Source organism: Streptomyces sp. NPDC043854 (assembly GCF_056436005.1).
The window spans coordinates 233,372-280,502 of sequence record NZ_JBWKDK010000005.1; the positions used below are offsets into that span (position 1 = coordinate 233,372).

General features: G+C 70.2%; 41 protein-coding genes and 10 pseudogenes (1 of these 51 only partly in view). 30 read left to right on the top strand and 21 right to left on the bottom strand.

The features are described from left to right. The 3 genes in view from AC068A_RS07510 to AC068A_RS07520 are tightly spaced (at most 4 nt apart) and all read right to left on the bottom strand, a layout consistent with a single transcriptional unit that may run on beyond the window. A protein-coding gene (locus AC068A_RS07510) for an ABC transporter ATP-binding protein (RefSeq protein ID WP_478582027.1) crosses the window boundary here: on the bottom strand, positions 1 to 755 show its 5' portion. It extends 295 nt beyond the left edge of the window; the window shows 755 of its 1,050 coding nt (coding positions 1-755); it begins with the start codon at positions 753 to 755; its stop codon lies beyond the left edge, outside the window. Continuing rightward, complete coding sequence (locus AC068A_RS07515) at positions 752 to 2,401, bottom strand: ABC transporter permease (RefSeq protein ID WP_478582029.1); 1,650 nt, start codon at positions 2,399 to 2,401, stop codon at positions 752 to 754. Before AC068A_RS07515 ends, AC068A_RS07510 begins: the two co-directional genes overlap by 4 nt. 4 nt (positions 2,402 to 2,405) lie before the next feature. After that, positions 2,406 to 3,440: an iron ABC transporter substrate-binding protein gene (locus AC068A_RS07520; protein ID WP_478582032.1), complete on the bottom strand. Its 1,035-nt coding sequence runs from the start codon at positions 3,438 to 3,440 to the stop codon at positions 2,406 to 2,408. A gap of 262 nt (positions 3,441 to 3,702) precedes the next feature. On the opposite strand from AC068A_RS07520, the gene AC068A_RS07525 reads away from it, so the two are divergent. After that, on the top strand, positions 3,703 to 6,321 hold the full coding sequence (locus tag AC068A_RS07525; RefSeq protein WP_478582034.1) for an AMP-binding protein: 2,619 nt from the start codon (positions 3,703 to 3,705) through the stop codon (positions 6,319 to 6,321). A 214-nt stretch (positions 6,322 to 6,535) separates the two neighbouring features. Continuing rightward, complete coding sequence (locus tag AC068A_RS07530; protein WP_478582138.1) at positions 6,536 to 6,919, top strand: DUF3224 domain-containing protein; 384 nt, start codon at positions 6,536 to 6,538, stop codon at positions 6,917 to 6,919. Here AC068A_RS07530 and AC068A_RS07535 read toward each other — a convergent pair. The 4 genes and pseudogenes from AC068A_RS07535 to AC068A_RS07550 all read right to left on the bottom strand — a co-directional run. Next, positions 6,897 to 7,138 (bottom strand): annotated as a pseudogene (locus AC068A_RS07535) (helix-turn-helix domain-containing protein); the annotation flags it as partial. The gene AC068A_RS07530 and the pseudogene AC068A_RS07535 overlap by 23 nt on opposite strands. A gap of 366 nt (positions 7,139 to 7,504) precedes the next feature. Continuing rightward, positions 7,505 to 7,987, bottom strand: a complete 483-nt coding sequence (locus AC068A_RS07540) for a hypothetical protein (RefSeq protein WP_478582037.1) — start codon at positions 7,985 to 7,987, stop codon at positions 7,505 to 7,507. Beyond that, positions 7,984 to 9,843 (bottom strand): glycoside hydrolase family 15 protein, encoded by a 1,860-nt coding sequence (locus AC068A_RS07545; RefSeq protein WP_478582040.1) that lies wholly within the window; start codon positions 9,841 to 9,843, stop codon positions 7,984 to 7,986. Before AC068A_RS07545 ends, AC068A_RS07540 begins: the two co-directional genes overlap by 4 nt. Positions 9,844 to 10,001: 158 nt before the next feature. Beyond that, positions 10,002 to 10,439 (bottom strand): hypothetical protein, encoded by a 438-nt coding sequence (locus tag AC068A_RS07550; RefSeq protein ID WP_478582043.1) that lies wholly within the window; start codon positions 10,437 to 10,439, stop codon positions 10,002 to 10,004. 85 nt (positions 10,440 to 10,524) lie between these two features. Between AC068A_RS07550 and AC068A_RS07555 the strand changes: the two genes are divergently transcribed. The 3 genes and pseudogenes from AC068A_RS07555 to AC068A_RS07565 all read left to right on the top strand — a co-directional run bounded on the left by AC068A_RS07555 (position 10,525) and on the right by AC068A_RS07565 (position 12,428). After that, complete coding sequence (locus AC068A_RS07555) at positions 10,525 to 11,229, top strand: helix-turn-helix transcriptional regulator (protein ID WP_478582141.1); 705 nt, start codon at positions 10,525 to 10,527, stop codon at positions 11,227 to 11,229. 202 nt (positions 11,230 to 11,431) lie between these two features. After that, a pseudogene (locus tag AC068A_RS07560) lies at positions 11,432 to 11,557 on the top strand (DUF4287 domain-containing protein); the annotation flags it as partial. A gap of 400 nt (positions 11,558 to 11,957) precedes the next feature. Next, positions 11,958 to 12,428 (top strand): cupin domain-containing protein, encoded by a 471-nt coding sequence (locus AC068A_RS07565; protein ID WP_478582046.1) that lies wholly within the window; start codon positions 11,958 to 11,960, stop codon positions 12,426 to 12,428. On the opposite strand, the gene AC068A_RS07570 is transcribed toward AC068A_RS07565, so the two are convergent. Together AC068A_RS07570 and AC068A_RS07575 are read right to left on the bottom strand one after the other, a co-directional pair. After that, positions 12,425 to 12,724, bottom strand: coding sequence for a hypothetical protein (locus AC068A_RS07570; protein ID WP_478582048.1), 300 nt, complete (start codon positions 12,722 to 12,724; stop codon positions 12,425 to 12,427). The genes AC068A_RS07565 and AC068A_RS07570 overlap by 4 nt on opposite strands. 276 nt (positions 12,725 to 13,000) lie before the next feature. Next, positions 13,001 to 13,237 (bottom strand): hypothetical protein, encoded by a 237-nt coding sequence (locus AC068A_RS07575; RefSeq protein WP_478582159.1) that lies wholly within the window; start codon positions 13,235 to 13,237, stop codon positions 13,001 to 13,003. Here AC068A_RS07575 and AC068A_RS07580 point away from each other — a divergent pair. The 4 genes and pseudogenes from AC068A_RS07580 to AC068A_RS07595 all read left to right on the top strand — a co-directional run bounded on the left by AC068A_RS07580 (position 13,130) and on the right by AC068A_RS07595 (position 17,823). Further along, positions 13,130 to 14,592, top strand: a pseudogene (locus AC068A_RS07580) (hypothetical protein). The gene AC068A_RS07575 and the pseudogene AC068A_RS07580 sit on opposite strands and share 108 nt — an antisense overlap. A gap of 189 nt (positions 14,593 to 14,781) precedes the next feature. Then, complete coding sequence (locus AC068A_RS07585) at positions 14,782 to 16,074, top strand: AAA family ATPase (protein WP_478582050.1); 1,293 nt, start codon at positions 14,782 to 14,784, stop codon at positions 16,072 to 16,074. Further along, a complete protein-coding gene (locus AC068A_RS07590) occupies positions 16,071 to 17,396 on the top strand; it encodes a vWA domain-containing protein (RefSeq protein ID WP_478582052.1) in 1,326 nt (441 codons plus the stop codon). The genes AC068A_RS07585 and AC068A_RS07590 overlap by 4 nt, the downstream gene beginning before the upstream one ends. 208 nt (positions 17,397 to 17,604) lie before the next feature. Then, positions 17,605 to 17,823, top strand: a complete 219-nt coding sequence (locus AC068A_RS07595; RefSeq protein ID WP_478582055.1) for a hypothetical protein — start codon at positions 17,605 to 17,607, stop codon at positions 17,821 to 17,823. 44 nt (positions 17,824 to 17,867) lie between these two features. Here the strand turns inward: AC068A_RS07595 and AC068A_RS07600 are convergent, their stop codons facing one another. Continuing rightward, the gene (locus tag AC068A_RS07600) at positions 17,868 to 20,153 is read right to left on the bottom strand and encodes a leucine-rich repeat domain-containing protein (protein WP_478582057.1); all 2,286 of its coding nucleotides are present in this window, start codon (positions 20,151 to 20,153) and stop codon (positions 17,868 to 17,870) included. Positions 20,154 to 20,331: 178 nt separating this feature from the next. Further along, positions 20,332 to 21,843, bottom strand: coding sequence for an ankyrin repeat domain-containing protein (locus AC068A_RS07605; RefSeq protein WP_478582060.1), 1,512 nt, complete (start codon positions 21,841 to 21,843; stop codon positions 20,332 to 20,334). Between the two features lie 126 nt (positions 21,844 to 21,969). Here AC068A_RS07605 and AC068A_RS07610 point away from each other — a divergent pair, with 126 nt between their 5' ends. Then, entirely contained in the window at positions 21,970 to 22,476 is a 507-nt protein-coding gene (locus AC068A_RS07610) for a DUF1877 family protein (protein WP_478582063.1), read from the top strand. Between the two features lie 57 nt (positions 22,477 to 22,533). Here the strand turns inward: AC068A_RS07610 and AC068A_RS07615 are convergent, their stop codons facing one another. After that, the gene (locus AC068A_RS07615) at positions 22,534 to 23,448 is read right to left on the bottom strand and encodes a WG repeat-containing protein (RefSeq protein ID WP_478582144.1); all 915 of its coding nucleotides are present in this window, start codon (positions 23,446 to 23,448) and stop codon (positions 22,534 to 22,536) included. A gap of 695 nt (positions 23,449 to 24,143) precedes the next feature. Here AC068A_RS07615 and AC068A_RS07620 point away from each other — a divergent pair. Continuing rightward, complete coding sequence (locus AC068A_RS07620) at positions 24,144 to 24,452, top strand: hypothetical protein (protein ID WP_478582066.1); 309 nt, start codon at positions 24,144 to 24,146, stop codon at positions 24,450 to 24,452. 135 nt (positions 24,453 to 24,587) lie between these two features. On the opposite strand, the gene AC068A_RS07625 is transcribed toward AC068A_RS07620, so the two are convergent. Then, positions 24,588 to 25,181 (bottom strand): TetR/AcrR family transcriptional regulator, encoded by a 594-nt coding sequence (locus AC068A_RS07625; RefSeq protein WP_478582068.1) that lies wholly within the window; start codon positions 25,179 to 25,181, stop codon positions 24,588 to 24,590. Positions 25,182 to 25,299: 118 nt separating this feature from the next. Between AC068A_RS07625 and AC068A_RS07630 the strand changes: the two genes are divergently transcribed. From AC068A_RS07630 to AC068A_RS07665, 8 genes and pseudogenes are all read left to right on the top strand, one after another. Then, positions 25,300 to 25,908 (top strand): flavodoxin family protein, encoded by a 609-nt coding sequence (locus tag AC068A_RS07630; protein ID WP_478582070.1) that lies wholly within the window; start codon positions 25,300 to 25,302, stop codon positions 25,906 to 25,908. Between the two features lie 54 nt (positions 25,909 to 25,962). Beyond that, positions 25,963 to 27,078 carry an NAD(P)H-dependent flavin oxidoreductase gene (locus tag AC068A_RS07635; RefSeq protein ID WP_478582073.1) on the top strand — a complete coding sequence of 372 codons (1,116 nt, stop codon included), beginning with the start codon at positions 25,963 to 25,965 and terminating at the stop codon, positions 27,076 to 27,078. 407 nt (positions 27,079 to 27,485) lie between these two features. Continuing rightward, a complete protein-coding gene (locus tag AC068A_RS07640; protein ID WP_478582075.1) occupies positions 27,486 to 28,394 on the top strand; it encodes an NADP-dependent oxidoreductase in 909 nt (302 codons plus the stop codon). Between the two features lie 215 nt (positions 28,395 to 28,609). Beyond that, positions 28,610 to 30,496, top strand: coding sequence for an AMP-dependent synthetase/ligase (locus AC068A_RS07645; RefSeq protein WP_478582078.1), 1,887 nt, complete (start codon positions 28,610 to 28,612; stop codon positions 30,494 to 30,496). A 504-nt stretch (positions 30,497 to 31,000) separates the two neighbouring features. After that, positions 31,001 to 31,388: pseudogene (locus AC068A_RS07650) on the top strand (transposase); the annotation flags it as partial. 207 nt (positions 31,389 to 31,595) lie between these two features. Further along, positions 31,596 to 31,814: a hypothetical protein gene (locus tag AC068A_RS07655; protein ID WP_478582080.1), complete on the top strand. Its 219-nt coding sequence runs from the start codon at positions 31,596 to 31,598 to the stop codon at positions 31,812 to 31,814. A gap of 291 nt (positions 31,815 to 32,105) precedes the next feature. Then, complete coding sequence (locus tag AC068A_RS07660) at positions 32,106 to 32,774, top strand: DUF4097 family beta strand repeat-containing protein (RefSeq protein WP_478582083.1); 669 nt, start codon at positions 32,106 to 32,108, stop codon at positions 32,772 to 32,774. Between the two features lie 79 nt (positions 32,775 to 32,853). Beyond that, entirely contained in the window at positions 32,854 to 33,963 is a 1,110-nt protein-coding gene (locus AC068A_RS07665) for a serine hydrolase domain-containing protein (protein WP_478582085.1), read from the top strand. A 465-nt stretch (positions 33,964 to 34,428) separates the two neighbouring features. On the opposite strand, the pseudogene AC068A_RS07670 reads toward AC068A_RS07665, so the two are convergent. Further along, positions 34,429 to 35,018 (bottom strand): annotated as a pseudogene (locus AC068A_RS07670) (isochorismatase family protein). A gap of 403 nt (positions 35,019 to 35,421) precedes the next feature. On the opposite strand from AC068A_RS07670, the gene AC068A_RS07675 reads away from it, so the two are divergent. Further along, entirely contained in the window at positions 35,422 to 35,772 is a 351-nt protein-coding gene (locus AC068A_RS07675; protein ID WP_478582088.1) for an alpha/beta fold hydrolase, read from the top strand. A 17-nt stretch (positions 35,773 to 35,789) separates the two neighbouring features. Next, positions 35,790 to 35,924 carry a hypothetical protein gene (locus AC068A_RS07680; protein ID WP_478582091.1) on the top strand — a complete coding sequence of 45 codons (135 nt, stop codon included), beginning with the start codon at positions 35,790 to 35,792 and terminating at the stop codon, positions 35,922 to 35,924. 39 nt (positions 35,925 to 35,963) lie between these two features. Here the strand turns inward: AC068A_RS07680 and AC068A_RS07685 are convergent. Continuing rightward, a pseudogene (locus AC068A_RS07685) lies at positions 35,964 to 36,480 on the bottom strand (transposase); the annotation flags it as partial. A 248-nt stretch (positions 36,481 to 36,728) separates the two neighbouring features. On the opposite strand from AC068A_RS07685, the gene AC068A_RS07690 reads away from it, so the two are divergent. From AC068A_RS07690 to AC068A_RS07700, 3 genes and pseudogenes are all read left to right on the top strand, one after another. After that, entirely contained in the window at positions 36,729 to 37,118 is a 390-nt protein-coding gene (locus AC068A_RS07690) for a hypothetical protein (RefSeq protein WP_478582094.1), read from the top strand. A gap of 88 nt (positions 37,119 to 37,206) precedes the next feature. Continuing rightward, positions 37,207 to 37,305, top strand: a pseudogene (locus AC068A_RS07695) (IS5/IS1182 family transposase); the annotation flags it as partial. A 110-nt stretch (positions 37,306 to 37,415) separates the two neighbouring features. Further along, positions 37,416 to 37,832, top strand: a complete 417-nt coding sequence (locus tag AC068A_RS07700; protein ID WP_478582096.1) for a hypothetical protein — start codon at positions 37,416 to 37,418, stop codon at positions 37,830 to 37,832. Between the two features lie 272 nt (positions 37,833 to 38,104). Here AC068A_RS07700 and AC068A_RS07705 read toward each other — a convergent pair. The 4 genes and pseudogenes from AC068A_RS07705 to AC068A_RS07720 form a co-directional block, all read right to left on the bottom strand. Continuing rightward, positions 38,105 to 38,335 (bottom strand): annotated as a pseudogene (locus AC068A_RS07705) (integrase core domain-containing protein); the annotation flags it as partial. Between the two features lie 34 nt (positions 38,336 to 38,369). Next, on the bottom strand, positions 38,370 to 38,738 hold the full coding sequence (locus AC068A_RS07710; protein WP_478582099.1) for a hypothetical protein: 369 nt from the start codon (positions 38,736 to 38,738) through the stop codon (positions 38,370 to 38,372). A 575-nt stretch (positions 38,739 to 39,313) separates the two neighbouring features. Further along, the gene (locus AC068A_RS07715; RefSeq protein WP_478582147.1) at positions 39,314 to 40,108 is read right to left on the bottom strand and encodes an IS5 family transposase; all 795 of its coding nucleotides are present in this window, start codon (positions 40,106 to 40,108) and stop codon (positions 39,314 to 39,316) included. Positions 40,109 to 40,379: 271 nt separating this feature from the next. Continuing rightward, entirely contained in the window at positions 40,380 to 40,883 is a 504-nt protein-coding gene (locus AC068A_RS07720; RefSeq protein ID WP_478582101.1) for an N-acetyltransferase, read from the bottom strand. 320 nt (positions 40,884 to 41,203) lie between these two features. On the opposite strand from AC068A_RS07720, the pseudogene AC068A_RS07725 reads away from it, so the two are divergent. Then, positions 41,204 to 42,043, top strand: a pseudogene (locus AC068A_RS07725) (transposase); the annotation flags it as partial. A gap of 415 nt (positions 42,044 to 42,458) precedes the next feature. Here AC068A_RS07725 and AC068A_RS07730 read toward each other — a convergent pair. Then, a complete protein-coding gene (locus AC068A_RS07730; RefSeq protein ID WP_478582104.1) occupies positions 42,459 to 42,776 on the bottom strand; it encodes an ArsR/SmtB family transcription factor in 318 nt (105 codons plus the stop codon). A gap of 105 nt (positions 42,777 to 42,881) precedes the next feature. On the opposite strand from AC068A_RS07730, the gene AC068A_RS07735 reads away from it, so the two are divergent. Continuing rightward, positions 42,882 to 43,193, top strand: a complete 312-nt coding sequence (locus tag AC068A_RS07735) for a putative quinol monooxygenase (protein ID WP_478582107.1) — start codon at positions 42,882 to 42,884, stop codon at positions 43,191 to 43,193. A gap of 10 nt (positions 43,194 to 43,203) precedes the next feature. On the opposite strand, the pseudogene AC068A_RS07740 reads toward AC068A_RS07735, so the two are convergent. Beyond that, positions 43,204 to 43,344, bottom strand: a pseudogene (locus tag AC068A_RS07740) (IS630 family transposase); the annotation flags it as partial. 15 nt (positions 43,345 to 43,359) lie between these two features. On the opposite strand from AC068A_RS07740, the gene AC068A_RS07745 reads away from it, so the two are divergent. The 4 genes from AC068A_RS07745 (at position 43,360) to AC068A_RS07760 (ending at position 47,002) form a co-directional block, all read left to right on the top strand. Further along, positions 43,360 to 43,773 (top strand): hypothetical protein, encoded by a 414-nt coding sequence (locus tag AC068A_RS07745; RefSeq protein ID WP_478582162.1) that lies wholly within the window; start codon positions 43,360 to 43,362, stop codon positions 43,771 to 43,773. Between the two features lie 170 nt (positions 43,774 to 43,943). Beyond that, positions 43,944 to 44,165, top strand: coding sequence for a hypothetical protein (locus tag AC068A_RS07750; RefSeq protein ID WP_478582109.1), 222 nt, complete (start codon positions 43,944 to 43,946; stop codon positions 44,163 to 44,165). Next, complete coding sequence (locus tag AC068A_RS07755; protein ID WP_478582112.1) at positions 44,162 to 46,252, top strand: prolyl oligopeptidase family serine peptidase; 2,091 nt, start codon at positions 44,162 to 44,164, stop codon at positions 46,250 to 46,252. Before AC068A_RS07750 ends, AC068A_RS07755 begins: the two co-directional genes overlap by 4 nt. A 411-nt stretch (positions 46,253 to 46,663) precedes the next feature. Next, positions 46,664 to 47,002: a hypothetical protein gene (locus AC068A_RS07760; protein ID WP_478582115.1), complete on the top strand. Its 339-nt coding sequence runs from the start codon at positions 46,664 to 46,666 to the stop codon at positions 47,000 to 47,002. Positions 47,003 to 47,131: the final 129 nt, after the last annotated feature.

Below are 47,131 nucleotides of genomic sequence, written 5' to 3' on the forward strand. Positions count from 1 at the left end.
ACGCCCTGGTCCGCGGTGCCGGCGACCACGACCACGTCGCCGACGAAGCCGGCCACCCACGGGTCGGCGGGGCGGCGGTACACCTCCTCGGGGGTGGCGCACTGGGCGACCTGCCCGTGCCGGACGACCGCGACGAGGTCGGCCGTGGACAGGGCCTCCTGCTGGTCGTGGGTGACGAGCACCGCGGTGGCCCCGGTGGCCCGCAGGGCAGCGCGCACATCGGCCCGTACGCCGGTCCGCAGTGCGCTGTCCAGGGCGTTGAACGGTTCGTCGAGCAGCACCAGTTGCGGCTGTGGGGCCAGGGCGCGGGCGAGGGCGACGCGCTGCTGCTGCCCGCCGGAGAGCTCGTGCGGCATCCGGTCGCCGTATCCGGCGAGCCCGACGAGGTCCAGCATCTCCCCGACGCGCTGCCGGCGGGCGCTCCGGTCGAGCGCGGCCAGGCCGAAAGCGATGTTGCGCGCGACGCTGAGGTGCGGGAACAGTGCGCCTTCCTGGGGGACGATGCCGATGCGGCGCCGCTCGGGCGGCAGGTGTGTGCCGGGGCCGGCGAGGGTGCGGTCGCCGAGGGCGACGGTGCCCGCGTCGGCGCGCAGGAAGCCGGCGACGGTGCGCAGGAGGGTCGTCTTGCCGCATCCCGAGGGGCCGAGGACCGCGGCGAGGGTGCCGCGGGGGATGGTCAGGTCCAGCCCGTCGAGCACGGCGGCAGACCCGGGCCCGTACGCCTTGGACAGTCCCCTGATCTGCAGGTCGGTCATGTGCGGTGCCTTCCGAGGAGGTAGGAGGGGACGGCGGCCAGCGCTATCAGGGCCGCGGCGTAGGGGGCCGCGGCGGCGAACGAGCCGGTGCCGGTCTCGGTCCACAGGCGGGTGGCGAGCGTGTCCATGCCGGTGGGGCGCAGCAGGAGCGTTGCGGGCAGCTCCTTCATGCACACCACGAAGGTGAGTGAGGCCCCGGCGGCGACCCCGGGCGCGGCCAGCGGCATGGTGACCTCGCGCAGCACGCGCAGCGGAGTACGGCCGAGCGAGCGGGCGACGTCCTCCAGCACCGGTGGTGACTGGAGCACGGCGGCCCGGGTCGCGGCCACGGAGACCGGCAGGAAGAGCACGGCGTACGCGCAGACCAGCAGCGGCATCTCCTGGTAGAGCGGTTCGGCGTAGCGGACGGAGAAGAAGACCAGGGACAGGGCCACGGTGATGCCGGGCAGCGCGTGCCCGGCGTACGCGGCCTGCTCCAGCAGCCGGGCGGAATGGCCCCGGTGGCGGGCCGCGATCACCCCGACCGGCAGGGCCAGAAGGGTGGTGAGGGCGGCACCGGCGGCAGCGACACCCAGCGTCGTGCCGGCGGTCTCGAGGAGCCGGGCCGGGTCCCAGGTCGCCGAGTTCCCGACCGCGATCCAGTAGGCGAGGGTGGCCAGCGGGGTGACGACGGCGACCGCCGTCACCGCCGAGCACCAGGCCAGCGCGGGCAACCGCCACCGGCCCAGCGGTAGGGGGAACGCAGGGCGCGCGGTGCCGGATCCGGTGCGGGCGTGGCCCGCCCGGCCGCGGGTGCGTGCCTCGGCGGCGACCAGGGCGATCGTCATGACGACGAGGACGAAGCTGAGTGCGGCGGCCGGGGTGCGGTCGAAGGACGCCCGGTAGGAGGTGTAGATGCCGCGGGTGAAGGTGTCGAACCGCAGCAGGGACACGGCGCCGAAGTCGGAGAACACGTACAGCGCGACCAGGACGGCACCGCCGGCCGCCGCGGGACGCAGCTGCGGCAGCGTCACGCGCAGGAATGTGCGCAGCGGCCCGTGCCCGAGTGAGCGGGAGACCTCCTCCTGCGCCGGATCGGTGCCGCGCAGCGCGGCGGTGACGGGCAGGTAGACGTACGGGAAGCTCACCAGGGTCAGGGCGAGCGCGGACCCGGTGAAGCCCGCCAGGCCGGGGAAGGCCGACAGCCAGGCGAAGGCGGCGACGTAACTGGGCACGGCCAGCGGCAGGGTCACCAGCACCGACCAGGCGCGGGCGCCCGGCAGCGCGGTGCGTACGGTCAGCCAGGCCAGCGAGACGCCCAGCAGCAGGCAGGCGGTGACGACGACTGCAGTCAGGGCCAGGGTGCTGCCGAGCAGGCGGACCGTGCGTTCGTCGGCGATGACGTCCCAGGCGAAGGCGGGCCCGCGCTCCAGAGAGCGGACGGCCAGGTAGCCGAGCGGCAGCAGCGCGAACGCGGCGGCGATGGCCGCGGGGACGACGAGTGCGGTCGGCGGGCGGCGCCCGGCGTCCGGCCGTCCGGGCAGTCTGCGCCCGGTGCGCGGCCGGCCCGCGCGCAGCCGTCCGGCCGGCGCGGCGGCGCCGGCCGGACGGAATGCGGGGTCCTGCGCACCGGGATCCGTCCGCGGGACGGGATCCGTGGAGTGCATGGGGTCAGACCATCCCGACGTCCTGAAGCATCTTCAGGGTCTCCTGAAGGGATTCGAGTTTGCCGAGGTCGATCTTCGGGGCTTCGAGGGAGGACAGCGGCGGCAGGCCCTTCACGTTGCTGGTGACACCGGCGGCCAGCGGGTATTCCTTGGTGTCGTCGGCGAAATACTTCTGCGCCTTCTCCGAGAGGAGGAAGTCGACGGCCTTCTGCGCAGCCGGCACCTGATCGCGGCCGTTGTCCGAGCCGCCCTTGACGATGCCGACTCCGGCCGTGTTCACGAGTGCACCGGGGTCGCCGCCCGGCAGGAAATGGATCTTCGCGCCGACCTTCTTCTCGCCCTTCTCGGCGACCTGTTCGTACCAGTAGTAGTGGTTGACGAGGCCGAGCGACACCTCGCCCTTGCCCACGGCCTCCAGCACCTTGAGGTTGTTCTCGTACACCTTCGGGTCGTTGGCCTTGAGGCCCTGAAGCCAGGCGCGGGTGGCGTCGTCGCCCTCCAGGACGCGCATGCCGGTGACGAAGGCCTGGAAGGAGGCGTTGGTCGGGACGTAGCCGATCTTGCCCTTCCACTCCGGCTTGACCAGCTCGTGCACGCTGTCGGGAGCCTTGGCGACCTGGCCCGGGTGGTACGCCAGGACGCGGACGCGACCGGAGGTGCCCACCCAGTCGCCCGCGCCGCCGCGGAACGCCGGATCGACCTTGTCCAGCGTCCCCTGGGGCAGCTTCGCCAGCAGGCCCTTGGTGGAGAGCGCGCCGAGGGCGCCCGCGTCCTGCGAGAAGAACAGGCCGGCCTTGGTCTTGGCGCCCTCCTCCTGGATCTGGGCGGCCAGTTCGGCACTCTCGCCGTAGCGGACGGCCACGGTGGTGCCGACGGCCTTCTCCAGCTCGTCCAGGAGCGGCTTGACCAGCTTCTCGTTGCGGCCGGAGTAGATGACGAGCCCCGCGTCGTCCTCGTCGACGCCGCACCCGGCGACGGCGGGAAGGAGGAGCGCTGCCGCGAGGAGCGCGGTCAGACGTCGAACGAGTGGGCGTCGCATGGGAAGCCTTCCTGCACGTGCAGTGGAGAACCTGGGAACCTCCCATGAGTAAGGTAAAGCTAACCTAAAGGTCAAGAGCATTGGTCATAACGTTCTCGCAGCGCCCAGTGGGCGCCGCTCGCGACCCCGCGGGTGAATTGCTTGTGGATCTTGCGTAATCCGCTGTTCGGCCTCGCATTCGATCTACAGCTTGATCTCCGCGTCATCGTTCGTGACATCTCTGTGACTATTCAATGAGGTAAGGCTTTCCTACGATGCGCTGGTGACTGCCCCTTCCGCCCTTTTCCACGGCACCAGATATGTCCCGTTCGCGCGCAATCTCGCCGCCCACGGTGATCGCACGGCCTTCATCACTGCTGACGGCCGGGTGACCTACGCCGAGTTCGCCGCGCGTGTGGACGAGACCGCAGGGCACCTCGGGCGCGAACGCCGACTCGTGCTGCTGGTCGGCGCCAACACCGTCGACGCGCTCGTCGTGTACTTCGCGGCGCTCGCGGCAGGGCATCCGGTGCTGCTGGTCCCCGGCGACCACCCCGAAGCGCTGCAGTCGCTGATCGACGCGTACGACCCGGACGTGGTGGCTCACCCGGGCGGCGGACGGTGGGTGCTCGACGAGCGGCGGCCTGCCTCCGCCCACACCCTGCACACGGACCTCGCACTGCTGTTGAGCACCTCCGGCTCGACCGGATCGCCCAAGCTCGTCCGGCTGTCCCACGAGAACCTCCAGGCCAACGCCGAGTCGATCGCCGAGTACCTGGACATCCGGGCCACGGACCGCGCCGCCACCACCCTGCCGATGCACTACTGCTACGGCCTCTCCGTCATCCACAGCCACCTGCTGCGCGGCGCCGGGATGATCCTCACCGACCTGTCGGTCGCCGACCCCTGCTTCTGGGAGCTGTTCCGCAGCGCCCGCGGGACGGCCTTCGCAGGCGTCCCGTACACCTTCGACCTGCTCGACAGGGTCGGCTTCGCCGCCATGGACCTGCCCCACCTGCGCTACGTCACCCAGGCGGGCGGACGGCTGGCACCCGGGCAGGTCCAGCGGTACGCGGCACTGGGCCGCAGCGCCGGCTGGGAGCTGTTCGTGATGTACGGGCAGACGGAGGCCACTGCGCGCATGGCCTACCTGCCGCCGCACCTCGCCGAGGCCCGCCCCGAGGCCGTCGGAGTCGCCGTCCCCGGCGGCTCCTTCCGGCTCCGGCCCCTGGCGGACCGTCCCGACGAGAACACCGGCGAACTGGTGTATTCCGGACCCAACGTGATGCTCGGCTACGCCCGCACCCCCGAGGACCTTGCCCTCGGCCGGACCGTGGACGAGCTCGCCACCGGCGACATCGCCCGACTCGCCCCCGACGGGCTGTACGAGATCGTCGGCAGGCGCAGCCGGTTCGCGAAGATCCTCGGCCTGCGGATCGACCCGCAGCAGATCGAGGCGATGCTCGAACGGCACGGCGTCACCGCCCTGTGCACCGGCGACGACGAGGCCCTCGCCCTCGCCACCACCGGCACCCCCGCCCCCGACCCGCGCCGAATACGCCGACTGGTGGCGGCCGAGTGCGGGCTACCGCCCCGGGCCATCCGGGTCCACCACGTCGCCGACCTCCCCCGCCTGCCCACGGGCAAACCCGACTACCAGGCCGTCCGGGACCTGTCCCGCCAGGCCCCGGAACCCGCGCCCGCCTCCGACCCCGATGTTCCCGATCTCAGGGGCACGGATCCCGAGGACCTGTGCGCCCTCTACGCCCTGGTCCTCGACCGCCCCCGCTCCGAGGTGACCCCGGACAGCTCCTTCGTCGGCCTCGGCGGCGACTCCCTGTCGTACGTCGAGATGTCGCTCCACCTGGAGGAGCGGCTCGGCCATCTGCCGGCCGGCTGGCACACGACCCCGATCCGCGAACTCCGGCCCCCCGCACGGGAGATCCCCTCAGGCCGGCGCTCCCTGGAGACCAGCGTCGCTCTCCGCGCCCTGGCGATCTTCTGCATCGTCGGCTCCCACATCCACGTGTTCGGGATCAAAGGCGGAGCGCACCTGCTCCTCGCCATCGCGGGCTACAACTTCGCCCGCTTCCACCTGAGCGCCGCCCCGCGCGAAGAGCGCGTCCGCCGTGTGAGGAGGAGCATCGCCCGTGTGGCGCTGCCGAGCATGGCCTGGATCGGTTTCGCCTTGCTCCTCAACGACGACTACACCTGGGCCAATCTCGTCCTGCTGGACAGCGTCCTCGGCCCCGAGGACCTCAAAACGGGAATGCACTTCTGGTTCATCGAGGCCCTGGTCTACATCCTCGTCGCCGCGGTGGCCCTGCTGACGCTCCCCATCGTGGACCGGGCGGAGCGCCGGTTCCCCTACGCCCTGCCGATGACGATCGCCGCGCTCGGCCTGCTCACCCGCTACGACCTCCTCGGCCTTCCCGAGCGCACCGTCATGCCGGATGCGGTCACCGTCTTCTGGCTGTTCGCGCTGGGCTGGGCGGCAGCGAAGGCCGACACCCGCGGCCGGCGGCTGGCCGTCACCGCCGCCGCATTGGCCACGCTGCCCGGCTTCTTCCCCGGTGACCCCGGCCGAGAGGCCATCATCGCCGCTGGGTTCGCCCTGCTTGTGTGGGTTCCTACGCTGCCCAGCCGGGAGCGGATCAACCAGGTGGCCGGCCTCCTGGCCACCAGCTCCCTGTACATCTACCTGACCCACTGGCAGGTCTTCCCGCTCATCGACGGCTTCTCCCGACACCTGGCCTTCCTCGCCGCACTCCTCTTCGGCATCGCCTACGCCGCAGCCGTCACCCGCACCACCCGAGCCCTCCGCCCCCTGGCATCCAGACTCCGCCCGGCCCGACAGCCGACGGAAAAACGTTGTCGTCCACGCGCTCAGCGTGTTCTTTGACCTCCAACCGGGAGCGGTCGTTGCGATGACCCGTGGGACGTGATCCGGCCGGCGCCGACACGATCAGTCGCATGAGAGCTGCCGGAACGTTCAGTGTCAAAGCCTCCACACCGACGGAACTGGGCCCGCACCCGGCCGTGCCTACCGGAACTCCGGTGGAGGTCGCCGGGATGGAGAAGCACTTCGAAGGCGAGTCGCCGGCCGCTCAGCAACCCTGTTCACCGCCGCGTTCGACCAGGAGACCGGAGTCGGCACGTATGTGGCGATGGAGTCGTTCGAAGGCTCGCTACGTGGTTGCGACGATGCCTGCAACTTCGCGCAGTCGGCCACGACCTCCGGCAGTGACCGCACTGCAGAATTCTTCACCGTCGTGCCCTCCAGTGGTGCTGGGAGCTGGCTGCGATCTCCGGCGCTGGCGGAATGGCCGTCGACCCTGACGGTACGCACCGGATCTGATCCGACTACGAGCTTGGTGAGCTGTCCTGATGGCCTGACGTCTGGCCTCTACCGACTTCGGCTTGTCAGGGTGGCGCTGGGACGTCGGGGGTTGGCTAATCGGGCCGCCGGGGGAGCGGCTGGGCGAACTGTCGCTCGCTGATCCGGGGCAGCGACTGCGGCCCCTTCGACTCCAAGCCGGCCGAACCGCCTTGCCGCCAGGCATGACGCCACCGCTCCACCGACCGCACGGTGCCCCGAAGGTCAGCCGCGATCACCCCGTTGCCGTCACCCCGTTCGAACCGCTCGGCGGCCTCCAGCCGCACCCCTCCCGACGCTGCTGCTCCTGGGCAGTGAACCCGCCCCCCTGCGGGTATCGCACCCCGATGTCATACCGCAGGGATTCAACCTGAGTAGAGACACCCGACCGACCCCTGGAGTCCCGAGATGCCCACCGCCCCCAGGGAGCAGGCCGCGACCGACTGCCTTCGCGGCGCGCCCCTGGGCGGTCACCGAGCCCGCCACGAAGGAGAACCGTGCTCCTCGGCGGCGCCGAGCACTGCGGCCAGGGTGCCCAGCGGGCGAGGGTGGCCGCGACCAGTCGGCGCGATCCGGCGGGTCAGCCCGGTGGCCGGTCGGGGAGGGTGGGCGCGGCGCTCATCGGAGCTTCCTGGTGCGGTCCTGTGGCTGCGGGGTCAGCAACAGTGGATCAGGGGCTGGCCGCGACCTGCATTCGTGGTCCGCCGCATCAGGCTGTGAGATTCGTGAAGCCGCCGACGATCGCTCCGTAGCCGATGTGGGCGAGGACGGTGACCACGGGGGTGCCGGGCCCGTAGTTGCGCATCAGAAAGCCGGGGGGTTCCAGCAGAGCCACCTGCGGGGCGCTGGTCAGGGGGCTGCCCATGCGCGGGTGGACGAGCGGCAGCAGGATGTTGACCAGTGCGGTGCCGGCGAACAGGCCGTGCGCGAGTCCGAACAGGGCGCCCAACCACCAGCCCGCCTGGCCGATGGCGACGAAGACGGCGAAGTAGACGAACGCGAAGATCTGCCCGTTGAGGAAGTGCATCAGGTAGCCGATGGCCTTCGCGCGGGTGCGGTTCGCGGTCACCGCCGTGCCGAGGAGGAAGGGCAGGTCCATGCGGGTCAGGCGCAGCTCGCTGGCGGCGCGCAGCGCGGTCGTCAGTGCGAGTGTGCCGACGAAGGCGCCCGCGGCGGTTCCCCACGCGTTCACCTCGCTGTGTCCTTGCTCGCGGCGGTGATGGCGCAGGCGGCGCTGATCAGTGCAAGGTGACTGAGGCCCTGGGGCAGGTTTCCCAGGAAGTCGCCGGTGGCGGGGTCGATCTCCTCGCTGTAGAGGCCGACGTCGTTGGCCAGGCCGACCAGCTCGTCCATCAGCTCGATCGCCTGCGGTAGGCGGCCGGTACGGGCGAGGGATTCGGCGAGCCAGAAGGAACAGGCGAGGAAGGCTCCTTCGCTGCCGCGCAGGCCGTCTTCACCCGAATACCGGTCGACGTAGGGCCCGTGCCGCAGCTGGCCGCCCAGGGTGTTGATCGTGGCCCGCATGTGGTGATCGTCGCCGCCGTATCCGTAAAGGTGGCCCAGCAGGACGGCGGCGTCCAGTTCCTCGCTGCCGGCGGAGCGTACGTAGCTGTTGCGGCGGCGGGAGAAGCAGCGGGATTCGACGAAGGCGCGGATCTGGTCGCGTGTGGTCTGCCAGCGGGGCAGGTGCCGGGCGGGGATCATGCCGCGTTCGGCGAGGTCAGCGGCGCGGTCGAGGCCCACCCAGCACATCATCTTCGACTGGGTGAAGTGCCGGGGCGGGCTGCGGACCTCCCAGATACCCGCGTCGGGCTCCTGCCAGGTCGTGCAGATGAGGTCAGCCAGCTCCGCCAGGCGTCGTGCGACGTCGGCATCGAGGCGTCCGGTGGCCCGCGCATACTGCCAGGCCGTCTGCAGCAGCTCGCCGTAGGTGTCCAGCTGGACCTGGCCCACCGCGGCGTTGCCGACACGGACCGGAGCGGAGCGGCGGTACCCCTCCCAGGGCAGTGTCCTCTCGGGGGTGCGGTGGCCGCCGTCCAGCCGGTACAGCACGTTCAGGTCCGGATGGGTGAGCTGCGAGGCGTGCATCAGCCACCAGAAGTAGGCGTGCGCCTCCGCCGGGCAGCCCAGTCGCAGGAACGCGGCCAGGGTGAAGGCGGAGTCACGCACCCAGGAGAAGCGGTAGTCCCAGTTACGCTCGCCGCCGATATTCTCCGGCAGCGAGGTCGTCACCGCTGCCGCGACCGCACCGGAGGGGGCATAGACCAGCAGCTTCAGCGCCAGAAGGCTGCGCATCACCGTCTGTTGCCACCGCCCGGTGCACAGGCGGTCGTGCGCCCAGCCCCGCCAGGCCGCACACGTGCCGTCCAGACGTGCCTCGCACTCGGCGCGGGTGGGCAGGACGAGAGGCTCCTGGTGGGCGAACGGCATCGCTACCAGCGCACGTCGGCCTTCGGCGAGTTCGAAGTGGCCGCTGACGGCATCCCTGTCGTATCCGGGTTCGCCGGCGTCCCAGGCGCAGACCGCGAGCGCATCCCTTCCGGCTGTCGCCACCGGGACACCGGCCCGCCGGGCGAGCCGGGTGCGGCGGGCGCCGTAGCCGAAGCGGGGCTGCACGCTCCAGTGCAAGGGCACAGACCCCGACAGTCCGTCCACGCGTCGCAGTAGCTCCCGCATCGGCGTGAGCGTCGCGGCCTCGTGCAGGGTGAGCGCGTCGGTGACCCGCACCGCGCCTTGGGCAGTGCTGAAGGTCGTCTCAAGGACATTGGTGCCGGGCAGGTAGCGGCGTTCCGCCCAGTAGGGCACTGACGGTGCGAGCGTGAACCGGCCACCGCGGGCGGCGTCCAGCACGGCGCCGAACACCGTGGGCGAGTCCAGGTCGGGCAGGCCCAGCCAGTCCACCGACCCGTCCCGGGCGACCAGAGCGGCAGTGCGGCCGTCACCGATCACTGCGTACTCCCGCAGCGGAGCGTAGCCACCGATCCGCAAGCCCCCGGCCGAGGGGCCCGGATCAGTGCCCATTGCCGGAGAACCGCTGGTGGTTCCCATGACACCACCTTCCCATCCGCCCCGCTGCGCCGCCCGCGCGCCGTTTTTTGCACTGCCCACGTGCCGTGGGCGGGGCCACCGGGAACGTGTGAGGCGGGCGAGCCCCCTGGCGCCCCTGGTGCTCACCCGCCTCGTAGCCGTCTGGGCCCTCTGCGCTGTCAGTGCGGCTGTCGCTTGACGTGGTAGCGCTGGGCGAGCCGGGCGAGGGCGACCGCCCCGAGCAGGAGTCCGAAGTCGCGCAGCGCGATGTCGTAGTGCCCCGGGATGGTCAGCAGGTTGACGATGATGCCGGCGAGCCATCCGGCCACCAACCAGCCCCCGAAGCGCGGGGCGAGGGCGACGACGAGGCCCGCGACGATCTCGATGACTCCCACGGCGTACATGGCCGCCTGGGCGCTGCCCGGAACGACGTCGTTGATCCACGGCGCGAGGTAGGTGGGCCAGTCCACGAGCAGGTTGGTGAACTTGTCGAGCCCGAACAGGATCGGCGCCACGGTGAACCCGGTGCGCAGGATGACGAACGCCTGGTAGGCGGGGTCGGTGAGCGCGGTCCGCTGTGCCGTGGCGGACGTGGTGGTTGTGGGTGAGGACGACATGACGCCCTTCCCTTCTATAGGTAACTCTCACTAACAATAGAAGCGCGCAATTTCTCTTTAGTCAATGGCTGTGGGTTTTACAATGGTGTTCGTGGACCACTCGAAGGAAGCACCCCGCCCCGACGTCTCTGCCGTCGCCGCTCTGGACGAGCCGACCCGCAGGAGGCTCTACGACCACGTCGTGCGCCAGCCGGGACCGGTCAGCCGCGACGAAGCCGCCGAGGCCCTGGGCCTTGCCCGGCAGACCGCGGCCTTCCACCTGGACCGCCTGGCCGACGAATCACTGCTCGACGTCGTCTACGAGCGCCGCAGCGGACGCACCGGTCCGGGAGCGGGCCGCCCCGCCAAGCTCTACAAGCGCTCCACCAAGCAGGTCACCGTCAGTCTGCCCGAGCGGCACTACGAGCTGGCCGGACGGCTCCTCGCCCAGGCCCTGGAGGAATCGGAAGCCACCGGTGAACCGGTGCGAACCGTCCTGCACCGAAAGGCCCACGAGCTGGGCACACACCTCGCCGGACTCGACCAGGCAGGTGTGTTCCACCTGCTGGAGCGGTACGGATTCGAGCCCCGTTATGACGGTGACGCCATCGCCCTGGGCAACTGCCCCTTCCATGCGCTCGCCCGCGAGCACACCCAGACGGTGTGCGGCATGAACCTCCACCTGCTCCGCGGCGTGCTTGAAGGGCTCGACGAAGGCGGCCTCCAGGCCTGCCTGGCGCCCAGGCCCGGTCACTGCTGCGTTCGCCTGGAGCCAGCTTCCTCCCCACCCACGATCGCGCGGCCTTCCTGACGCGTACCGCCACCCGCCGCCCACAGGCTTCCCAACCCACGAGGAGACGTCACATTGCCGCACCGATCACGGCCCCGGCATCGGAAACGGCCGGCATGCCCACCCGCTTCGCCGGCATTCCCGCGCCCCAGACGAGCAACGATGCCGGCGCAGATGACGGCGTCATCCGGCTCGTACAGGTAGCGGCCGACGGGACGGGCGCCTCATCCGTTCCTCCCCGCTCACCAGGCACATGGAGCTCGTCAACTGGCTCAAGACCGAACACGGCCTGGGCCACGGCCACGCCAACGCCCTCGTTGCCCACACCCTCGCAGAGCGCTCGAGCCGGAGGGCGACCACGACCAGGAGCCGGGCAAGCCCCGCCACGGCCTGTTCCGCTGGCGGACTTGACCGGGCAAGCCGAAGGCGACCCTGGGCAAGCTCCCCGACCGGTGGCTTGCCCAGGCCCACCGCGGGAGGGCTTGCCCACCCCCTTGGGGGCCTGTGCCGGGATGTGGTAGTTGTCACCGGGCGGCCCCGACGACCTGGCGCCCGACAGTGTGCGGGCCACGCTCTTGGGTCAGCGGCGTACGGTTCCCGGGAACAGGCGGTTCCCGGGGCGCCTGCCCGACCGTCCCCGGAGCCTTCGCTCCAGGCCCTGTCTCCGTGAGACACACCCAGATGGTGGCCTTCCGTCTCCCCGCTGGTGGGAACAGCTGAGAAGGTCAGCCACAGAAGGGAGCGGGCCCATGGCGAAGAACGCCCATGTGCGCCACAGCAGCGACGGGAAGGCATTCTGGATGCTGAACGGCCTCTACGAGGTCAAGGCATCGAGCGACGAGACCGACGGTGCGATGACCGTCATGGAGATGACCATTCCGGAAGGGATGGGCCCACCGCCCCACACCCACCCCGGAACCGAGAGCGTCTACGTCATCGAGGGGACACTCCGCTACCACATCGGTGACGAAACAGTCGAAGCCGGCCCTGGGTCCTTCATTCACATCCCTGAGGGCACATTGGAACGGTTCGAGCCCACCAGCACGGTACGGCTCCTGATCACCTACACGCCGGGCGGTATCGAGAAATTCTTTGCCGAGGCAGGCGAACCGGCCCAACGACGTGAACTGCCACCCCAGTCGGAGGCGCCCCCGGATGTTGATCGCCTCATCGAGATTGGAAAGCGGCACGGAATCCAGATGCAGCCTATGCCCGGCTAGGAGGTGTCCGTTGTCCTCCACCCACCCGCGGGCGGCGGCCAGGCCCTCCTCCCACGCGACGTCGTAGTACGACCAGACCATGCCCAGCTTCCCGAACTGCTCGACACGGTCGGCGTCCATGTCCCGCGGGCGTAGAACCGCCTCGCGTCGGCGATCCGCTGCCCCAGCGGGAACGCGGCCAGCGAGGCCGGCCACCCCTCGGCGCCGGCCTCCTGGTCGTCGCCGCCGGGCACGCGGTAGGTGAAGGGGACCTTGAGATCGCCGTGCTCGCGGGCGTAGATGACGGCAGCCTCCACGCCGCGCCGCCAGTGCGCGTGCTCGGGGTTGAGGACCCGCAGGCTGATGAACGCGGCCAGCTGCGCCGGGTCGCGAGGCGTGGAGAACTTCAGCAGCTGCCGGGCAGGCTTCGACGGACCGCCGGCCCGCCGCCCTCCCCGGGACAGCCCTCAGGTCTTGGAGCACCGCCCGAGCGGCCTGGCCCGACAGGCGGGCGGTCACGCACACGGGTGAGGGCCTCGGAATCTCGGCTGACAGATCATCCGGGACCTGCTTATGATGCCGCCGATGAAGACCTACTCCTCTTCCGGATTGGGGGAATCGTCCGCGCAAAGTGAGTGCTGATGGCATCTCACTTCGCGGAACCGATTCCCGCCCGCCTGCTCATGTGGCAGCGCGTACGCGAGTACGCCGTGCCACCGTCCATGATCGAGAACGCGACCGTGCGCCGAGCCGCCGGTGACTGGGCGGGGGCGTGCGCCGCCGCCCGGATCGACGTCGATCTCGATCTGCGCGCCATACGCGATCGCCACGGCACCGACCTCGCCACCCGCCTACGGGCCGATCTGCGCCGTCTGGCGCCCGATCTGCTGCGCTGGCACATGCCCCGGATCGCCCCCGACGGGCGTCTGCGGCCCGGCCTCACCCTTTCCCTGGCACGCTACGCGGCCCACGGCCACGCCGCACCCCAGCTCGTGGTGCGGACCCCGCCCGCCTGGGCGGACGCGGGCCAGCGGATGTCCCTGGCGCTCTGGGGAGGGTCCGGGGACGGCGCACCCGCACACCATCCCCACCCCCACCCCGACCGGCGCTTCCGGCTCGATCTGCACCGCCACTCTGGGACGGCACGCGCAGCGCCGAACTGGCAGGGAGGTACTGGGCCGAGGAGGTACCGTACGGGCCGGAACGCCGCGATCCGGGGGACCATGAGCCGTCGCGGCCGCCGGACCACTGGGCCGCCGAGGCCGAGCTTCTGCTGCGGGCCGAACGCCGCGGCCCTCGCGGGCCGCTCACCGTACGGCTCGGCGCGCGCAGTCACGCCGTCTTCGAGCTCGTCGCCCCCGACGACAGCCACGCCCCGGTCCTGCGGCCGGTACGGGCGCTGCTGCCGGCGCAGGAGACCGCGGCGCTCCCGGTGCTGCCGGAGGCCGCGGCGAGGCCTCTGCCGGACTTCGAGCTGCTGCGGGCCGGCCTGCTCCGGACCGAGCGGCTGCACCCGCTGGTCGCGGCGGTGCTGGGGGCCCCGGGCCTTCCCGGCCCACCGGATTTCGCGGGCGTTCCGGGCGGGTCCGAGGCCGCGGAGCCGGGCGCGGCAGCCGGCCCCGCACAGGCTTCGGCACAGGGTTCCGTGCGGCCTTCAGTACGGGGCCTGGTGCCGGACCCGCGGCCGGGCGCCCCCACGGGCACGGACCCGCACCGGGTCGAATGCCTCGGGGAGGTCCACCGGATCGCGCTGCGGGACGGCGCTCTGACGGCCGTCGACCACGAGCCGGCCCAACTGGCCCGTGAGGAACTGTTCATGGCGCTCGGCGGCCCTGGCCTGCCCTGCCTCCGGGCGATCGACACGGTCCACCGCAGCCCCGAGGCACTGCCCGCGGTCCGCGAACGGCTGGGCCACGGCGACGTGACCGGCGCCCTGACCGTGGTCGAAGGGCTGCTCGGCCCCGACGCGGTCCTGCGTGAAGGTCCCCTGCGGGAGGCCTTGGAGGCGGCGGTGGCCGGCCGCCTCGACCACGGGCTCTTCCGCGCGGGGCTGGTACCGGTGCATCCCGCCGCGCTCGGGGCGGGCGGTACTCCCTACCGGCCGCGGCTCGACCGCCGATCCCCCTGGGAGCTCCGCCGTAAGCGGGACACCCGTACCCGCCCCCGGACCGGCTTCCACAGCTAACAGCCCGCACAGCACTCCGCCGAGCCGCCGGTCGGTCACACCACCGCGTCCCCGCCCGTCGGGCGCCCCGGCTCGCCCCCTTCCACGTACATCCGGCACCGCGCGCCGCAGCAGCACCCGCCGTACGCGGCCTCGTCGCCGCCGACACCCGGACGGAGCCCCCGTCCCCGAACCCACCAGGTGATACCCATGGCCTCCAGTACCCTCATGCCCACCCTCCCCGGGGCCACCCCGCCCCCGGCCGCCGATCGCCCCCAGCTCTCCCTCGCCGAAGACCTCCTGGCCCTCCTTCGGACCACCACCACCGAACCGCGCCCCGACGAGCAGTTGGAGGCGCTGGCCGTGGCCGTGGCCGCGGACCTGCCCGTCCTGCTCTGGGGCGAGCCCGGCATCGGAAAGACGGCCGCGCTGACCCAGCTCGCCGCCTCCCTGGACCTGCCCCTGACGACCGTGATCGCCAGCGTCCACGAGCCAACCGACTTCTCCGGCCTGCCCGTCCTGGGCGAGGACCCGGCCGAGAACGGGGTGCCCATGGCGCCGCCTCAGTGGGCCGTGGAGCTGGTTCGCGCCGGCCGGGGGCTGCTCTTCCTCGACGAGCTGTCCACTGCCACCCCCGCCGTCCAGGCCGCGCTGCTGCGCGTCGTACTGGAGCGGAAGGTCGGCGTGCTGCAACTGCCGCCGGGCGTCCGGATCGTGGCCGCCGCCAATCCGCGCGCCTCGGCCGCGGACGGCTGGGAGCTGAGCCCGCCCCTGGCCAACCGCTTCGTGCATCTCTACTGGGTGCACGACCGGGAGGTGGTGGTGAGGGGCCTCGGCGGGGTCTGGCCGCGGGCGGAGCTGCCCCGGTTGAATTCGGTGGGGCTGCCCGAGGCTGTGGCGTTCGCCCGCCGCGCGGTCTGCGGCTTCCTGAGCGCCCGGCCCACACTGATCCACCGGCTGCCGACCACCGAGACGCGGCGCGGCGGCGCATGGCCCTCGCCCCGCAGCTGGGAGGCCGCGATGACGCTGCTCGCCTTCGGCACGGCCGCCGATGTCTCCCGCGACGTGCTGGCACTGCTGGTCAGGGGTGCGGTCGGCGACGGCCCCGGCCTCGAACTCCTCGCCCACATAGACCGGATGGAGCTGCCCGACCCGGACTCCCTGCTGGCCGACCCGGCCGCCGCCGAACTGCCGGAGCGCGGCGACCTGCGCCAGGCCGCCCTCGAAGCCGTGGTCGCCGCCGTCGGGGCGCGCCCGGAACGTGAGCGCTGGGAGGCGGGGTGGGCGGTCCTCGTCAGGGCGCTGGAGACCGGCGCACCGGATCTGCTGGTCGGCCCGGCGAAGGCGCTCGCCGCCCTTCGGCGTGACGGCTGGGAGGTGCCGGAGGCGGTGGAGCGGCTTGCCGCGGTGGTCGGCCTCGCCCGGCGGGCGGAGGACTCGGTGGCCCGCACCGCGACGGCTGCCGCCGCGGGCACCGGCAGCACGGCGGGTGGACGCCGATGACCACCACTGCACACCCGCACCCGCACCCGCGCCCACGCCCCATGGCGCCGCCCCCGCCCCCGCTCCCCATACGGGCCGCAGTCCCCGGCCCGCCGCCCGGCCCCGCGGTTCCGCTGGACACGGAGAAGCTGCTGGCCGCCCGGCTGCACGCGGCGGCCGTCCGCCCGTACCTCGCCGGAGCGCTGTTCGCGCTGCACGTGGTGGAGGACCCGTCGGTGCCCACCATGGCGGTGGACGCACACTGGCGCTGCTACGTCTCCCCGTCCTTCGTGGCGCGCACCCCGCTGGAGGAGCTGGCGGGCGTGTGGGTGCACGAGGTCTCCCACCTGCTGAGGGACCACCACGGGCGCAGCGAGCGGTACGCGCGGGAGCTCGGGGAAAGCGGTCCGGGGCAGCGGCTGCGGCAGAACGTCGCTGCCGACTTCGAGATCAACGACGACATCTACGGCGACGGCCTGCCCATGCCCGCCGGCGCCGTGCGGCCGGCCATGCTGGGCCTGCCCGACGGGCTGTTGATGGAGGAGTACTTGAGCCGGTTCTCGATGGCCGCCCGTACCCCGCAGCTGGCCTGGCTGGACTGCGGCAGCGGTGCGGACGGCCGGGCGCGGCCTTGGGAACGGGGGCCGGAGGGCGCGCACGGACTGAGCCGGCAGCAGCGGGACGCGGTCCGCTTCCGGGTGGCCGAGGCGATCACCGGCCGGCCCGGGGACGCCCCGGAGGGCTGGCGGCGGTGGGCCGAGGAGGCCTTCCATCCCCCGCAGCCGTGGCGGCAGCTGCTCGGCGCGGCGGTCCGGGCGGCCGCGGGTGGGCCGGGGGCGGGCGAGGACCACAGCTACCGGCGCCCGTCCCGGCGCTCCGCCGGGGTTCCCGGCGTCGTGCTGCCCAGCCTGCGCCGGATGCCGCCCCGGGTCTGCGTCGTGATCGACACCTCCGGGTCGGTCAGCGACGCCGAGCTCGGCACCGCACTGCTGGAGGTCGCGGCGATCTCACGGGCGGGGGGCGGCCGCCGCGACCTGGTCTCGGTGATCTCCTGCGACGCGGCGGCCGGGGTCGCCGTACCGCTGTGCCGCGCCGAGAACCTGGAACTGATCGGCGGCGGAGGTACGGACCTCAGGTCGGGTTTTGCCAGGGCTCTGCGCTCCCGCCCCCGCCCGGACGTGATCGTCGCCCTGACGGACGGGCAGACGCCCTGGCCCTCCGCCCAGCCGTCCTGCCGCACGGTCGTCGGCCTCTTCCCCCGCCCCGCCCGCGCCGTGGACGAGGAAGACCCGGACTACGTCCCCGCCCCACCTCCCTGGGCCCGCGTCGTCCACCTGGGCTGACCCGGCTCGGTGGTGAGCAGTTCATCCCGAACAGGGGCGCATCGTCGGCTGTCACATCAAGACGCAGACGGCGGAACCGTACAGGGTGCCGGTAGACGCCACCGCGCTCGACGGCAGTGTCGGCGCTGATCTCCGCGACGAGTTCTGGGCGGCAAGGGGCAGACATCGCCTTCGCCGACCGCCACACGGCGCACGGCAACTCCGTGTAGTGGGTCCAGCCCTCCTCGTGTGCGGCGCAGGCCTCGGGGAAGCCGGCGAGGACGCCTCGAAGATCCGCACCAGCCATGGGCCCGAGAACATGGCGACACTGCGCAACCCGGCGATCAATGCGCTCCGGCAGCACGGACACCGCAACATCGCCCCCGGGCTCCGCCACGTCTCCTACGACCCCTCCAACCGGCCACTGAATCTGCTGAACATCACCTGACCGGGCCGTCTACGTGATCACCAGGACTTTGAAACGTCCCTGCGTCATCGGCTGCCTCCGAGGGTCTGGTGGATGCGCTGGGCCTGGCGCCACCGCTGGAACTCGGGCCGGGCCGCGATGTCGGTGAAGTCCTCGAAGGAAGGGTCACGGACGAGGACCTGATCGGCCACCCGGTAGGCGTCGTCGGTGCGGCCGAGGGCGAGCAGGATGCGGACCTGGGTGTCGCGGACGAAGTCGTACTCCGGCCCAGGGGCAACCGACAGTGCCTGTTCGACGGCGGCCAGGGCGCGCTCCGGTTCGCCGCTGTGCAGCAGATGCCAGCCCAGGGCGTTGCCGGCGCGGCGCTTGGCCTCCTCCTGGAAGGCGCCCTCGTCGGTGAAGTGCCAGATCTGGTCGGGTATCAGGGACAGCGCCTGCTCGGCGTGGCGGATGAGCTCGGCGGTCAGCTCCGGGCGGTCGGAGTCCGGAGCGTCATCAACGAGGTGGCCGAGGGCGTCGACCAGTCCGTAGTGGGCGTAGAGCTGGTCGTAGTCGGCGTAGCACGCACCCGGGACGCAGAGCGTGACGGCTTCCTCGAGGGCGGTGACGGCCTCTGCGTGAGCTCGGGCGGACAGCTTCTCGGCGCCGGTCCTGACCAGGGCGTGAACGGTCTGCCAGTTCGGGTCGTGGACGACCCTCTTGGCGGCGATGTCCCGCAGGTCGAGCCGGGTCCGTGGAAACGTCGCGCGCAGCCGCTCCAGCGTCGCCCGGTCGAGCCTTGTGTACTGCAGGCCCGCGAACTCCAGCTGGCTCAGTTCGAAGAACGACTCGGGGAGCCCGGTCAGTTCGTTGACCGACAGATCGACGTACCGGAGGTTCGGCATACGGGCGAACGCATCGTCGGGCAGGGCGGTGAAGGCGGTGCGTGCCTTCCTTCCGCGAAAGGACTCCTTGCCCCAGCGGTCGATCTCCAGGCGTTCCAGGGTGGTGATGTCCCAGATTCCGGTGAGCAGGTCCCGGCGGGGCGGGGGCTGGTCGGATCCGGGGGCGTTGCCGCTGAGACGCAGGACGCGCAGGCGGGGCAGCCGGGCCAGCTCGGGCAGGCGCGTCAGCCTGGCGGACAGGGAGTCGTTGAGGTTCAGTTCCTCCAGCTCCGTCAGGTTCAGCAACTCGTCGGGGACGGTCGCCAGCCAGGTGCCGGACAGGTCGAGGGAGCGCAGTCCGGTCAGCCGGGTCACGACCGGGGGCAGTGCGACCAGGGTGTCGGAGTAGTAGGGCCCTTGGTGCAGACGGGACAGGTCCAGTTCGCGCAGTGACCGCAGCCGGTCCAGCGATTCCGGGAGCGGGCAGGTCAGATGGGCGGCGCGCAGCACCTCCAGCCGGCCGAGGTCTCCGACGGATTCCGGCAGCGCCTTGAAGTCGTTGCCGGAAATGTTCAGTACTCGCAGGTTCGACAGGGAACCGATGGATGCGGGCAGTTCGGTCAGCCGCGTTCCTGATACGTCGAGTTCTTCCAGCCCGACGAGCCGGCCGATGCGCGCGTCGATGCCGCCCAGGTCTGCGTTGTCCGCGAGGGAGAGGACACGGAGCTGGGGGAACGCGAGCAGCTGCTCGGGGAAGTTCCGGAGCTTCCGGCCGGACAGGTCGAGCTCGGTGACGTCCTCGGCCCGGTCCAGCAGGGCGTCGAGCTCCTCCAGGGCGGTGACATGGCTGGGACGCGTACCGGCGCGTAGCACCTGCCGCCCCTCGCGCAGGGCTTCCGACATCTTCCGCGCGTCGGCCTCGCCGTCGTCGTCCAGGAGTTCCGGCAGCAGGATGGCGCCCAGCTCTTCGTCGTCGAAGTCGACCGGGCAGTTGGTGCGGTAGGTGTCGGCGGCGAGCAGTGCCTGTGGCTGTTCGGCGAAGGTCAGGCCGAAGTACAGCATCCCGACGACGAGCTGGGCGCGGGTGCGGCCGCACACCGCGAGCGTGCCGCCGTCGTCCCCGTACGAGCCACAGATACCGCCCGCCACCTCCAGGTCCCCGCGCACCACTATGTTGGGGCAGCCTTCGAGGATCGCGTTGCGGGCCCGCAGACTGCCCGTCACGACAAGGAAGTTGCCGTTGCCGTGGTCCCACCAGTCCAGGTCGCCGTCGACGGTCAAGTCACCGTCCACGACGGTGTTGTACGGGACCCAGTCCCCGTCCCGCTCGGGCTCCAGGTGCCCGACGACGTGCAGACCACCCTCGTACAGGCGGATCTCCTGCTCGTCGGTGAAGTCGGCGTACGGGTAGGCGACATCGGCGGAGACCCGGAACCGCTCCTCAGCCTCCTCGGCGGTGATGACGCGATACCCCGGGGGTGAGTGCACCGTTGCAAGGCTGCTGGGTGGTCCAACGGCCGCGCTCCGGGATTCCTGGTCGGTCATGCGTGGTGGCTCCTTGCTGCTGGTCAAGTGGCATGGCCGACGGGGCCGGTGGGACGGCGAACGGTCCCGCCGCCGTGGGTCCGCGGATACCGGCCCCGTCCGGCTCGGTGGCTTCCGGGTTTCAGCGGCTCGCCCAGCGGGGCGCGCGGGCCCCGTCCGTGCGGAAGACGGGCAGGCCCTCGCGCAGCCGCGCGAAGAGCAAGCGGTGGTGGAGCATTCTCTCCCCCTCTGCCTCGTCCTCGGCGGCGAAGACATCGTCCACCAGGAGCTCGCGCAGCTGCTCCTGCACGTCGTCGCCGTATCCCTGCTGGTATTCATCCAGGTCGAAGTGGAGGTCCGCTTCCACGGCCGCGATCGTGGCGTGCTCGTCCTCGATGACCAGGCGGGCGCGGATGGTGCCCGCCTGGAGGGTGTTGTCGTTGTAGTAGCCGTAGACGACCTCGGCCTCGATGTCCCCGCCGACGGACATCTCCCCGTCGGTGAACACCCCACGGGCCGTCACCCCGCCACTGACGGCCACCACCGAATCGGGACCGCAGTCCGCCAGCACGCCTTCGACCGCCAGCGAGCCGGTGAGCACGAAGGGAGCCACGATGTCCAGATCGCCCTTCACCACCAGATCGCCGTGGTGGAAGAACGGCCGGTCCACCCGCTGGTCTCCGACCAGGGTGCGCGTCGTGCCGGTGGGGCCGAGAACCTTGGCGCACAGCTCGGGCAGCAGCGACAGCTGGTCAGGGTCGTAGCCTTCGCCCAGTTCGGCGACGAGATCCTGATAGCTGTCGAAGTCCCGCTCCACGAACTCGGAGAGTCGGCCGCTGTCGTCGGGGACCCCCGCGGCTTCGCACACCGCGGCCCGCTCTGCCCGCATCACCTCGGCGGCCGCCCGTATCGCCGCCATGTCAATGGGCAGCGGCCCGCCCTCGACCACGGGATACCGCACATGTGCCGGGGCTCCCGCCGCACGGAGCAGCGCCACGATCTCCGCGCGGGCCTCCCGCTGCGTCTCGCTGTGCTGCGGCAGCCGCAGGGCGACCCCCAGCGGGGTCTGGCCGAGGCCGTTGACCGCGGCGGTGTCGGCGCCGCGCTCCAGAAGCAGCTTCACCAGTCCCGGCCGCCGCGAGCGGACGGTCACGTGCAGCGGGGTGTCGCCACGGTTGTCGACCGCGTCCATCAACGCGCCGTGGTCGAGCAGGAAGGCGTAGAGCGGCACTGCCGCGCAACTGTGGTGGGCCAGGGAACCCCCTGTGGTGGAAAGGCTCTTGCCGTCCAGCCGGGCGCCGTGGTCGATGAGCAGGGCCAGCACCTCCACAGAACGCTCCGACCAAGCCGCCGGACCGGAGTCGTCGTACTCCACGGCCCAGCCGGCAGGTGTGACCCCCATCTTGTCGACGGCGTGCACATCGGCGCCGCACTCCAGCAGCACCCGGACGACCTCCAGGGCCGGCAGGGGGTCCTCGGCGCCGTACGGAGCTTTCACCGCCCGGTGCAGCGGGGTGGCGCCCTGTTCGTCGCACACCGAGACATCCGCCCCGTCGGCGATCAGCGCACGGATCACAGCCGCTCGCTCGATGGCGTCACCGTCATGAGCAGGGGCGACAACGACAAAGAGATGTTCGCTCAGGACTTCTGTCATGGTGAGGACTGTAGGACAGCCCTCTGACAAAGGGCCCCGGCCGACGGGACCTCGACCCTCCGGGGAAAGACGCAATGGTTCCTCGTGCACGACCTGTTGCGAGCGTCCTGGCATAGCATGCCGGGCATGAGCGCCGCACTGATGTACGCCCGGTTCTCTCCGGCACAGGTGACCCGGTACGCCGACGACTGGCACGGGCTGGTCGAGTGGTACGGAGAGTCGGACGAAAGCGATGTCCCGACCGTATCCGTACCGGAGAAATCACTCGATCTCTTCGAGTTCCTGCTCTCGGACGCGGGAAGTCCAGTCCGATTGAAGGAGTACGACGAGGGGGTCATCCGGCAGCCGGACGACGTCGAGCCGTGGCTTCTGGCTGACGTCGGCGACTGGTTCGAGCCTTGTGGTGTCGCTCCTGCGGAAGTGACCGAACTGGCCGCCGCCCTGGGCCGGCACACTTTCGACGCCTTGGTCGCTGGGGCCGATTCCACCAGAATGGCAGCGGCCGGCGTGGCGCTGGTGCCGGACCGGGGGCGGCGCAAGGACTTCGACAAGACCCACTACGAGGAACTCGCCCGCTTCTTCGCCCACGCCGCGGCGGAAGGCCAGGGGCTGATCATCTTCTACCAGGACTGAACCGTTCCTTCGCACCCGGCGCACCGGCAACGGTCGACGCCGGCCACCGGCGGTCCGCTACTGGTCGACAGGCCGGCCTTCGGTGTCGATCCGCGTCCACGGGCCGCTGTAGGAGCTGCCCTCAACGTTCAGGATCACCTCGGCGACCCCGTCGCGGAACGGCCGGACCTCGACGAACTGCCTGCCCCTCGGGATCCGCCACCGCCCCTCCGCGTCGATCAGCCCGTAGGAGTAGGGGCTGCCCGACTGCTCCTCGACCCAGTGCAGCTCCAGATCCGCCCCGCTGTAGGAAGGCCGGTGGAAGAAGTCGGTTTCGAGTGAGTAGTCGAGCAGCCGGTGGGGGTCGAGCGCCGCCTCGGGGTCCGCACCCTCACCGAAACCAAGCCCGGCAATACGGTGCTCGACATTGCTCAGCTCACCCAGCAGCCATTCCGTGAAGCTGCCTGCATGCTCGACCACCCTGGAGTCCTCCACCAACCACACCCCGTCCTCCGCCAGCGCGTAGCCATGGATGCCGGACGGGTCGTAGGCGGCGAAGAAGGCGTGGCGGCACAGAGTGGGCTCGGCCTCGACCGCCTGGGGGAACCCGTGGTGGTCGTCGTGGACACCGACCGAGAGCACGGCCATCGGCTCGGGCGGCAGGAACGAAATCCCCTGACGGTCGTAGGGCGAGAAGCCGAGCACCGGGTAGCCGACCTCCCTGACGAAGGTCTGATGCGCCAGCGCCCAGCCCGCTCGGCCAGCGTCCCCGTCGAGCTCGCCCAGGGCTGCCTCCAGAAGGGTCCAGGTGGGGTTGCCGTCCCGGCCGTACGTATAGGGGGAGGCAGCTGGCTCGCCGGGGACCGTGTAGTGCGCGGCGAAGACCGGTCCGGGGAAGGCCGGTTCGCCCGCCGTGGGGCGGGGCAGCCCGGCATGGATGGCGTGGGTGCGCTCGCCGGTCTTCGTCAGGTGGGTGGTGTGGGTGGTGCTCATCATGCCTTCCGGACCGTCCGCAATGCCGGTGGACACCGGCCGTCCCAGCGTGGTCGGCATAGGCACCTCCGGCTCAGAGCCAATCCACGGAAAGCGGCCGGGTTCGCCACCCGGCCGTCCGCATCCCGGACTCCGGCCGCTCTTGGATCGGGAGAGCGTCAGGATCACGGACGTCAGCCAGGCGACCGGATCGGGAATCCGGCGCCGAGAACAGTGGCGCCGACAAGGATCTCTCTTGGCTCTCCCTCTCGCGTCAGGGCGGTGCGATCCGCAGGATGGGGAGCGGTTCCAGGCCGATCCGGCGACCGGGACCGCCTCACTCTCCCCGCCGGTGCCACCGCCTCGGGCGCGGTGGGGTGGAGCCGACGCTGGCCCTCACCTGCGACTCCGGTGCAGGGAAATGCCGGTTCGGACTCGGCTGGACGCCAGGCACACGGGCCTGGCCTCGGTCTTCCGCACCACCGACAAGGGCATCCCCGCCACCTCGACGACTCGGACGTCTTCCAGCTGACCGGCGCCGAGAGACTCGAACCGGCGGTCTTGCCGACCCCGCGCGTGAGCGGCCCGTACTGTGTGGTCGCCTACCGGCCCCGAGCCGAGGGGCTGTTCGCACGGATCGAGTGGTGGCGCAAACAGGAAACGGGAAACGGGGGAACTGCATCACTGGCAGATCATCTCGAAGGACGACACCACCCATGTCTTGGGCCGGGATCCGCCCCCACCGGATCTGCGACCCGGAGGAAACCGGGCGGGTCCTCAGCCGGCTGATCGAGGAGAGCGCCCGACGACTGCGGGAACCTCGTCCGTCATGCCGTCTCGTCGGGCCCGTCCTCATGGACACGTCCGCTGTCGCCACGATGCTGAACATGTCCACGAGCCGGTGCTACAGGGAAGCTTCGAAGCCGGGCCCGACGGACTGCGGACTCGGCCACGGAAGGAAAGCCAAGGCTCTCTACAAGAGGGCCGTGGTCTTCACGTGGCTGGAGCAGCAGAAGATCCATTGATCGGTGGCGAACAAACGGCGCGCCGATCTGGTCAGGCGCGACGGAAGAGTGGGTCGGTAACACGGCCGTTCCCGCCCCGCATGGGCGTCGGCGCCGCACGCGATCCCCACAGGTGCGGGGCCGACCAGCTCTTTCTCAGCTCCGCAGGAGCCGCGAGGCTTGCGCCCACAGCCCGTCCAATACGGAGGGGTCGTTTGCCAGCTTCGCGAACATGACCATGCCCTCCAACTGGGCGAGTACCGCGCGGGCGGTGGTGCGGGTCGCGACAGTGGCGGGGATGGTGCCCTGTTCCGCCGCATCCGTCAGCGTGGCGTGAACCAGGTCGATCTGCTCGTCGAAGATCTCCGCCAGCCGAACCTGGACGACCGCGTCCTGGGTGCTCATCTCCAGCGCCAGATTGCCGAACAGACACCCGTCGACCGCGCCACCCTCCGCTTTCGCCGCGCGCTGGGCCGAGGCCTGGTCGAGGAAAAGCCGCTCCAGCCGGTCCTCAGCCGGCCCGTCACCTCGCAGGGTCGCCACCCAGCCCGGCCGCTGGGCCGCCCAGTGCGTGTTGATCGCCTCGACGGCCAGCGCCTGCTTCGACTCGAAGAAGTGGTAGAAGCTGCCCTTCTTCACGTCCGCGCGGGCGCAGATGTCGGCGACGCCGATCATGGTGTAACCGCGGCTCAGCATCAGGCCGCAGGCCGCGTCCAGCAGTCGTTCCCGTGCCGTGCTCGTCCGTCCCATGGCCATGAGTATACGCCCGGTCAACTACTGGAGTGGCTTTTAGTTGACCGGTCGTCTACTGTCTCGTCGGGCGGCGGGAAAACTGCCCGTCGACTATCCGACCTGCGAGGACTTCGCCATGCCCGAAAACATCACCGTCGCCGTTGTCTTCCACAGCGGCTACGGGCACACCGCCCGCCAGGCCCGCGCAGTCGCCGCCGGAGCCGGGTCGCTGCCCGAAGCGCAGGCCGAGCTGTGTGACGTGGCCGTCCCGGACGACCGGCTGTGGGAGACGCTGGCCGCCGCCGATGCGATCGTCTTCGGCACACCGACCTACATGGGCAGCCAGTCCGCCGTCTTCCAGGCTTTCGCCGAGGCCAGCGCCCCGGTCTGGATGAACCAGGGCTGGGCCGGAAAGCTCGCCGCCGGCTTCACCAACTCCGCCGGCGTCAACGGCGACAAACTGAACGTCCTGGTCTCCCTCGCGGTCTTCGCTGCGCAGCACGGCATGAACTGGGTCTCGCTGGGCCTGCCGCCCGGCGGTGACTACTCCACGACCGGAACCCCGGAGGACCTGAACCGCCTCGGCGGCTTCCTCGGCGCGATGGCCCAGTCGCCGTCCGACGTCGGCCCGGACGACGCCCCGTCCGGGGCGGACCTGCGGACTGCCGAGCACCTCGGACGCCGGGTGGCCGAGACCGCCCTCCAGCAGGCGGCCGGCCGCGCGGCGCTCGTCCTCGCGCGGTGAACCCCCTCAACCCCATACATCCCTCACCCCCCCTCAACTCCAAGGACGACTGTCATGACCGCCGGAAGGCTTTCCTGGACCCGTGGCCGGTTCGCCAAGCTAATGGACCTGGAACTCCCCATCGTGCAAGGCCCGTTCGGCGGCGGACTGTCGTCCGTGGCGCTGGCCTCCGCCGTCTCCGAGGGCGGCGGGCTCGGCTCGTACGGAGCGCACATCCTCACCCCGGACGGGATCGGCGATCTCGTGAGTGAGCTGCGAAGCGCCACCGCCCGGCCCTTCGCCGTCAACCTCTGGGTCCCGCACCCCGACGAGGCCGCGGTACCTTCCGACCGTGACCGGATGGCCCGTTATGCCGAGTTGCTGCGCCCGTGGTTCGAGGAACTCGATCTGTCGACGAGCCAGTTGGAGGAGCCGCCGCCCGCGCCCGGTTTCGAGGAGCAGATCGACGCGCTGCTCGCGGCGGAGCCGCCCGTGATCAGCTTCGTGATGGGTATCCCCGAGGCCCGGGTGCTCGACGAGGCACGGCGCCGGAGCATCCGGACCATCGGCACCGCGACCACCGTCGAGGAGGCCCTTGCAATCGAGGCGGCGGGCATGGACGCCGTCGTCGCCTCGGGCAGCGACGCGGGAGGGCACCGCGGCTCATTCCTACGCCCCGTCAACGAGTCCCTCGTCGGCACCTTCTCCCTCGTCCCTCAGGTCGCGCGGGCCGTGTCGATCCCTGTCGTGGCCGCCGGCGGCATCGCCGACGGCCGGGGAATCGCCGCCGCGCTGACGCTCGGGGCGGACGGAGTACAGATCGGCACCGGTTTCCTGGCCACCGAGGAGTCCGGCGCGAGCGCCCTCCACCGGGCCGCACTGCACGGCCCCGACGCGCGTACGACCGTACTGACCCGCGCCTTCTCGGGGCGGCTCGCGCGAGCCATCCCCAACCGCTTCACCCGTGAGGCCCTGGCGTACGAGAACGAACTGGCGCCCTACCCGCTCCAATACACACTCACCCGCCCGCTCCGCACAGCGGCTACGGACCGCGGCCTCGCCGATTTCGTCAACCTCTGGTCCGGCCAAGCGGCAGCACTCACCCAGCCTCGCGGCGCCATCGCCTACCTCGACGAGCTCATCGCCGGCACAGAGGAGGCGATGCGCCGCCCGGCTCCCGGGCACGACTGAAAACGTGCTGCAAAGGCTGTGGCGGGCACATCCTTGCCACCGCTCCGCCCCCACCGAATCAGCCTGAGGGAGAGCGGGGTCGGGACGGGGCGGGCTCGAGCGGGCTCAGGTTTGGAAGGAATCTCCGGACCGTTCGATGACCGGACCGCCGACCGTCTCACCCTCCGCTGCTGGGGCCTCTGAGAACTCCCCTTACTGGCGCGAGCCTGTCACGCCCGACTGCCCAGCAGGCCTGCTGCTCTCAGTACCACCCTCCGTGCCGCAGCCCGGCACTTGCGGGTACCGGTCGGCGGACCCCTTCTGGTCCTCGGTCGAGCCCAGTCCGCCCCTCCCCTCCCCCCAACACACCCATCGCCGTCGCCGCCCCGGCCGAACGGCTCATTTCCGCCTTCAAAGGAGCATGTGTCATGCGTGCAGTGGTCTTCTCCCGTTACGGCGATGAAAGCGTCCTGGAACTGACCGAGCAGCCAGTACCGGCCCCGGCGGCCGGAGAGGTCCTGGTGCGGGTTCGGGCGGCCGGTGTCAACCCTGTCGACTGGAAATTCCGTGAAGGTGCGGTCGGTACGGACCGCCCGTTCCCGCTGGCGCTGGGCTGGGACGTGGCGGGGGAGGTCGTCGCCACGGCGACTGCGGACGGTCCAGATGTCGGTGACGAGGTGTACGGCATGCTGCCCCTGCCACGCGGCGGCGCCTACCAGGAGTTCGCCGTCCTGCCCGCATCGGCGGTGGCACCCAAGCCTGCCGGCCTGTCGTTCGCCCAGGCCGCGGCCGTTCCGCTGGCGGCCCTGACCGCCTGGCAGTCTCTCGATGCCGCAAACGTGGCCTCAGGGCAGCGGGTTCTGGTGCACGCCGGCGCGGGCGGGGTCGGCCACTTCGCCGTACAGCTCGCCAAAGCCCGCGGGGCACATGTCGCCGCCACCGCCTCACCGCGCAATCTCGACTTCCTGCGCCTGCTCGGTGTCGACGAGCCTGTGGACCGCACCTCGGACAGCCTGGACACCATCGATGCGGTCCACGCTGTCATCGACACCGTCGGCGGCCGGACCCAGCGGGAGTCGTGGCCTCTGCTGCGACCGGGCGGGACACTCATCACCCTGCCGGAACCCCTCGACGAGGCGCACCGCGTGCCGGGGATCAAGGCGCGGCGCGTGATCGTCACGCCGGACGGCGAGGCGCTGCGCCGCATCAGCACGCTCATCGAAACCGGGGTCGTCCACGTCGAAGTGCAGGACGTCCTGCCCCTGCACAAGGCGGCCGAAGCACACCGGACCAGCAAGACCGGCCAGGTCCGCGGCAAACTCGTGCTCACCCTGTGACGGAAACTTCCCGTACGAGTCGAACGGTGGTCGCGACGCGCCGGGACCTGGCGGGGAGGCTCCCCAGGTGTGCCGAGAGGTCGATCGGGTGGCTTTGTCGAGCGCTTTCCTCCCTTACGCGTCGGCGGGCGTACCTCCAGTCCCAGCCATCGCTTGTGAGTTACCTGCCAGTTGACAAGACATTGAGCGTGCCCATCCCGGGCCCGGAGGTCGATGTGAGTTCCGTGCAGTCCCTTCCTGAAAGCCGCCCGGTCTCCGTGGCGCACCTGTTCCTCTCCAGAGTCGAGGCCATACCCGACCGGGAGGCCTACCGCTATCCCGCGCAGGCCGACGACGGCACGTCCGGCACCGAGCAGTGGCGCTCGCTGACATGGGCGCAGACCGCCGAGCGCGTCCGGGCTATCACGGCCGGCCTGCTTGCCCTCGGGGTGCAGCCCGAGGAGCGCGTGGCGATCTCCTCCTCCACCCGAGTGGAGTGGATCCTGGCCGACCTGGGGGCGATGTGCGCGGGTGCCGCCACCACCGCCGTGTACCCCAGCACCAATGCCGACGAGACGTTGTACATCCTCTCCGACTCCGGCAGCCGGGCGATCTTCGTTGAGAACGCCGCCCAGTTGGCCAAGGTGGTCGCCCACACCGAACGCCTGCCCGAGCTGGTCCACGCGATCCTCTTCGACCCTCGGACGGACATCCCGCAGGTGGAGGGGCTGGAGGTGCTGTCTCTCGCCGAGCTGGAGAAGCGGGGCCTGGCGTACCTGGAACAGCACCCGGGCGCGGTCGAGAAAACGGTCCGGGCCATTGGGCGGGAGCAGCTCGCCACCCTGATCTACACCTCCGGCACGACCGGCCGACCGAAGGGCGTGCGCCTGGTGCACGACTGCTGGTCGTACCAGGCAGTGGCGCAGGAGGCCGCTGGTCTGCTGCGCTCCGACGATGTGCAGTTTCTGTGGCTGCCGCTGTCCCACGTCTTCGGTAAGGCTCTGATTTCCGGTCAGATCAAGACCGGCCATGTGATGGCAGTGGACGGGCGGGTCGACCGCGTCATCACCAACCTGCGCACGGTCCGCCCCACCCTGATGGCAGCCGCCCCCCGGATCTTCGAGAAGGTCTACAACGGCATCGCGGGCAGAGCGCGAGCGGAGGGTGGCGCCAAACACAGGATCTTCCTGTGGGCGGCGAAGGTCGCCCGCGACTGCGCCAGGACCGGACAGGAGAGCATGGCGGCAACCGGGAGACGCCGGGTGCCCCTGTCTCTTGCGGCGCAACATGCCGTCGCTGACAGGCTGGTGTACGGCAAGATCCGCGCGGCGTTCGGCGGCAATCTGCGCGGCAGCGTGTCGGGCAGCGCCGCCCTCGCCCCGGACATCGGCTATTTCTTCTCCGGCGCGGGCGTGCCCGTCCTCGAGGGCTACGGTCTGACCGAGACCAGCGCGGGCTGCATCGTCAACCCGGCCGAGGACTACCGGGTCGGCACGGTCGGCAAGCCGCTGCCCGGCACCGAAGTCCGCATCGCTGAGGACGGCGAGATCCTGTTGCGGGGCCCCGGCGTCATGCGCGGCTATCACAACCTCCCGGAGAAGACCGCGGAGGTGCTGGAGGGCGACGGCTGGTTGCACACCGGTGACATCGGCGAGGTGGACGACGACGGGTTCGTCCGGATCACCGACCGCAAGAAGGACGTGTTCAAGACCTCGGGCGGCAAGTACGTGGCACCCACCGCGATCGAAGGCCGTTTCAAGGCCATCTGTCCGTTCGTCAGCAACGTGGTGGTCATCGGTAGCGGCCGCAACTTCTGCTCCGCCTTGATCACCCTGGACGAGACCGTGATCACGCCCTGGGCGGCATCTCACGGCCTCGGCGGCCGCAGCTACGCCGAAATCGTCTCCTCGCCACAGGTCCACGAGCTGATCGACGGCTTCGTCCAGCGGGTCAACGGCGGCCTGCAGCGGTGGCAGACCATCAAGAAGTTCTCGGTGCTGTCACGCGACCTCGATGTCGAGCACGGTGAACTCACCCCGAGCCTCAAGGTCAAACGGCCGGTCGTCGAACGCGAGCACGCCGAGGTCATCGAGGGGATGTACGAGGGTTCCCGCGAGGCCTGATCTCATCCGCGCGGCCGTCCGGTACGGCACCTCCCACAGCGGTACCGGATGGCAAACCACGGATCGCCGGCACCGTGATGCCGCATCGAACGCGCGCACATCGCACCCGGCGGCGCCCCGGTCGGACAACCACGCCGGAAGCGCCGCCACACTTCCTTCCCACAGCCGCCGCCGACACGTCATCCCCGAACCGCCGAGGCTTTCGGGCCCGGCCCACACATGACGCCGGAGCATGTAGCGGCCGACGCGGTGGTCACCGGGTCCGAGGTCAGCCGGGCTCGAGGCTCGTGATGCCGAACGATCCGGCGTGGTCGACGTGCGGGGGCGTGCCCGTGTACATGCGCCGGTCTCGAAGGAAGGCGTGAGTCCGAAGTGCGCCACGAGGTGCACGGCCGGTGTGTTGATGCCAGGCCAGCAGGCAACGGGGAACTGCTCCAGGGCCGGGACGAAGTCCCCGGACGACAGGCCGTGCAGGTAGAGCAGCGGCAGCACCTCGGAGATCGGATCTACAATGCCGAGGATCGCGCTCACGCCGAGCGGGCGATCGAAGCGTTCGCCCGCACCTACGGCGCGAAGTTCCCCAAGGCCGTCGCGAAGATCACCGAAGACCGGGACGATCTGCTGGCGTTCTACGGCTTCCCGGCCGAGCACTGGATCCACCTGCGGACCACCAACCCCATCGAGTCCACGTTCTCTACCGTCAAGCTCCGCACCAAGGTCACCCGCGGTGCCGGCAGCCCGGCCGCGGCGCTCGCGATGGTGTTCAAGCTCGTCGAGTCCGCCCAAGCGCGATGGCGCGCGATCACCGGTGCTCACCTGGTGTCCCTGGTCGCGCGCCGGCGCACGCTTCGAGAACGGCATCCTGGTGGAGCGGTGCGAGGTGGCCGCGTGAAGGACATGTTCGTGGCACTTGAAGCGCTGACCGACCGCGATCCGAACCGGCGGGACGTCGCCGCCGCGGTCCTCGGGGACCTCCTGCGCGGCATTGCACGCGATGCGGATTCCACTCGCCTGGTCGTCGGACGGCGTGGCGCCAGCCAGCGGTTGGACGATGCCCAGCGGCAGGCCGTACTTCGTCGGTCGCATCATGCGCGCCTTCATGTCCTACACCCCGAACCTCCACCGCCTGGAGGCCCTGTCGGAGCGCCTCGTACTCGCCGGCGGCCAGGACTCGCGCGGCGAACTGCGCTACCGCCCGGCCGCACTCCCGGCCGAGCGCCTCGGCACGAAGATCCTGCACTTCCCCGGCGCCCACACCTGCCTTACCACCCGCCCCGCCGCATTCGCCGAAGTCCTCCGCAAGGCCCTCCACCCGTAGCCCCGCAGGGTCGGAAACCGACGGCGCGGCACACGGCCTCGGGTGCCCTGGCCGCGCCGTACGCCGACCGGGTGCGGCACTTCGCCCCGCATAGCGTTCACTCCCAATCCAATGCAACGAACCAGGCGACCGTCGTTGCGTTATAGCCTGAGTCGTTGCAACGAAATCACGGCTTTGACCTGCATTAATCTATATTTTGCGCAACGAACTCGTTGCTGATTCTTCGAACGCAACGTAGCTTTTGCGTTGTCGGAAACAACCGGCGAGAAGATGACAAGCCAGGAGAGCATCATGCAGAAGTTCGCCACCACCGCCCCGATCGCCACCGTCCTCGACATCCCCGCGGGAAGCATCCGCTTCATCGCCGCCGACCGGAACGACACCACGGTCGAGGTCCTGCCCGCGGACGCCTCGAAGGGCCGCGACATGAAGGCGGCCGAGCAGATCACGGTCGCTTACGGCGACGGCGTCCTGCGGATCGAAGCCTCCCCGGCGAGCAACCGGGTCCTGGGCAACTCGGGTTCGGTCGAGGTGACCGTCCAGCTGCCCGCCGGCTCACGTGTCGAGGCGAAGGCGGCCAGCGCCGACTTCCGGGGCGTCGGACGCCTCGGCGACGTCTCCTTCGAGAGCGCGCAGGGCACCGTCAAGCTCGACGAGACGGCGGGTGCCCGCCTGACCCTCCAGGCCGGCGACATCACCGTCGGCCGCCTCGGGGGCCCGGCCGAGATCAGCACCTCCAAGGGCGACCTGACCGTCACCGAGGCCGTGCACGGCACCGTTGAACTGAGCACCCAGGCCGGCGACATCACCGTCTGCGCCGCCCGCGGAACCTCCGCCGCCCTCGACGCGGGCACCACCTACGGCCGCATCCACAACAGCCTCAAGAACGCCGAAGGCACCGCTGGCCTCACCATCCGCGCCACCACCGCCCACGGCGACATCACCGCCCGCAGCCTCTGAACCAGCAGCCCCGCGCCCGCCCGGGCCGACGCTTCCGATCCGTACCCCGCACCCGCTGTCGCGAGATTGAGGAATGACCATGAGCGAGTCCCTTCACACCGCCTCGAACAACGCCGGGCAGGACCGCCCGGAGCTGCAGAAGGCCATCCAGGAGTTCGTCGATTCCGGCTTTGCTGGGGTGCAGATGCGCGTGCACGACGGCCGGGGTGAGTGGGTCGGCAGCGCCGGGGTGCGCGAGCTGGGTGAGCCCGCGAAGCCGCCGACGGACGGGCACTTCTGGGTGGGCAGCACGACCAAGACCTTCACCGCGACCCTGGTGCTGCAACTGGTGGCCGACGGCGCGATCGGGCTCGACCGCCCGGTCGTCGACCACCTGCCCCAGTTCGCCCTGGACGAGCGGATCACCGTACGGATGCTGCTGCAGCACACCAGCGGCTTGTACAACTACACCGGCGAACTCGACCCCGAGGGGGCGTTCGTGCCGGGGATCGACGCGACGGGCAAGGAATGGGTGGACAACCGGCTGCGGACCTACCGGCCGGAGGAACTCGTAGAGTTCGCGCTGTCCAAGCCCGCGCGGTTCGAGCCGGGGACGGACCAGAGCTACTCCAACACCAATTACACGCTGGCCGCGCTGCTGGTGGAGAAGGTCACCGGCCGGACGTACGCCGAGGAGATGCGGCGGCGGATCCTGCGGCCGCTCGGACTGCGGGACACCGTGGTGCCGGGCACCTCGCCGGAGCTCCCCGAACCGCATGCCCACGGCTACTGCCGCTACCAGGACGCCGGCGAGTGGAAGGTGGCCGACGTCACCCGCCAGAACCTCTCCCTGCTTGTCGGCGCTGGCGACATGATCTCGACCACCCAGGACCTCCACACGTTCTTCTCCGCGCTGCTGGGAGGCAAGCTCCTGCCGGACCCGCTGCTGGCCGAGATGCGCACACCGCAGGGGGCGCTCGGCTACGGCCTGGGGCTGTTCGTTCAGGACCTGGGCCCTGACCACGGCACCGTCGTCCACCACAACGGCGGCGCCCCGGGCGGCTTCGGGGCGCTGATGTACAGCACGCCCGACGGCAGCAGGACCCTGACCGCCGGGCTGACCACCGGGGACGCCGAAATCGACCTCGGGAAGGCGTTGGACGGCCTCATCACCGAGGTGTTCCGCAACACCGGCCAGGCCACGAGCTGACCGGGCCGAGCCACTACACGGCTCCCGCTGACACCCCCACGGCCAGGCCGGCTGCGCAACTGGAACTGCAAAGCCAGATGGGACGAGTGTCCACGGTCTGATGGCGAGTGTCGCCATGTTCGATACCCGGGCCGTACGCCAAACGTGCGAGGGCAGGGCAGAGCCGCTCGCCCTCGTGGAGGGGATTGCCGAGGCCTCGGGCCAGGAGTTCAAGTGCAGGCAGCGGCCCTCTCGGATGTCCGCGCAGCTGTCGGACGACGCGAGAGTGTCAGTGGTCGGCGACATGTGAGCTGTCAGTGGAACGGCAGGCCGTCATGAGCAGCGCGGACCGTCGCCACCGACCATCCCGCAGCCGAGTTGCTGACGGCCGGACTTGGGCTCGCTGAACCGTCGTTGCAGCAGGCTACGGGGTGATTTCGCTGCTGGCTTGTGAATGCAGGGGCGGAACAGACTGGACCGGTCTGTTCAGGGCAGGACGACTGGTTCGCCGCTCAGTGCGACGCCGGCCTGGCTCAGCTCGTCGAGTGCGGTGCGTGTGGTGTCGGCGGCGACGCCGGCGGTGTAGTCGAGCAGGACCCGCACCGTGAAGCCCGCGCGCACTCCATCCAGTGCGGTGGCCTTCACGCAGTGATCGGTTGCGATGCCGACGACGTCAAGGTCGTCGATGTCGCGGGCCTTCAGCCAGGCGGACAGTGCCGTGCCGTCCTGGGTCGAGCCCTCGAAACCGCTCTTCGAGGCGGAGTGGGCGCCCTTGAAGAAGACCTCGTCGACGTACCCGGAGTCGACGGCGGGCACGAAGTCTGGATGGAACTCGCTTCCCTCCCTGCCGACAACGCAATGCACGGGGAACGAGTCCTGGAAGTCGGGGTTCTCGGAGAAGGGGGGCCCGGGTCGATGTGGTGGTCGCGGGTGGCGACGATGAAGGCGTACTGTCCGTCGGCCCGCCGGACCAGTTCGGCGATGGCGGCGGCCCGGTCCGCGCCGCCCTTCACTGGAACGCTGCCGCCCTCGCAGAAGTCCTTCTGTACATCGACGATAATCAGTGCGCGGCGCATGGAAAAGCCCTTCCCTCGGGTGAACCTCTGCCCGATGAGTCGCCCCTTCCGTTGGCAGCCGGGCGTGCCACTCGCCGGTCGTTCACCCGACCGGGGGCGCGCAGATCCGGACGGTGCGACGATCACGCTTCACGATCACCGGCTTCGCAGGGGCTGCATGACCCACCCCGTTCCTGCCTGGGCCCGCCCTTTGCTGAAGGCAGCCGCTCTCGTCTGGCGCCTCGGGGCCGGCACCAGCGGGCCGCTCTTCAGCGATCCGCTGGCAAGTACGGGACTGCCGTCCTTGACGGCCCTCGCCGAGGGCTGCAAGCTGCGCCCGCCCGAGCCGCGGCGCCCCAAGCGGCGTCGCGGCCGGCCTGGGACGGCCCTGAGAGTAAAGGAGCCTGCGAAGACCATCTGGCCTGTGTGTACCGCCCATTACGGGCTCTTGTGGGTCAGGGCTGAACCCGATCTGATGCAGGGCTGCCCCTATCCGCCTCGGCGCGTCATCACCGACCTCGGCGGCGACTACCGGCACATCACCTACGACGAGCGTGCCCGCGGCAAGTCGAAGTGCGCCGCGGACTACTCCTTCGAGGCGTGCCTCCGCGACCTCGACGCCGTCCTCACCGCCAGGGGCGTGGACCGCCCGATCCTCGTGGGCTGGTCCTACGGCGCCATACTCGCCCTGCACCGAGCAGCACGCCGAGATCAACATCGAGATCAACGAGCTCTGCGCCCCCGCCGCCCTCACCCCGGTCTTCGACCGGCCTGACCGTACCGGCCCGGTACGTGCTCGCCGCCGGCGGCAACCTGGGCGGCGATGCGAAGCTGATGGAACAGATCCGCGCCAACCTCGACCCGGTACTCGACCGCAACCCGAACATCCAGGTCAGCGCGAAGGTCGCGAGCGGGTCTGTCCAGTAAGCGGCCCTGTCTCACATTCGGTGGTGACGGAGTGTGCTGCTATCCGAGGAGGATGCGGTGGCGAAGCAGCGTGAAGCCTGCTCGTCCGTGCATGTGGCGCGATCCGCTTGGTCCTGGTGTTGACGCCTTCGGTGGGGCCGTTGCTGTACGGAAGCTTGAGCGCGGCGATCACGGCGTCGCGGTCTCGGTCCAGGCCCCGGGTGAAGGAGTGGTTGTGGGGCAGATCGATTGCGCGGACCTGGACGATCCAGCGCGAGAGCCCGTCGGCACTTCCTTCGCGAGGCGTCAGAAGTTGAGCGAAGTCCCTGATGTTGGAGGCCAGTTGGGTCATCTCGAAGCAGGCGGTGATGAGCCGTGTCAGGAGGTCGTGATGTCCGGTCTTGAGGTTGTCGGGCCTGGTGAGGATCATCCGGGCGAGTTGGCGCGGGGAGATGTGGCTGCGGTCGGCGTCCGCGCGGCCTTGGTTGATGTACTTGTGTAGGAGGTTAAGGCAGCCGGTGAAGCCGAGGGCCTTGATCTCTCGGCGTTTGCGCAGGTGCTCGCGGTAGGGATCGACGAAGGGGTGTCCCGTAAATGCTCTCCGAGCTGCCGCAGGCGTCGTGGGCCGTGGTCGTGGCGGTGGGCGCCGCGGCCGTGCGCGCAGACTGCGGGGGCCCGGTGCGGGGTGGGCGGCGGACCACGACTTCGCGGTGACTGTGCCGTGCGCCCCATCCATGCACTGATTCGGTAACCGATGGCACGACACCGGACATAAACTGATGGTATGCCCGAATAATGCTTGAGCGGCCCGCATATCGTGCCGACATGCTGAGTGAATTCCTGCAGGTGGGCGTCATCGTGGCCGGACTCTGGTGCCTCGTGGCGACTGTCAGGCGCGCGGCCAGCGGTGACCGGTGGGCGCGCTGGACCCTGCTGCTGTCCGTCCTGACCTGCGGGCTATACCTATGGGGCCTGACTCACCTTCTGGTCTTGGACGTCCGCGAGATGTGCGAACTCACCTTGCACACCCGCTTCGACCCCGACGAGCACATGGAGACACTGCTCCCGCTTTCGAAGACGTGTAACGCGGATAACGACCTAGTCCCCGGCTACGTGAACCCGGTGCTAGCCGTCCTCGCCTCCGCGACCTTGGCGGCCGGACTCGGGACCGTCACGCGCGCGGTACACGCACAACGCCATCCTGGACGTCGTTGACCGCGGTGCCCAACACCGTCCTCCTCATCCGTCGAGTACCCAGGATTCGGCTTGCGAGAGCCACACCTGCAACTGAGATGATCACGCGATGGCTGGTGTGATCACGGCGTCGGAGCCGTCCTGGATAGCCCCGTTCACCGGGCTGAGCCCGCTCCAGTTCGCCAAGATGATGACCGTAGCCAGGAAGATGGCGTCGCCGGGTCGGGCCCCCGACTCCGCCTCGCGTTCCCGGGTCTTGGGGAATCTGAGTACGAACGCGGGTACGGCTGGCGGGCGGGGCAGGGTTGGCTTGGGGGCATGAGCATCCCAGTCCCGCCCCGTGGTGAATACGGCCCGTACCCCGAGGTGGATTTCGAACCCTCCGGCCACGACGGCGAAGATCTGCCCGGCCCCCGGGCGCGGACGGGCACGTTCTCGCTGTCCGCGGGCGCCCTGGCGGTGGCGATGGGCGGATGCCCGTGGCTGTCGGCCGCCGTCTTCCCTGTGTGGCTGCGGTACTTCCCGCTCTACCTGATCGTGCCGATGGGAATCTGCGCGCTGGTCTCCGGCGTCGGTGCCCTGCGCGACATGCGCGACATGCGCGACATGCGCGACATGCGCGGCTGGCCGGATCGGGCTCGCGGGCGGGCGCGGGCCGGAATCGCCCTCGGCGCGGTCGCCGTGATCGTGCCGGTCGGTGTCGTCGTGTGGGGTTTCTGGGTGCTCAGCATCTGAGCCCGCGCCGAGCTCGGCGCCGCCCGCACCGCACAGCTGGCGCCGGGTTCCCGCTCAGGCCGCCTCGCCCGGAGTGATGGCGCTCACTGGCCGGCGGCGCGGTGTCGCCGTTCACGCGCCCCCGGGCCGCTCGAAGCGGCCCGTCCCGAATACCCGCCCGACATTCGCGGCCCCATAACCCTGCGCATCCCGCCGACATCCACCCTGCGTACGACAGCGCTGTTGGGCGTCACCGAAGTTGAGGTTGATCCGCGGGAGTGGACACCGTGGTTTCATGCGACGAGTGACAGCGTACGTGGTGTGATCAGCTGTTGTTCGAATTCGGTTGGTGTGAGGCAACCAAGGGCGGAGTGGCGGCGCCGGTTGTAGTAGGCCAGCCAGCGGAACAGCTCGAGACGGGTCTGCGCCTTGGAGGTCCAGCGCCTCCCGTGGAGCAATTCCCGCTTCAGGCCCTGGAAGAACGACTCGGCGAGGACATTGTCGTAGCTTGAGCCGACGCGGCCTGTGAGTGTGCGGGGTGGTGGCAGCGGTTGGGTGTCAGCCGGTGGCTGTGCTGGGGAGGGGCTGGGTGAGGCCTCCGATGCCGTCGACCTGGTCGGGTGTGAGTGTCGGTGAAAGTGGCCAGTTGAAATCTTCCAGGTCTGGCCAGAGTTTGGTGGCGGTACCTGTGGGGTCGAGGGTAGTGACGAGGTCGGTGTGAAGAGCCTCTGAATCGGTTTCGGCGATGAAGAGTGCGATGTGGTTGATCACGATGGTGGTCACGTGGCCCAGGCTTTGCTTGGCTTCGACGCCGGCGACCCAGGTGTCGCCGTCTTCGTCGGTCTCTTTGTGATGGGCGTTGCCGGCAGTTCGATCCCGACTTTGTAGTGCCTGGTTCTGGCGCTGGGGTGAGAAGTTGTATCTCAACCGAACGTGATCCGTTGATTTCTGCTGGTCAGGCGTGGTGTAGCTCGGAATGAGAGAGGCATCCGGCGTCTTGTTTCCGCTCCGTGAGCGAGGGGTGCGCGATGGCGTCGGTGCTGGGAATGCTGGAGGAGCGGGAGGCAGCGGCCCGTGTGCGGGTGGAAGGACTACGGGAGGAAGTCGCCCGGTTGGCTGAGGTGTTGGAGGCCGCCGAGATCGAGCTGGACCGGCGGGTGATCGCGCGGGAAGAGCTGGTCGAGGCCCTGGCAGCCTCGGCTGCCGAGACCACCGCCGGGACCGAGGCCGAGGAGAAAGCGGTGCTGTCGCTCGCGCCGGTGCCGGGCTCGACGGTGCCGCCCTGGCGGGAAGGGCTGCCGGTGACGGTTCTGGCGCCGGACTATCAGCGCATTCTGGGCGTGCTGGAACAGCAGCGATCCACGGGTCACGACCGCTTCGGGCCAAGGAGATCGCGGTGGAGCTGGGCCTTGACGCGACGTCGGCGAAGGTCGAGGGGCTGCGGTCGAAAGCCCGGCGCCTGGCGGAGCGCGGGTGGCTCCTCCTGGAGGCGTCGGGGGCATTCAGTGCCGGTCGGTGGCCCGAGGCCGCGCCAGACGCCGGCTCATCCGCGTGACCATCGACCACCGAATCATCGCTTCGCTGGTGGCGGGCAGGGTCTCGTAGTCCCGGGCCAGGCGGCGTGAATGCATCAGCCACGCGAACGTGCGCTCTGCCACCCACCGCCTCGGCAGCACCACGAACCCTGCCATGTCGTCGGTGCGCTTGACGATCTCCAGGGTCAGAGCGAGCTTGTCCCGGCACCAGCCGACAAGGCCGCCGGTGTAGCCGCCGTCGGCCCACACGAGGGTGATGTCGCGGTGCAGACGGCGCAGCCGCATCAGTAGGCCCGCCGCGGCGTCCCGGTCGCCGATGTTCGCAGCCGTGACCGCGACGACCAGGAGCAGGCCGAGGGTGTCGGTCACGATGTGCCGCTTGCGGCCCGGCACCTTCTTCCCGCCGTCGTAGCCGCGTGAGGCGGCCGGCACCGAGGCCGCGGCCTTCACTGACTGCGCGTCGGTGATCCCCGCCGTGGGCTCGGCCTCGCGGTCCGCGCGCTCACGGACCGTCCCGCGCAGCCGGTCGTGGAACTCGGCGATCAGCCCGTGCTCGCGCCAGCGGCGGAAGAAGGCGTAGACCCGGGCCCATGCGGGGAAGTCCGCGGGCATCGCCCGCCACGAGATCCCGCCCGCGACCAGGTAGCGGATCGCGTCCAACAGCTGCCGGTGGCAGTAGCCCTCGGGCCGTCCACCCCGCCCCGGGAACCAGGCAGGCACCGGCAGCAACGGCCGGAATGCCGCCCACTCCGCGTCCGTCATGTCCGACGGATACCGGCGCACCCGGTCCGGATGGTCGGCCGTGTTGCCGTACACATGCGCGAGGCAATCGCACGACACGGCGGGCGAGTTGAAGTCAACGTGCCCGGACACGTACAACAAAGTCAACAGGGCCTCTGGGAACCACTCGGAATGGGATCGCACCCCCGAGCTACCAGGAGGCCCTGCTTCCACGCGCGGAAACCGCCGCAGTCACCCGATCGAGACTCCCGTTCGACCGACAGCCTTCGAGATCGGTACGGGCAACAACCACTTACGTGTCGGGATGCTCCGGCAGGGCGAGCCAGTCCGACCAGGAAATCTCACGGCCGAGGAAGCGCGGCTGCTCGAACGGCCAGTCGGCGGCGATCCACTGCGGCACCAGCGCGTCGAGGGCCTGCTCGACCTTGCTGCCCACCAGCTCGTCCACCACCCACCAGGAGATCTCGCCGTCCGCGCCGGCCTTCTCCGGCGGGTCGATGTAGACACAGCCGAGCAGAGCTGTCTCCGCCGCGTCGAACAGCGCGTAGTTGAAGGACTGGTGCGCGGCGATCTCCTTCTCGTGCCGCAAAAGGTCGGCCTGGTCGGCCTCGTAGGTCATGGTGTCCGCGGGCCAGCCCCAGGCCGGGCCGAAAATGGCCCACAGCCGCTCGCGCGAACCCATCACAGCCGGATAGTCGAGCGGGGTGTCCACCTCCCGGATCGGCCGCAGGTGATGACCACCGCCCGGCAGCGGTACCAGGATAGGGTGGACGAAGTCATCGGGAAGCCAGCTCATGGCGCCCGACCGTAGCAGCGCGCGGCCGTCCGCTCCCCTGGATTTCCCCGCATACCGCCAGGCCCTGCTCTCATGCCGGGCAAGGCCCGCGATCACCCGATCGAGACTCCCGTTCGATCGACAGACTCCATGATCGGTATGGCAACGGCTTCTGAGCTTGGTGTTGTTTAACCTCGGCCGTTCACCCGGCCCGCTGATCTTGGTTCGTTTCCGGGACAGCAGGGCGGCCGTTCTTCACGCTTCGAGGTGTCGAGCAACGTCGCGTGAAGGAACGGCCGCTGGTGAAGAGTTTCGCTGCTGAACAGTCCGCTGACGCCGCGTTGGGTGTCCTGTCCCACTTTCGTGTCCAGTTCTACGACTGCCTCTACACCCGGGCGGATGCGCTCTTCGAGCTGACCGACGCGGTGCTGTGCTCGGACGGCCCGGTGACGTCGTTGGTCGTGTTGACGCTCACGGCCGAGCACCGGCGGGGACACGGGGCGATGTACGACGCGGTCAACCACGGCTGGCTGGAGCCGCGCCGCCTGCGCAGGCTGCTGGCCTCCATGCCGCTGCCGCGTGCCGCCGACGGGCGGATCGTGCTCGCGGTGGACGTGAGCAACTGGCTGCGTCCCGACGCCCCCACCAGCCCGGAGTTGCTGTTCTGCCACGTCTATGGGCGGGGCCGCAGCGCGGATTAGTTCATCCCCGGCTGGCCTTACTCCTTCGTCGCCGTGCTGGAGACGGGACGTACGTCCTGGACGGCGGTGCCGGACGCGATCCGGCTCGGGCCGTGCGACGATGCCAGCGCGGTGACCGCCATCCAGCTGCGCGAGGTGATCACCCGGCTGGTGCACGCCTGGCAGTGGCGGCCGGGTGACGCGGACATCCTCGTCGTGATGGACACCGGCTACGACGTCACCCGCCTCGCCTTTGTCCTGGCCGACCTGCCCGTCGAACTGGTCGGCCGGCTCCGCTCGGACCGCGTCATGCTCCGGGATGCCGGCCCGCGCCGCTCCACCCCCCGTGGAGGACAGCCCCGCAAGCACGGCGGCGTCCTCACCTTCTCCAAGCCGGAGTCCTGGCACACCCCTGACCAGGCCACGACGTGCGACACCACCCGCTACGGCACGGCCGACGCCCTCGCCCGCCTGGCTCGAAGAACCGCAGGCCAGCCCCACGTCACGAGCCCGGGAAGACCGTGAAACGAATCGAAACCGTCACCGAACGCGTCCGCCTGAAACAGCAGCGAGGTTAATGATCAAGCTCAGGGATCAGACGAGGGGCCTGGGGCCGGCCCGCCGGGCATCCGAGCCCTCAAATGTCGAGATCCCGGGCCGGGGGCGCGATTACCCGCACGAGAGGTTGGCCAGAGCTCCCTGCGGACCACCCGGACGCAGCAGATCGCTACGCGCTCCTCCCGGCATGGCGTCCGCCGGCCGCCTGGGGCTGATACCCGCACCAAATGTTGATCAGGAGCCCGTTCGGCAGTGGCAGGCGCGGCAGATCGCTACGCGCTCCTCTGATCTCGGCGTCCGGCGATCGTCTGGGGCTGATACCTGCACCAAATGCTGATCAGGGCAGCTCAGGGAGCGGTCAGGCGGTCGGCTCGGCCGTCAGGATGGCGAGGAGCCCGGGGAATCTGGCCTCGATGTCTGCTCGACGCAGGCCTGCCATCCGGCTATTGCCCCGGTTGACCTGGTGGATCAGGCCGGCCTCCCTCAGGGTGCGGAAGTGATGGGTCACCGTCGCCTTGGAGACCGGCAGCGAGAAAGACGCGCACGTGCGCGCAGTGCCTTCGGGGGCAACGGCCAGCTCGCGCACCACTCGGCGACGCAGGGGGTCGGAGAGTGCGGACAGCACTTTGCCGAGCTCGATCTCCTCGACGGTCGGATGGCCCTCGTCGTCGGGCATGGTGGCGACCTCCTCCCTCAGGTATGGATTGGATCTTACCTCCGGCGACTGTTAGCGTCCGGCAGGTACGAATCCAGTCGTACCTATCTGTGGGGGAGAAGCCCGATGGACCAGCTCGTCACACTCATTGGTGTCGCCCGCCCCAAGCCCGAACGCGCCCAGGAACTCATGGAGCTGCTGCTCTCCTTCGTCGAGCCCACCCGTCAGGAGCCGGGCTGCCTGGAGTACCACTTCCACGAGGACCGCGAGGAGCCCGGCGTCTTCGTGTTCTACGAGGTGTGGCGCAGCCAGTCCGACTTGGACGCTCACCTGGCACTCCCGCACTTGCGGGACTTCTGGGAGCGTCGGATGGACTACCTGGCCACCGATCTGGAGATCCGCTTCGTGGACATGCGCAGCCCCCACGGCCATTACTGACTTCAGCTCGTCAGGGTGACGCTGGTTCGTAGAGGGTCAGGCCGGTGCCGGCTATGAAGCCGTCGAGGGTGTCGGGCCGGTATTGGAGGCGTTTGAGCCGGTTGCGGACGAGTGCTTCCAAGCGGTCGAGGGCCATGACGGCGAGGTTGGCCCAGAGATTGGCGCCGTGTACGACGCCGCTGTGGTGGAGAACGAGCGGCGGGACCGCGAGCGGGCCGCTCGGGCCGCCGAGGCTGCGGAGACCACCAGTCTGCGTGAGCAACTGGCGGCCGAGAACCCTGAACTGGTCGGCGTGCAGGCTGCCGCGGACGTTCCGGGCCCGCGCGACGGCGCCGCCGGGTACGCCCCGGCGGCCGGCCGCGGCCGCCAAGCCGCGGAGGAGCTTCGTGTGCGCGCTCTTCTGATCGCTGAGGGCATGTACGGCACCGCCTTGGACGAGGAGGTGCGTTGCCGGATGGCCGCGTGGAAGGCCGAGCGACGTCGGGAGGTTGAGGCCGCCGACCTGGCCGCCGTGGCAGCTCGTTCTGTCGGCGCCTGGCCGACTGCTGGTCACCAGCAGGCCGCTTCGGCACCGTTTTAGCCGCTGTGCGGCCCGCTGAGCGCCTCGCAGCAGCTCCCGGCTCGGGTCGTGTCGGTCTCTGAGAGGCGCTCAGCGGGGCGACTGCGGGTTGCCGGTGGTCCCGATGCGAGGTGGCGAGTGCGGGGGACAGGCCGCGGTGGCGGGCGTGTTGGTGGGAGGCTGGGGCGGTGATGGCTGAGCGTTGGGCGGGGATGCGGGTGTACGGAGCGTACGCGGACGAGCCGGCGGGGCCGGTGGACGGCCACGCCTATGTCGAGCTCGTGGGCGGCCCGGTGGACGGCCAGCTCCTGGACGTGACCGGGATGAGTGCGCAGGACATGGTCGACGGCGTGCTGCACGGGAGTTCGTACAGTTCCGTCATACACGTCGGGTCGAGGAGGGCCGTGCGGTGAAGGAACTCAGGCTGCCCATTGACCTCCCGGTGGCGCGGAAGGATCCGGACAGCGGCTATACGGTGCACGGGCGCCGGTTCCAGGATCCGTACGCCTGGCTGGAGCGCATCGACGACGCGGAGGCCGCGACGTGGATCGCCGCGCAGGAGGCCGTCACCCGCGCCGTGCTGGCCGAGGTGCCCGGACGGGACCGGTTGCGGGCAGAGGCTTCCCGTGCCTCGCGGTATGCGCGCATGTCGCCGCCGATCCCCGCGGGACCACACGGCCAGGAGTTCTTCTGGCAGGCGGGCGCCGACGACGAGAAGCTCGCGTTCGTGCTGCGGCGCAGCACAGGAGCGGCCGCACTGCCCGAGACCGTGCTCGACCCGAGCACGTGGGCGAGCGAGGAGGCGCTGGTGTTCGCCGTGCCCTCGCCCGACGGCCGTCTGGTCGCCTTCGGAAAGTCCGTGGGCGGCACGCACGACGCCGTGATCCACGTCCTCGACATCGCCTCGCGGCAGGTACTGCCCGACCGGCCCCGCGGCTCAGGCCACTCGGCACCCGCTTGGCTCCCCGACTCCTCCGGCTTCCTCTACGCCGCCTGTCCCGAGCCCGGCGAGGTCCCGCCGGGAGAGGAAGCACTCTGGCACGCCGTTTACGAGCACCGGCTGGGGTCGCAGCAGCCGGCCCGCCGAATCTTCGGAGGACGGCACGATCACGAGAAGGAATACTGGTGCTCGGTCAAGGCCAGTGAATGCGGCCGCTTCGCGGTCCTGTCCATGTGGGACTACGTGCACGCCAACACCGTGCACCTGCTGCGCCTGGCCGACGGCGAGCTCATACCGGTGGCTCCCGTCATGCGATCCCTCAACCAGGTCCAGGTCATCGGCGACTCGCTGCTCATCCATACGGACCTCGACGCACCGCGCGGCCGGCTCTGCCTCGCACCGCTGACCGGGCCGACCACTTGGCGGACCCTCATACCCGAGGGCCCCGACACGCTCCAGACGGTCGCCGGAGTCGGCGGCCGGCTCTACGCCGTCTACACGCACGCGGCCTCGCACCGGGTGCGGATCCACGCCGCGGACGGCACCCACCTCCGCGACCTGGAGCTTCCTGCCCTCGGCTCGGTGAACCGCAACGAGGGCGAAGGCGTCGTCAGCGGGGTCAGCGGCCGCTGGACCGGTGACGAGGTATGGGTGAGCTTCACCTCGTACGTACAGCCGCCGTCGCTCTACCGCTACGACTACGCGGCGGACCGGCTGTCGCCGTACCACGTGCCCGACGCCGGACTCGACACATCCGCATTCATCACGGAACAGGTCCGGTACGAGTCGCCGGACGGCACGCCGGTCTCGATGTTCGTCGTCCGCCACAAGGACCTGCCGCGCGACGGGCAGCGGCCCGTGCGGCTCAGCGGCTACGGCGGGTTCAACATCGCGATGGAACCGCGCTGGGCACCGGTCAACGCGGCGTGGCTGAGGCTGGGCGGCGTACTGGCCTTCGCCAACATCCGGGGCGGTGGCGAGTACGGCCGCGGCTGGCACGAGGCGGCGGTCAAGACCCGGCGGCAGAATGCCTTCGATGACTTCGTTGCCGCCGCGCGCTACCTGGTCTCGGCCGGCTGGACGACGCCCGGCCGGCTTGTCTCGCGCGGCAACAGCAACGGGGGCCTGCTCGTCACGGTTGCTGCTATGCAGGCACCTGACGCCTTCGGGGCGGTCTACAGTCGGGTGCCGGTGCTGGACATGCTGCGGTTTCCCCGTTTCAGCCATCTGGCCGCGGCGACAGTGGAGTACGGCGATCCCGATGACCCGGTCGAAGGCCCGTATCTCGCCGGCTACTCGCCTTACCACAACGTTCGAGCCGATCGCCGCTACCCCGTGATGATGTTCGCGCCGGCACTGAACGACCGGAACGCTCCTCCCTATGATCCGCTGAAGATGGCTGCCCGGCTCCAGGCCGAGGCCGCGCGGGGAGGCCCGTACCTGGTGTTGCCGCTCCGCGCTTCGGGGCACGCGGGCGGTACCACGGCGTCGGCCCTGATCGAACAGGACGTGGACGAGCTGAGCTTCTGCTGCTGGGCGCTCGGTGTGATGCCTCGGTGAATGCCTCCTGTCTGACACCGAGGGCACCTTGATGGCGGCCTGTGCCGGAGTGTCGGACTGATACCGGCCGAAGAAGCACACCACTGCTGCTGCTTCCAGTGGTGGGGCCCGGTCAGAGGGGTCTCGGCCGGCGCGTCAGGCCTTTCCGGTCATCTTGATGCACTCCGGACCGCTGCGACGGCAGGGCGGTTCGGTCATCCCGCAGACTACGGCCGCCGCAGGCTGCCTCGGTACGCCGCGGGCGTCCTTGTCGGCGGCCGCGACAGGCTCCCAGGCGCAGCCGCCCGCCACGGCAGTCAGGGGCATCTCTGGATCTGGCGCCGCGACTGAGGGCGGTATCGTCGCACGTGAGAGGCTCCCTGCCGCAGGGTCGGGGGCCTCTTGGCCGTGTATCCGGATCAGGGTGGGGAGATGGGCGGGACCGACGGCAGGAACAGACCGGAACTCTCCGACGAGGAGTGGGCCCGGTTCATGGAACAGGCAGCCGCTGAGGGGGCGGGGGAGGATCCGAGGGAGCCGTCCGCGCAGGCACGCATGGTGAGCGCGAGACTCCGGCGCGACCAGGGCCAGGAGCCGCCGGGCTGGCGCACCGGACCGGCCTGGCAGGACATTCGGGGCGGCCGCGGCAAGGCCAAGCGGCGGATCAAGGCCTCGCTGGCCGTCGTCTTCATCGCCGGGCTCGCGCTGGTCATCGTACGGCCGGAACTGGTGATCGACCGGATCACGGGCAAGGCGCAGGCCGGGGCTTGACCCCGGATCTTGGACACTCGAGACACTTGGATCTTGAGTCCAGGAGAACGGATGTCCCGTGGTCATGAAGCACTATCCGCCGGAGTTCAAGGCGGACGCGGTCGCGTTGTACGAGTCGCGGCCGGGAGC

Bases quoted from the DNA above. Each gene is read 5' to 3' on its own strand.
- AC068A_RS07665 (WP_478582085.1), top strand. From the start codon at position 32,854: ATGAGCGAGTCCCTTCACACCGCCTCGAACAACGCCGGGCAGGACCGC.
- AC068A_RS07550 (WP_478582043.1), bottom strand. From the start codon at position 10,439: ATGTCGTCCTCACCCACAACCACCACGTCCGCCACGGCACAGCGGACC.
- AC068A_RS07515 (WP_478582029.1), bottom strand. From the start codon at position 2,401: ATGCACTCCACGGATCCCGTCCCGCGGACGGATCCCGGTGCGCAGGAC.
- AC068A_RS07715 (WP_478582147.1), bottom strand. From the start codon at position 40,108: ATGACGGACGCGGAGTGGGCGGCATTCCGGCCGTTGCTGCCGGTGCCT.
- AC068A_RS07625 (WP_478582068.1), bottom strand. From the start codon at position 25,181: ATGGGACGGACGAGCACGGCACGGGAACGACTGCTGGACGCGGCCTGC.
- AC068A_RS07690 (WP_478582094.1), top strand. From the start codon at position 36,729: ATGCTGAGTGAATTCCTGCAGGTGGGCGTCATCGTGGCCGGACTCTGG.
- AC068A_RS07735 (WP_478582107.1), top strand. From the start codon at position 42,882: ATGGACCAGCTCGTCACACTCATTGGTGTCGCCCGCCCCAAGCCCGAA.
- AC068A_RS07585 (WP_478582050.1), top strand. From the start codon at position 14,782: ATGGCCTCCAGTACCCTCATGCCCACCCTCCCCGGGGCCACCCCGCCC.
- AC068A_RS07605 (WP_478582060.1), bottom strand. From the start codon at position 21,843: ATGACAGAAGTCCTGAGCGAACATCTCTTTGTCGTTGTCGCCCCTGCT.
- AC068A_RS07545 (WP_478582040.1), bottom strand. From the start codon at position 9,843: ATGGGAACCACCAGCGGTTCTCCGGCAATGGGCACTGATCCGGGCCCC.
- AC068A_RS07730 (WP_478582104.1), bottom strand. From the start codon at position 42,776: ATGCCCGACGACGAGGGCCATCCGACCGTCGAGGAGATCGAGCTCGGC.
- AC068A_RS07720 (WP_478582101.1), bottom strand. From the start codon at position 40,883: ATGAGCTGGCTTCCCGATGACTTCGTCCACCCTATCCTGGTACCGCTG.
- AC068A_RS07565 (WP_478582046.1), top strand. From the start codon at position 11,958: ATGGCGAAGAACGCCCATGTGCGCCACAGCAGCGACGGGAAGGCATTC.
- AC068A_RS07750 (WP_478582109.1), top strand. From the start codon at position 43,944: ATGGCTGAGCGTTGGGCGGGGATGCGGGTGTACGGAGCGTACGCGGAC.
- AC068A_RS07520 (WP_478582032.1), bottom strand. From the start codon at position 3,440: ATGCGACGCCCACTCGTTCGACGTCTGACCGCGCTCCTCGCGGCAGCG.
- AC068A_RS07635 (WP_478582073.1), top strand. From the start codon at position 25,963: ATGACCGCCGGAAGGCTTTCCTGGACCCGTGGCCGGTTCGCCAAGCTA.
- AC068A_RS07620 (WP_478582066.1), top strand. From the start codon at position 24,144: ATGTCTTGGGCCGGGATCCGCCCCCACCGGATCTGCGACCCGGAGGAA.
- AC068A_RS07655 (WP_478582080.1), top strand. From the start codon at position 31,596: ATGTCCTACACCCCGAACCTCCACCGCCTGGAGGCCCTGTCGGAGCGC.
- AC068A_RS07615 (WP_478582144.1), bottom strand. From the start codon at position 23,448: ATGAGCACCACCCACACCACCCACCTGACGAAGACCGGCGAGCGCACC.
- AC068A_RS07610 (WP_478582063.1), top strand. From the start codon at position 21,970: ATGAGCGCCGCACTGATGTACGCCCGGTTCTCTCCGGCACAGGTGACC.
- AC068A_RS07700 (WP_478582096.1), top strand. From the start codon at position 37,416: ATGAGCATCCCAGTCCCGCCCCGTGGTGAATACGGCCCGTACCCCGAG.
- AC068A_RS07590 (WP_478582052.1), top strand. From the start codon at position 16,071: ATGACCACCACTGCACACCCGCACCCGCACCCGCGCCCACGCCCCATG.
- AC068A_RS07760 (WP_478582115.1), top strand. From the start codon at position 46,664: ATGGGCGGGACCGACGGCAGGAACAGACCGGAACTCTCCGACGAGGAG.
- AC068A_RS07640 (WP_478582075.1), top strand. From the start codon at position 27,486: ATGCGTGCAGTGGTCTTCTCCCGTTACGGCGATGAAAGCGTCCTGGAA.
- AC068A_RS07660 (WP_478582083.1), top strand. From the start codon at position 32,106: ATGCAGAAGTTCGCCACCACCGCCCCGATCGCCACCGTCCTCGACATC.
- AC068A_RS07630 (WP_478582070.1), top strand. From the start codon at position 25,300: ATGCCCGAAAACATCACCGTCGCCGTTGTCTTCCACAGCGGCTACGGG.